The organism is Aeromonas allosaccharophila (assembly GCF_000819685.1).
Lineage (GTDB): Bacteria > Pseudomonadota > Gammaproteobacteria > Enterobacterales > Aeromonadaceae > Aeromonas > Aeromonas allosaccharophila.
Map to the genome: position 1 here is coordinate 1 of NZ_CDBR01000099.1, position 57,671 is coordinate 57,671.

Annotated in this window: 47 protein-coding genes and 1 tRNA gene (1 of these 48 running past the window's edge); 22 read left to right on the forward strand and 26 right to left on the reverse strand. The window is 59.6% G+C overall.

The window, feature by feature from the left end; translation table 11 throughout:
• Positions 1-288 (reverse strand): adenine nucleotide alpha hydrolase family protein (locus tag BN1115_RS17780; protein ID WP_042658195.1); only part of this gene is annotated, 288 nt, incomplete at its 3' end.
• A 107-nt stretch (positions 289-395) separates the two neighbouring features.
• Here BN1115_RS17780 and BN1115_RS22985 point away from each other — a divergent pair.
• Positions 396-701 carry a Wadjet anti-phage system protein JetD domain-containing protein gene (locus BN1115_RS22985; protein ID WP_425248157.1) on the forward strand — a complete coding sequence of 102 codons (306 nt, stop codon included), beginning with the start codon at positions 396-398 and terminating at the stop codon, positions 699-701.
• Positions 637-1,029: a site-specific integrase gene (locus BN1115_RS17785; RefSeq protein WP_050070530.1), complete on the forward strand. Its 393-nt coding sequence runs from the start codon at positions 637-639 to the stop codon at positions 1,027-1,029. The genes BN1115_RS22985 and BN1115_RS17785 overlap by 65 nt, the downstream gene beginning before the upstream one ends.
• A gap of 22 nt (positions 1,030-1,051) precedes the next feature.
• Here the strand turns inward: BN1115_RS17785 and BN1115_RS17790 are convergent, their stop codons facing one another.
• The 3 genes from BN1115_RS17790 to BN1115_RS17800 form a co-directional block, all read right to left on the reverse strand.
• The gene (locus BN1115_RS17790) at positions 1,052-2,077 is read right to left on the reverse strand and encodes a GGDEF domain-containing protein (RefSeq protein WP_042658196.1); all 1,026 of its coding nucleotides are present in this window, start codon (positions 2,075-2,077) and stop codon (positions 1,052-1,054) included.
• 316 nt (positions 2,078-2,393) lie between these two features.
• Positions 2,394-5,309, reverse strand: coding sequence for an HD domain-containing phosphohydrolase (locus tag BN1115_RS17795; RefSeq protein WP_042658197.1), 2,916 nt, complete (start codon positions 5,307-5,309; stop codon positions 2,394-2,396).
• 253 nt (positions 5,310-5,562) lie between these two features.
• Positions 5,563-7,101 (reverse strand): response regulator, encoded by a 1,539-nt coding sequence (locus BN1115_RS17800; RefSeq protein WP_167335567.1) that lies wholly within the window; start codon positions 7,099-7,101, stop codon positions 5,563-5,565.
• A 447-nt stretch (positions 7,102-7,548) separates the two neighbouring features.
• Here BN1115_RS17800 and BN1115_RS22435 point away from each other — a divergent pair, with 447 nt between their 5' ends.
• The 13 genes from BN1115_RS22435 to BN1115_RS17860 all read left to right on the forward strand — a co-directional run bounded on the left by BN1115_RS22435 (position 7,549) and on the right by BN1115_RS17860 (position 23,878).
• Positions 7,549-7,689 carry a hypothetical protein gene (locus tag BN1115_RS22435; protein ID WP_156135288.1) on the forward strand — a complete coding sequence of 47 codons (141 nt, stop codon included), beginning with the start codon at positions 7,549-7,551 and terminating at the stop codon, positions 7,687-7,689.
• A 37-nt stretch (positions 7,690-7,726) separates the two neighbouring features.
• Complete coding sequence (locus tag BN1115_RS21285) at positions 7,727-11,770, forward strand: ATP-binding protein (protein WP_050070531.1); 4,044 nt, start codon at positions 7,727-7,729, stop codon at positions 11,768-11,770.
• Between the two features lie 946 nt (positions 11,771-12,716).
• The gene (gene hybO, locus BN1115_RS17810) at positions 12,717-13,850 is read left to right on the forward strand and encodes a hydrogenase 2 small subunit (RefSeq protein ID WP_042658199.1); all 1,134 of its coding nucleotides are present in this window, start codon (positions 12,717-12,719) and stop codon (positions 13,848-13,850) included.
• Positions 13,851-13,852: 2 nt separating this feature from the next.
• Positions 13,853-14,902 (forward strand): hydrogenase 2 operon protein HybA, encoded by a 1,050-nt coding sequence (gene hybA / locus BN1115_RS17815; RefSeq protein WP_042658200.1) that lies wholly within the window; start codon positions 13,853-13,855, stop codon positions 14,900-14,902.
• A complete protein-coding gene (gene hybB / locus BN1115_RS17820; protein WP_042648477.1) occupies positions 14,895-16,082 on the forward strand; it encodes a Ni/Fe-hydrogenase cytochrome b subunit in 1,188 nt (395 codons plus the stop codon). The genes hybA and hybB overlap by 8 nt, the downstream gene beginning before the upstream one ends.
• Entirely contained in the window at positions 16,079-17,782 is a 1,704-nt protein-coding gene (hybC, locus tag BN1115_RS17825) for a hydrogenase 2 large subunit (protein ID WP_042658201.1), read from the forward strand. Before hybB ends, hybC begins: the two co-directional genes overlap by 4 nt.
• On the forward strand, positions 17,782-18,312 hold the full coding sequence (locus BN1115_RS17830) for a HyaD/HybD family hydrogenase maturation endopeptidase (protein ID WP_042658202.1): 531 nt from the start codon (positions 17,782-17,784) through the stop codon (positions 18,310-18,312). Before hybC ends, BN1115_RS17830 begins: the two co-directional genes overlap by 1 nt.
• Positions 18,294-18,809, forward strand: a complete 516-nt coding sequence (gene hybE, locus BN1115_RS17835; RefSeq protein WP_042658203.1) for a hydrogenase-2 assembly chaperone — start codon at positions 18,294-18,296, stop codon at positions 18,807-18,809. Before BN1115_RS17830 ends, hybE begins: the two co-directional genes overlap by 19 nt.
• 131 nt (positions 18,810-18,940) lie before the next feature.
• Positions 18,941-20,551 (forward strand): ABC transporter substrate-binding protein, encoded by a 1,611-nt coding sequence (locus tag BN1115_RS17840; RefSeq protein ID WP_042658204.1) that lies wholly within the window; start codon positions 18,941-18,943, stop codon positions 20,549-20,551.
• Positions 20,536-21,546, forward strand: a complete 1,011-nt coding sequence (locus BN1115_RS17845; RefSeq protein WP_042658205.1) for an ABC transporter permease — start codon at positions 20,536-20,538, stop codon at positions 21,544-21,546. Before BN1115_RS17840 ends, BN1115_RS17845 begins: the two co-directional genes overlap by 16 nt.
• Positions 21,536-22,351, forward strand: a complete 816-nt coding sequence (locus tag BN1115_RS17850; protein WP_042658206.1) for an ABC transporter permease — start codon at positions 21,536-21,538, stop codon at positions 22,349-22,351. The genes BN1115_RS17845 and BN1115_RS17850 overlap by 11 nt, the downstream gene beginning before the upstream one ends.
• Positions 22,345-23,136, forward strand: coding sequence for an ATP-binding cassette domain-containing protein (locus BN1115_RS17855; protein ID WP_042658207.1), 792 nt, complete (start codon positions 22,345-22,347; stop codon positions 23,134-23,136). The genes BN1115_RS17850 and BN1115_RS17855 overlap by 7 nt, the downstream gene beginning before the upstream one ends.
• A gap of 100 nt (positions 23,137-23,236) precedes the next feature.
• Entirely contained in the window at positions 23,237-23,878 is a 642-nt protein-coding gene (locus tag BN1115_RS17860) for an ATP-binding cassette domain-containing protein (protein WP_042658208.1), read from the forward strand.
• Between the two features lie 375 nt (positions 23,879-24,253).
• Here BN1115_RS17860 and hypB read toward each other — a convergent pair whose 3' ends face one another.
• A complete protein-coding gene (gene hypB, locus BN1115_RS17865; RefSeq protein ID WP_208597769.1) occupies positions 24,254-25,102 on the reverse strand; it encodes a hydrogenase nickel incorporation protein HypB in 849 nt (282 codons plus the stop codon).
• Here hypB and BN1115_RS22825 point away from each other — a divergent pair.
• A complete protein-coding gene (locus tag BN1115_RS22825) occupies positions 24,983-25,387 on the forward strand; it encodes a hypothetical protein (protein WP_244152294.1) in 405 nt (134 codons plus the stop codon). The two genes, hypB and BN1115_RS22825, sit on opposite strands and share 120 nt — an antisense overlap.
• Here the strand turns inward: BN1115_RS22825 and hypA are convergent.
• The 18 genes from hypA to BN1115_RS21935 form a co-directional block, all read right to left on the reverse strand.
• Complete coding sequence (hypA, locus tag BN1115_RS17870; RefSeq protein ID WP_042658210.1) at positions 25,365-25,706, reverse strand: hydrogenase maturation nickel metallochaperone HypA; 342 nt, start codon at positions 25,704-25,706, stop codon at positions 25,365-25,367. The two genes, BN1115_RS22825 and hypA, sit on opposite strands and share 23 nt — an antisense overlap.
• Positions 25,707-25,772: 66 nt before the next feature.
• Entirely contained in the window at positions 25,773-26,777 is a 1,005-nt protein-coding gene (hypE, locus tag BN1115_RS17875; protein WP_042658211.1) for a hydrogenase expression/formation protein HypE, read from the reverse strand.
• Positions 26,774-27,892, reverse strand: a complete 1,119-nt coding sequence (gene hypD, locus BN1115_RS17880; RefSeq protein WP_042658212.1) for a hydrogenase formation protein HypD — start codon at positions 27,890-27,892, stop codon at positions 26,774-26,776. Before hypD ends, hypE begins: the two co-directional genes overlap by 4 nt.
• Complete coding sequence (locus BN1115_RS17885; protein WP_042658213.1) at positions 27,886-28,137, reverse strand: HypC/HybG/HupF family hydrogenase formation chaperone; 252 nt, start codon at positions 28,135-28,137, stop codon at positions 27,886-27,888. Before BN1115_RS17885 ends, hypD begins: the two co-directional genes overlap by 7 nt.
• A gap of 5 nt (positions 28,138-28,142) precedes the next feature.
• Positions 28,143-30,569, reverse strand: a complete 2,427-nt coding sequence (gene hypF, locus BN1115_RS17890; RefSeq protein WP_042658214.1) for a carbamoyltransferase HypF — start codon at positions 30,567-30,569, stop codon at positions 28,143-28,145.
• A complete protein-coding gene (selB, locus tag BN1115_RS17895) occupies positions 30,566-32,461 on the reverse strand; it encodes a selenocysteine-specific translation elongation factor (protein WP_042658215.1) in 1,896 nt (631 codons plus the stop codon). The genes hypF and selB overlap by 4 nt, the downstream gene beginning before the upstream one ends.
• A 4-nt stretch (positions 32,462-32,465) precedes the next feature.
• On the reverse strand, positions 32,466-33,935 hold the full coding sequence (gene selA, locus BN1115_RS17900; RefSeq protein WP_042658216.1) for an L-seryl-tRNA(Sec) selenium transferase: 1,470 nt from the start codon (positions 33,933-33,935) through the stop codon (positions 32,466-32,468).
• A 315-nt stretch (positions 33,936-34,250) separates the two neighbouring features.
• Positions 34,251-34,342 (reverse strand) — tRNA-Sec (locus BN1115_RS22440).
• A 213-nt stretch (positions 34,343-34,555) separates the two neighbouring features.
• Positions 34,556-35,047, reverse strand: a complete 492-nt coding sequence (gene hycI / locus BN1115_RS17905; RefSeq protein ID WP_005351508.1) for a hydrogenase maturation peptidase HycI — start codon at positions 35,045-35,047, stop codon at positions 34,556-34,558.
• Entirely contained in the window at positions 35,047-35,460 is a 414-nt protein-coding gene (locus BN1115_RS17910; RefSeq protein WP_042658217.1) for a formate hydrogenlyase maturation HycH family protein, read from the reverse strand. Before BN1115_RS17910 ends, hycI begins: the two co-directional genes overlap by 1 nt.
• Positions 35,453-36,268 (reverse strand): NADH-quinone oxidoreductase subunit B family protein, encoded by an 816-nt coding sequence (locus BN1115_RS17915; RefSeq protein ID WP_005301886.1) that lies wholly within the window; start codon positions 36,266-36,268, stop codon positions 35,453-35,455. Before BN1115_RS17915 ends, BN1115_RS17910 begins: the two co-directional genes overlap by 8 nt.
• Positions 36,268-36,828: a formate hydrogenlyase complex iron-sulfur subunit gene (locus tag BN1115_RS17920; protein WP_042658218.1), complete on the reverse strand. Its 561-nt coding sequence runs from the start codon at positions 36,826-36,828 to the stop codon at positions 36,268-36,270. Before BN1115_RS17920 ends, BN1115_RS17915 begins: the two co-directional genes overlap by 1 nt.
• 9 nt (positions 36,829-36,837) lie before the next feature.
• Positions 36,838-38,556, reverse strand: coding sequence for a hydrogenase large subunit (locus BN1115_RS17925; RefSeq protein ID WP_042658219.1), 1,719 nt, complete (start codon positions 38,554-38,556; stop codon positions 36,838-36,840).
• An 80-nt stretch (positions 38,557-38,636) separates the two neighbouring features.
• A complete protein-coding gene (locus BN1115_RS17930; RefSeq protein WP_042658220.1) occupies positions 38,637-39,599 on the reverse strand; it encodes a respiratory chain complex I subunit 1 family protein in 963 nt (320 codons plus the stop codon).
• Position 39,600: 1 nt separating this feature from the next.
• Positions 39,601-41,472, reverse strand: a complete 1,872-nt coding sequence (hyfB, locus tag BN1115_RS17935) for a hydrogenase 4 subunit B (protein WP_042658221.1) — start codon at positions 41,470-41,472, stop codon at positions 39,601-39,603.
• Entirely contained in the window at positions 41,472-42,137 is a 666-nt protein-coding gene (locus tag BN1115_RS17940) for a 4Fe-4S dicluster domain-containing protein (protein ID WP_042658222.1), read from the reverse strand. Before BN1115_RS17940 ends, hyfB begins: the two co-directional genes overlap by 1 nt.
• Positions 42,138-42,881: 744 nt before the next feature.
• Positions 42,882-44,750, reverse strand: coding sequence for a low affinity potassium transporter Kup (gene kup / locus BN1115_RS17945; protein ID WP_042658223.1), 1,869 nt, complete (start codon positions 44,748-44,750; stop codon positions 42,882-42,884).
• 581 nt (positions 44,751-45,331) lie between these two features.
• A complete protein-coding gene (locus BN1115_RS21935; protein ID WP_082034890.1) occupies positions 45,332-46,423 on the reverse strand; it encodes a DUF4236 domain-containing protein in 1,092 nt (363 codons plus the stop codon).
• A 612-nt stretch (positions 46,424-47,035) separates the two neighbouring features.
• Here BN1115_RS21935 and BN1115_RS17950 point away from each other — a divergent pair.
• The 6 genes from BN1115_RS17950 (at position 47,036) to fdhD (ending at position 54,270) form a co-directional block, all read left to right on the forward strand.
• Positions 47,036-47,650: a 4Fe-4S binding protein gene (locus tag BN1115_RS17950; RefSeq protein ID WP_042658224.1), complete on the forward strand. Its 615-nt coding sequence runs from the start codon at positions 47,036-47,038 to the stop codon at positions 47,648-47,650.
• 118 nt (positions 47,651-47,768) lie between these two features.
• A complete protein-coding gene (fdhF, locus tag BN1115_RS17960; protein WP_082034891.1) occupies positions 47,769-49,913 on the forward strand; it encodes a formate dehydrogenase subunit alpha in 2,145 nt (714 codons plus the stop codon).
• A gap of 81 nt (positions 49,914-49,994) precedes the next feature.
• The gene (locus tag BN1115_RS17965) at positions 49,995-50,429 is read left to right on the forward strand and encodes a hypothetical protein (RefSeq protein ID WP_042658227.1); all 435 of its coding nucleotides are present in this window, start codon (positions 49,995-49,997) and stop codon (positions 50,427-50,429) included.
• Complete coding sequence (locus BN1115_RS17970; RefSeq protein ID WP_042658228.1) at positions 50,426-50,848, forward strand: hypothetical protein; 423 nt, start codon at positions 50,426-50,428, stop codon at positions 50,846-50,848. The genes BN1115_RS17965 and BN1115_RS17970 overlap by 4 nt, the downstream gene beginning before the upstream one ends.
• Before the next feature lie 390 nt (positions 50,849-51,238).
• Positions 51,239-53,371, forward strand: a complete 2,133-nt coding sequence (locus tag BN1115_RS17975) for a sigma 54-interacting transcriptional regulator (protein ID WP_042658229.1) — start codon at positions 51,239-51,241, stop codon at positions 53,369-53,371.
• Entirely contained in the window at positions 53,368-54,270 is a 903-nt protein-coding gene (fdhD, locus tag BN1115_RS17980) for a formate dehydrogenase accessory sulfurtransferase FdhD (RefSeq protein WP_244152295.1), read from the forward strand. Before BN1115_RS17975 ends, fdhD begins: the two co-directional genes overlap by 4 nt.
• A 115-nt stretch (positions 54,271-54,385) precedes the next feature.
• Here fdhD and asd read toward each other — a convergent pair whose 3' ends face one another.
• The 3 genes from asd to BN1115_RS17995 form a co-directional block, all read right to left on the reverse strand.
• Positions 54,386-55,498 carry an aspartate-semialdehyde dehydrogenase gene (gene asd, locus BN1115_RS17985; RefSeq protein WP_005345266.1) on the reverse strand — a complete coding sequence of 371 codons (1,113 nt, stop codon included), beginning with the start codon at positions 55,496-55,498 and terminating at the stop codon, positions 54,386-54,388.
• Positions 55,499-55,817: 319 nt separating this feature from the next.
• On the reverse strand, positions 55,818-57,137 hold the full coding sequence (locus BN1115_RS17990) for a D-amino acid dehydrogenase (RefSeq protein ID WP_341833833.1): 1,320 nt from the start codon (positions 57,135-57,137) through the stop codon (positions 55,818-55,820).
• Positions 57,138-57,294: 157 nt separating this feature from the next.
• Positions 57,295-57,671 carry the 3' end of a cryptochrome/photolyase family protein gene (locus BN1115_RS17995; protein WP_042658231.1) on the reverse strand. It continues 1,144 nt past the right edge of the window, so only the last 377 of its 1,521 coding nucleotides appear in the window; its start codon lies off the right edge, out of view; the stop codon is at positions 57,295-57,297.

Below are 57,671 nucleotides of genomic sequence, written 5' to 3' on the forward strand. Positions count from 1 at the left end.
ATTCATGCTCTTACCCTGGGTTTGAAGGTCATTGCTGATATCATCGGTCAATAGCGTTTCTATCTCGGGCATTATATCTGTGCTTAATCGCCATTCATTTATCTTTTGTCTTATCGCTCGTTCTCGGTCACTGATTGAACTTCGTATATCCACGTTAAGAACGCGAGCATTTTCTTTTTGATTGAAAATGACATGGACTAAAGTCAATTTTCCATTTAATGTTTTTGCCAACGCTGTTGCATACTGGAAGAGAGCATGTTCTCCATCTACTCCTTGCAACATAATCATGATGTTATCTCTCACAATTTCCTCATCTGTTTGTTTGAAATTCAGAGTTTAGCTATATCAACAAGCCCTATAATAATCAAGCCAGCACCAATCGCCATTCGAAAATAATGACCTTATTTAACCGGAGCCAAGCTATATGTTTATCGGTTTTGGTCTTGCATCAACAGGGTGACTTGGATACCCATGGATTTACCATCCTGTATCGAGCTCGTTCATATATTCCAGAGTGGCAGCCCGTGCAAATAGATGAAGATATCTTGCTTGGACATAAATCACCGCTGATGGGGGCATCGGGGCAACATTCAGCAGTGGAGTCGAAGCGGGTATACCTCTGCGTAGAAACAGCGGTTGAACCAGTGGGTGAGAGAGCAGAAGCCATACCGCAAGTGGACTGCGCTGCTCGGCCTATATAAAGGCGCGAGAGCCAATAAGATCTGTCAGCTGTACGCAGACGATGTGCAGCAGCTCAAGACGGCTAACAGTGCTCGCCCGATCCCGATTCACTCCTCTTTGATCGCTGGCGGCTTTATGGACTTTGTGCAGGAAAGGGCAGGGGGGCCGTGGTTCAGTCATCAGCGTCCCGTAGGCGAAGCCTTCCACAGCCTGCGGCATACCGTGGCAACCGTGTTCAAGGATCATGGTGTGCCGCTACAGTATGTGGCGGCGATCTTGGGGCAAACCAAGGGTGCCATCAGCGATCAAAAATCCGATCAAGGCTATATCCTGGATGGTTTTTTATAACAGGGTAAAAACTACCGGCCTATCAATGTCGTGGCTCAGCCACTCTGATGCAGTTACGGCCGGATGACTTGGCTGTGTAGAGCGCGGCATCAGCGAGTTTTACCAGCTCTGATGGCTGCCGGTGATCCGATGGCCTGAGGCAGGCGACACCCATGCTAACGGTCACCAGGCCGGTGGCATTCTGTGCGTGTGGCTGCGCGAGAGCAAAAATGAGCCGCTGTATGTGTTGGGCAATCTCGTAGGCGGATTGATGTTCGACATGTGGCAACAGGATGACAAACTCCTCTCCGCCGTAGCGGGCCACCAACTCCCCCGAGCGGCGTCCGGATTGTGCCAGGGTATGGGCCAGCAATCGAAGGCACTCGTCACCGGCAACGTGGCCATAGAGGTCGTTGAACTGCTTGAAATGATCGATGTCGAGCATGATGAGTGCAATTGGCATCTCGGTATCCAGGCACCGCTCCCAGGCCTGGTTCAATGAGTTGTCGAACAGACGGCGGTTACCAATGTTGGTAAGCCCGTCGGTATTGCTGAGCGCTTCCAGTTTCCGGTTCGCTTCCGCCAGCTCTTTGGTTCTGAGTTCGATAATCAGCTCCAGCTCATGCTGGCGCTCCTCCAGATTGGTCATCGGGTAAATCTCGTTCTCGCGAGCCAGACCGTAAGGGATGGAGATACTGCTGTGAGCAATTTTCCATTCCATGGCTTCATGCCGAAAGATCAGCACCAGCCTGGCAGTTTGCCGAGACAAGATGGGTTCTGATTTTGGTAGATGGATATGGAAGAAGGCGGTGACAGCCACCACGTCAGCGGCCAGATCTTGCAGGGCTACATCGAGTATGTCCAAGCGGATCCTGTCCGGGATCTGGGCAAAATCGCGGCGGGTTATCCGGACCCACTCTTCTCTATCGGTAACCAGAACATCGCTGCTGCCTGCAAAACCGCTGAAATTGTCGCTAAAACGTGTGGTGAGCCGGTCATCCCGTGATGAATACATCTCGATGTACTCATCAAACAGTGAGCGGATCAACTGTTCCCGTTCAGTGGTCATTGCGCTGGATCCATGTGAAGTGGTCACGTTCTTTCAAACGTTCAAATTAATGATAGTTAAGTTTGTTATTTTATTTGGCTATCTATCTTGATTTTTCTCGATTTCTTGTTCGATTTCCTCAATTGGCAAGTGTCCGTGGGGCCAGCCATAAACCCTGCCACAAACAAGGCTCCATGGAGAGGATTATCATGGCTGTCGGGTGAATCTCCTCTTCAGATCTATTGCGCATCGGGTTGACCACCGGTGTCAGACAGGCGGGTCAGCGTGCAGACCCCCTGGCGGCACATATCAGGTCATCCCATGTGCCTCGTGGCGGTCAATGATTGGCGAGATAGGGGCTGATATCCACCTCGTCGATGAGCGACGGACTCATGTAACGCTCGGCATAGCGCAGGTAGACGCCGGAGCGGAGAAAGAGAGCAAACAGTTCGGGGTCGATATGGTGATCCTGCTGCATGAATCCCATGATGCGGATCGCCTCCGAAAGGGACTTGGCTTTCTTGTAGGGGCGATCACCGGCGGTCAGCGCTTCAAAGATATCGGCGATGGCCATCATGCGGGCGGGGATGCTCATCTCGTCCCGTTTCAGTCGCTTGGGATAACCGCTGCCATCCATCTTCTCGTGGTGTCCTCCTGCGATTTCCGGCACCTGTTTCAGGTTGGCGGGGAAGGGGAGTTTTTCGAGCATGATGATGGTCTGGATCATGTGCTCATTGACCTTGTAGCGCTCCTCGTCGGTGAGGGTACCCCGGCGGATGGCGAGGTTGTAGAGCTCGCCGCGGTTATAGAGGTATTCAGGAGTGTTGACCTGAAATCCCCTGGGGTTGTCAGGGGCAAGGCGGTCGCGGTTGCTGCGGGTGAAGAGGTGATCTGGCCGATCGGCCAACAAGGGTTCGGTGACCGGCAGCGGTGACTCCGCGGCCCGCTGTTTGCGCGCCAGCTCATCCTGAGAGATGCCAATCCGGTCGGAGAGCGTGCGTTGCCAGGTACGGCCTGCGATCTGCTGTAGCCTTGTAATATCCTCCGTGGCCATAAATTCGCCCCCCTCGTTGCAGCGGGCGATGAAGGCAAACTCCTCATCCAGTTGTTGCCACTGCTGTTGCAACGTGGCCTGTAACGCGAGGTCATCACCCCCATGGCGTCGTGCCTGCCAGTAGGCGATCTCGGCATCCCGTTTCAGCACTTCAAAGCGCATCCTGACCTCGTGAATGCGATCGCACAGGGTCTCCAGCTTGGTGGCCTTGTCGACCACAAATTCCGGGGTGGTCACCTTGCCGCAATCGTGCAGCCAGGCCGCGATATGTATTGCTTCCCACTGTTTTTCATCGAGCGAGAAGTGTTGGAATGGCCCCTCCCGGGCTTCACATGCCGCCTCTGCCAGCATCTTGGTCAGTTCGGGCACTCGTTGACAGTGGCCACCGGTATAGGGGCTCTTGGCATCGATGGCCCCTGCGATGAGCTGGATAAAGGCTTCCAGCAGATTGCGCTGCTCCTCCAGCAGTCGCTGGGTAGTCAGCGCCACGGCGGCGGTGGAGGAGAGCGCGTTGACAAAAGCCATCCGCTGCGGAGTCAGGGACTTCTTCCGTTCATCGATCAGAAACACCAGGGTGCCGAGCAGTAGGCCATCACGGTTTTTCAGGGCTATCGGCCAGAAGGTCAGCGGCGTGTCGCTCTCTTCGATGTAGGGGAACAGGATCTGCAATTCGCTGGAGACCAACGCAACGGGTTCCAGTTCCACCCCTTGCAAGCTCTGGAACAGTGGATGTTTTGGCTGATTGAGTGTCCCGATACTGTGGGTCGGCGTTTGCTCCTGCACCTCACCATTCCAGCACAACCCCGCCAGATCCAGCGTCTTGTTGCCGCTATCGGAGAGATAGAGCATGCAGCCTGTTGCACCGGTCAGTTGCTGCATTTCGGTGAGCAGCCGCACCAGCAAGCGGGGGAAACTGGTCTCGCTGGAGAGGGAGGTGGAAAGCTGCAAAAAGCGCTGAATGGTCGATTTCATGTCGCCCATGGCCTGGGAGAGATCGATGATTTCCGCAATATAGGTGTTGACCCTGACCGGTTCGTTGAAGTCGAAGTGGGCTATTTTCCCTGCTTCTTGTGTCAGGGCATCGAGGGGCCTGGCGGCGGTTCTGGCCAGCTTGATGGCCGCGAAGAGCGCAAGGATCAGGAAGATACCCGACAGAAGGAAGGTTTGATTGCGAATGGTGATGGCCTTGGCCAGCAGTTCATCGACAGGCGCGGCAATCCAGAGTGATAGCCGTGATTCATCCGCTTCCGGCAGCTCAACATGCATACCTTGCCAATCGCGCTCTTCTGATTGAAACGTCAGTTTATCCATATGCTGACGTTGGCTGGCATCGATCAGATGTTGCAGCATGGGAAGGTCGGCTTCAGTAACTTTGGCTAGTCGATATGCCCCGTTATCACCGTGAATGATCATCCCACCTTTATGGCTGGTAATCAGCTCCCCCTGCCCATTGACAATGGCCAGCCGCATATTGGGGGTGATCATGGCAGATTTGAGCAAGTGTTCGATGGAACGCAGATTTAGGCTCACTCCGATGATGCCAGCGCCGTTTTGCATCGGTTTGGCAAAGCTCAGGTACATCTCCTGAGAATCGAGCGAAATATAGGGGGGCGTTTGCACCAGTCGTCCGGCCTGCTTGGCCTGAATAAACCAGGGGTGTTCTCTTGCATCAAATGTGAGTCCTGATACCTGTTTGTGCGCGATGATGGCGAGGTTGTCGGCCAGCGCGAAGATATCCGTGAGGGTGGCAGACTCCAGATGCCGGACACTTTGGACGATCCAGCGGGTATTGGCGGGAGGCGTCAGGTGTTGCACATCGGTGTCGGTCGGCCAGCGCATCAGCCAGAACATATCGCCGTTGTTGTAACCGGCATAGACCCCGTTAGCCGAGGGCTGTCCTGTTAGCAGGGTCGCCATATAGGGGATGTTCGCCATGCGTGCTGCCAGGGTGTCGGCTTCGGTCAGGCGCTGCTGGGCGAGCAGATTGACACTCAGGGCCGAGGAGCGGAACAGCCCTTCCAGCTCCTGCGTCGTCAGTTGGCCGATCAGGCTGAATCTCTCTTCCGCCTCATTCATCAACATGGTTTTGGTCTGCTGATATTGGTGACCAAGGGTGATCAGGGCAAACACCAGCAGCAAGCCCAGAAACAGGTGGGCAATGTGGACATACAAGGGGATAACGCGGCGAATGAGATTCATGTTATCTCCTTAATGGATGGGACGGCGGGATGGGACATAAAACAGATAACCCAACGGAATCATGGATGGCTTCATGGTGTTGGCCCTTATTGCTGCATGCATGAACAATTCCCCGTTGCGTTAAACCGCCAGATGACGATGACCAGATGACGATGAATAGAAGGGGGGTGATAAATCCTTCGTGTTTTATTCGCGCATCGCAGAAGCGAAAAATGATCCGTGGCGATGTCATGGCTGGGCACGAGGACCCGGCTCACTCTGGATATGGGTTGAAATCCTCTTTTTGCGGGAAGTGCGCCGAGATATTCAGCAACCGGATCTCTTCATCGAGCGACACCGTCACGGTGGCGTCATGGGCTTCCAGCATGATTTTGCCATGGTAGCCATTGCGACTGCGCGCTTCTTTGTTATCAGAGGAGGGGGATTTATCGAACAGCGACAAGGCGTGGCTGATATCCAGCAAGGTCGAGCTATCAATATTCAAGATAATACTGTCAGGGTTTTTCAGACAGACAATCTCCACGCAGGAGGAGGGGGTTGCATGTTCGCAGGCGAGCCGTATCAATATTTGAAATGCGGAATAACAGAGAAATTCGTCACCTGCGATGAACAGCTCGTCATAGAGATAATTTTTGGGTTTGGTCAGCTTGATATCGAGCTTTTTCTCGGCATAGAGATTTTTGAACTGCACCGAGAGCCGGTTGAAAATATCAAAGAGCTGGACTTTACCCGCTTTCAACACAAAGGTGCCGGTTTCAATCTGGTAGATTTCGGAGGCCAGACGGGTCAATGCCAGCGCATCGCCCACCGATTTTCTGGTGATGGAGAGCTGGGTTTTTTGGACCATGTTGAGCGCCGGGTCGGCGGCCAGCTCTTCCAGCAGGTGTAGCGCATTGAGCAGCGGCTCCCGGATTTCATAGCGGATATTGAATTCTAGGCTCTCTTTGAGCGCGTTGAGCTCAAGCATCTGATCGAACTCTTTTTGCAGATCTTTTCTGGCATGCACCAGCCGCATCAGATTGGCAATGCGAAAACGCAGTATCTCGATGTCGATCGGCTTGGTGATAAAATCGACTGCTCCGAGTTTCATCGCCCGTTTACGGGAATAGATATCATCCAGTGCTGTCATAAAGACGATGGGGATGTGCTCTGAGTGGGGATGTTCACGCAAAATTCTGGCGACATCGAATCCGTTCAGGTTGGGCATCATGATATCGAACAGCACCAGATCGGGGGGATTATCCGATTGGCAGATCCTGATCGCCTTTTCGCCATCCTTGACCAGCTTGAGATGAAACTCTTTGCGAAATACCGAGGTGATCAGCATCAAATTATCTGGAATATCGTCAACCACTAAAATGGTGGGGCTGTCCTGATTGCTGGCGACCAGATCGCTGTTGGAAAAACGGTGCAAACGGCCGAAGTCGAATTGGGAGAGTGGGTGCTGCGATTGACTGGTTGCCAACAGCAGCCGGGTGATCCTGGTTTTAAGGGTATCGGGCTTGAGCGGGGTCAAAATAATGTCAGAGACTTTCGCCTGGACAAATTGTTCGATCAATGGGCGATCGGTCCCTGAGGTCAGGGTCAAAAAAGGCAGTGTGTGATGAGGTGCCGTGCTGCGGATATTTTTCAGCAGCGTGAGCAGACTCGCCGAGTCAATATCGATATTGCAGATGATCATGGCGGCGGGGCCATCAGCCATGCACCGTTCCAGCGCCTCGACACTCTCCACCACCGTAATCTGGCTTATGCCAATGGCACGTAACTGATGGCAGAGTGCATCGCTGTGCACATTATCTTTTTCCAGCACCAGCGTGGGCCCGGAAATTATTTTTGCTATGTCCATATGGCTATCTGATGTGCCCATCTGTCGCTGTATCCTGCCAGCTTATTTTGAGCATGATAATATAGGGTGCATGACCTTGGTCAATCGATACCTCTGCTACCTTGCGCTGGAAATATCAATCTGCAAGCTGGCACATCCCCAACGGGATAACGAGAGCAATCTGATATCACCACGGCTGTTGGCGCGGACCCTCTTGTGATGCGCGCCGCTGCCACTCTCCCATATCCGCTTTTTCCTTTTATCCGGTTTATCCCTTGCCACTTGCTGGGGCGGGCATGGTGGTGCGCAAATTTCAACCGGGTTGTCGTGGCGGCCAGTTCAGGGATCCGTTATGGTGTGAGGAAGGCTGGCAAGGGCCGCCATCCTCCATCTTGGCAGGGAGAGACACGAGATATGGAACATCTTGCCCCGGACGCAGCTCGTCCTCTGGTGCTGCTGGTTGATGATAAAACTGACAGCCACAAGGTGATGAATGGGCTGCTCATGAGCTCTTCTATCGCCACTTCTTCTCCTGTGAGGCGACGCTGGTGCTGATAATTGCCGGGCAGAACGAAGAGGCGTGCCGCATACCATGAAATCCCGTCTCTGGCAGATTGTCGCCGTGCTGTTGCTCTCCCTGATGGTGGCCACGCTGGTCGATGCCTTCTATCTGGAGCTGGAGCGGCAGGAGTATCGCCAGTCGCTGGATACCCGCATTCAGCGCGAGGGCGACAATCTGCAGCAATTGACCCTCTCAAGCAAGGGGATGGGGGCGGTGCAGCTGGCCGGCCGCCTCAACCGCGAGATCCAGCAAGCATCACTGCTCGAGCGGGGGGATCTTACCCCCAGCGAGGCACTGCAGGTGTTGGCGCAGGGGGTGAAGGCCAATCATGCCTTTGTTACCAACAAAGCTGGGGTGATTGTCCGAGACTGGGATGCGCTTGGCCGCCATGTCGTCGGGCAGGATGTGTCGTTTCGCTCCTATTTCAGGCAAGGGATCCAGGGGCTGGAAACGGTAGATGCCGGGGTCAGCCTCAATACCGGCAAGCGGATGATCTATGTGGCGGCGCCGGTCTCTCACGATCGGGCGCAAGGAAGCGACATTACCGGGGTGGTGGTGGCGCGCTACGAAATGACGCTGCTCGATACCTTTCTGGCCGGGTGGGGCAATGCCATCGGCTTGCTGGTCTCGCCCGACGGGGTGGTGATGGCCAGCAACAAGAGCGACTGGCAAATGGCGGTGGTGGGTCCAAACTCTGCCGTCAGGCAACAGCAGCTCTTTGCCTCTCGCCTCTATGGACACTACTTTGCTCGGGGTCGCCAGCCGGTGATCCTGCCTGCACTCGATGGCAGTGAGGTCAGGATCGGAAAAGATAGCTATCTGGTGAGCCGCATGCCCATCGAGTGGCACGATGCCAAAGGGCAGTGGACGCTGCTGCTGTTGGGCAATGTGGATCAGGCCGTGTCAGGATGGCGGCGAGTGGCTTTGTTCGGGACCGCCCTGTTGATCTGTCTGATCTCGGCGCTGCTTTGGCAGGGGCGGATGTTGCGCCGCCGCAGCATTCGCGAGCGCAACGAGCAGTTTGCCTTCCAGCAGGCGTTGATCGATACCCTGCCACATCCTCTCTTCTATACCGACAATCAGGGCCGCCTGCTGGGGGTGAATCGCGCCTTTACCAGCGCATTTGGTGGCGCCCGCCCGGTCGAGGGCAAGCGGCTGGCGGAGTTGCCGCAACTGGCCGGGCTGGATGCGGTGGATGAGGGCAACACCTTGCAGAGGGTGGCGGGCAGTCAGGCCAGAACGCAGCATGAGGTGCGTCTGCTCTCGCCGGATGGTCGTCCTCTGGACATGCTCTATTTTCTCTCCGGGATCGAGCTTGCCGAGAGCGGGCGTAGCGGCGCGGTCGGCAGCCTGGTCGATATCACCCCGATCCGTGCCGCCGAGCAGGCCATGCGGGAGGCCCATGATCGGATTGCTGCGGATCGCCAGCGGTTGCATGAGAGCGAACAGCGGATCCACTCCATGGTGCGCAACGTGCCGGGCATGGTCTATCGCTGCCTGCCTCATCACCCCTGGACCATGTTGTTCGTCAGCGATGAGGCGGAAAAATTGACCGGCTATCCCGCCAGCGATTTTGTCGGCGTGGGCAACCGCCGCGATTTTGGTGACTTGATCCATCCCGATGACCTCGAACTGAGCAACCGCAACACCATCGAGGCCATTGCCGAACACCGGCAATATATCAACGAGTACCGCATCTTCGATCGTTGTGGTCAGATCCGCTGGGTCTACTCCATCGGACTCGCCACCTATGATGCCGAGGGCAAGGCCGTCTATCTGGACGGGATCATCTTCGATTTCAGTGACCGCAAGCAGGCGGAGGCCGCCATGCTCGAAGCCCGGCAGATCGCCGAAGATGCCACCCGAACCAAGAGCGAATTTTTGGCCAACATGAGCCATGAGATCCGCACACCGATGAATGCCATCATCGGCATGGCCCATCTGGCGCTGCAAACCAGTCTCTCCCCCGAGCAGCACAACTATGTGAGCAAGATAGACAGAGCGGCGAACAACCTGCTCGGGATCCTCAACGACATCCTCGACTTCTCCAAGATGGAGGCGGGCAAGCTGCAACTGGAGCAGGTGGATTTCCGGCTCAACGAGGTGTTCGAGTGGCTGGCTGATCTGACGGCGTTTCGGGCGCGGGAAAAGGGGCTGGCGCTGCTGTTCGATCTGGCCGGTGATCTGCCTGATCGTTTGCGCGGCGATCCCCTGCGACTTGGCCAGATCCTGCTCAACCTGACCAGCAATGCCATCAAGTTTACCGAGCAGGGAGAGGTGATTGTCCGGCTGGCCCGCAGTAACGAGAGTGCTGGCGAGATCTGGCTGCAGGGCAGTGTGCAAGATAGCGGTATCGGCATGACGGCCGAGCAGTGCCAGCGTCTCTTCCACTCCTTTGAGCAGGCCGACAGCTCGACCACCCGCAAATATGGCGGCACCGGCCTTGGCCTCGCCATCACGCACAATCTGGTGCAATTGATGGATGGGGAGATCCGGGTGGAGAGCAACCCGGGGCAGGGCAGCGAGTTCCACTTCCGTATTCGGCTTGCGACCGTGGCGGATAAGGGTCATGAAGAGCAACATGTGGCCACACAGCTGGCGCCGCAGCGAGTGCTATTGATGGAGCCGCGCCCTGCTTCGCGAGCGGCCATTCTCCACCAGTTGGCGGCGCTGCCTGTTGAGCTTGTCTGCGCGGACGAGCCCGCCGCAGTGCTGGCACTGCTGCATCAAGGCATCGCGGCGGGCAAACCCTGTGATCGAGTGATGATGGGCTGGCAGGAGGGAGATAGCTGGTTGCCAGAGGTGCTGCAGGAGGTTGCCACGCTGGCAGCACCGCCCGCGATCTTGCTGATCACCTCGGGCGATCCTGCACTGGTGGCCAGCCATGTTGCTGTGCAGGGGTTGGCGATCTGTGATGTGCTGGCCCATCCGTTTACCCCGCAGGCACTTGGTCAGGCACTGTGTCAGGCATTGTGTAAGGCGCAGGGGGGCGACGCCGTGGGGCGAGAGGCGTTATCGGATGCAAGCCCCCATCATCAGGTTGCGCTGCCCGCTCATGGGCTGGCGGGGGCTCGTCTGCTGCTGGTGGATGATAACGACATGAACCGGGAAGTGGCTTTGGCCCTGCTGGGCAAGCAGCAGATCTCCCTGGTCTGTGCCTGTGATGGGGCGAAGGCGCTTGCTCTGCTGGCGCAAGATCGCGGGTTTGACGGCATCCTGATGGATTGCCAGATGCCGGTAATGGACGGGTATACCGCGACCCGGTTGATCCGCGCCGATCCGGCGCTGGCCGGGATCCCCATTATCGCCATGACCGCCAGCACCATGGCCGGAGATAAAGAGAAGGCGCTGGCGGCAGGCATGAATGACCACATCGCCAAGCCCTTGAATATGCCGCTGTTGCTGGCGACCCTCTCGCACTGGATCAAGCCAGCCAGACCGCTGGCGGCCGCCAGCAAGTTGCAGGTGACTGACGATGCGACCCTTTGGCTGGGCGTGTCCGGCCTTGATGTGCAACGGGGCATGGCCGTGATGGGGGGCGACAGTGCGCTCTACCGCAATATGTTGCAGCGCTTCTGGCAGGGACAGCTGGGGTTTGCAGCCAGTTTCCACTCGGCGTGGGCCTCGGATGACAAGGTTACGGCCCGGCGTCTGGCTCACACCCTCAAGGGCAGTGCCAGTACCATAGGGGCGACCGGTGTGGCGACGCAGGCGGCGCTGCTCGAGCGAGCCGGTGAAGAGGGGGATGACGCAGGGGTCGCAACCCGCTTGCCATCCCTGATGGCCGAGCTGACGCCGCTGCTGTCTGGGCTGGAAGCCGCACTGGCAGCGTCCTCCGTGACGGTGGCTACCCCCCGGGGCATCGATGCCGAGATGCTGGCGGCGCAACTGCAGCAGTTGGGGGCCTTGCTGGCACAGAGCGATGCCCAGGCGTTGGCGCTCTGTCAGCAGATAGAGGCTGATCTGGCTGGCAGTGCATCGCCGCTGCGTGCTGCGTTTCAAGAGGTGAGCCGGGCGGTCAACGAGTTCGAGTTTGATCAGGCGCTGCAGTTGCTGGCGCCACTGCTCGGTTGATGATTAACACGCCTCTCGTTTGTCATCATCATCCCTGCTAATTTTTTTTGGGGTCGCTATTGAACAAGAATAATTATCATCTTTATCGATGGGGATGGATATTTACGCTCTGGTTAATTACGCGGGGTGACGTGAAGGTAAATAGTGTGAATGCTGGCGGTAACATCTGTAACCGGATGAGCGAATACGTCGCGAGTTAAATATGAACACTATGTTGCAGGCCGCCTTCCACCTTCTTTTTTCGCTCACAACTAATTTGAATGCAGATTCACGCCGGTGCGTAAACATATGCGCGAGCGCGATATTTTACTCATCGGCATGCAAGGCAATAAAGAGTGGGTGAAGTCATGGTGATACGAATACCTCGGCGGCATCTTTTCATTGATCCGGGTTAAGCGTCAGGGACGCCAGACGGGGCGGCGCTGCGTGGGATCGCAAGAAGAGCCGCCCTGCAACGCAGGCAAGATGCAGGCAAAACCAAGCGACATGCAGGTAAATCGCGCCGTGCAGGGCGTGCCTGCTACCGGTGGCAGCTGGACGTGAGACCACTCTGGCTTGGGGCGACAAGTCGGGTTTTGCCAAGGGGTGATTGCATGGAATATGCAATGGGGTGAGTAAAGATATATTCAATGGATCATTTATTGGTGGGTATCAGTATTGTGAAATGAGCGGTATAGCCAAGATTTCAATCATGTTAATTTGGCTCACAGTGAAAGAGAGGATATGCGGTGATTAATTATTTAATATCCAATTAAGTTCATAAAATTTACGGGGGTGCTAAATATCTCTTTGGGGGTAATTAATTTCATTTGTGATGTGGCTCGCTATGAAAATAGGGGTAAGCCGGTCGAAATTGATAGAGATCAATACTGCAGGGTGGGTGAGTCCTTAGCATTTCCGCTATTAAGCATTTATCAAACAAGTGCTCACTACGGGAATAAGTAGAATGGTCGAGGATAATTTTTTATCGGCTCATGGGATTAATCGCCGTGATTTTATGAAATTGTGTGCCGGGATGGCCGCAACCCTGGGATTAAGTCAGCATGCCGTCGCCAAGATGGCCACTGCGCTCACCAGCCCCGAACGGCCGCCGGTGATCTGGATTGGGGCGCAGGAGTGCACCGGTTGTACCGAATCGCTGCTGCGCGCCACGCACCCCACCATCGAGAACCTGATCCTCAATACTATTTCGCTGGAGTACCACGAGGTGCTCTCGGCGGCCTTTGGTCATCAGGCGGAAGAGAACAAGCACAATGCCATCAAGCGCTATAAAGGCAAGTATGTGCTGGTGGTGGATGGCTCCATTCCGCTCAAGGATGGTGGCGTCTACTGCATGGTGGCCGGTGAGCCTATCGTCGACCATATTCGCCGTGCAGCCGCCGACGCGGCTGCGGTCATCGCCATCGGCTCCTGCGCCGCCTGGGGCGGTGTGCCTGCCAGCGGCGGCAACCCGACCGGTGCCGTCAGTCTGGAAGAGGCGCTGGGCAATATCAGCACCCCGATCATCAATGTCCCGGGCTGTCCGCCCAATCCCCACAACTTCCTCACCACGGTTGCCTACTACATCACCTACGGCAAGCTGCCGGCGCTGGATAGCAAGAAGCGTCCGTTGTTTGCCTATGAGCGGCTGATCCACGAGAACTGCGAGCGTCGTCCGCACTTCGACGCAGGGCGTTTTGCCAAGGAGTTTGGTGATGAGGGTCACCGTCAGGGTTGGTGTCTCTACCATCTGGGCTGCAAAGGGCCGGAGACCTACGGCAACTGCTCGACTCTGGAGTTCTGCGATGTGGGCGGCGGCATCTGGCCGGTCGGCATCGGTCACCCCTGTTATGGTTGCAACGAGCAGGGGGTCGGTTTTAGCAAGGGGATCTTCCAGCTCGCCAAGGTAGAGAACCCGACCCCGCGGGTGGATAAACCCGATGTGAAGATCCAGGAGGGGGGCTATACCTCGCCCACTGCGACGGGTCTGATCGGTGGCGCCCTCGGGGTGCTGGTGGGGGTGAGTCTGATGACGGTGCGTGAACTCGGTCGCCAGCAGAAGCGCCACGAAGCCGGGCAGCACCCATCACGGGAGGAGTAACCGTGAACAGACGAAACTTCCTCAAATTTGCCTCTGCCAGTGCACTGGCGGCAGGGGCTGCCGTGCCCGGCACCGCACTGGCGGCGGCCAAGAACAAACCGCCCATTCCCGGGGCGCTCGGCATGTTGTATGACTCCACCCTCTGCGTCGGCTGTCAGGCCTGTGTGGCTGAGTGTCAGCGTTTAAATGGCAACCCGGCCAATCCGGAGGGAGCACAGACCTGGTCCACCAACGACAAGCTGACGCCCTACACCAACAACATCATTCAGGTGTGGAAGAGCGGCACTGGCGAGCACAAGGATCAGCTGGTGGATGGCTACGCCTACATCAAGAAGCAGTGCATGCACTGCGTCGATCCCAACTGCGTCTCGGTCTGTCCGGTGCAGGCGCTGACCAAAGATCCCAAGACCGGCATCGTTCACTACGATCCGGATGTCTGCACCGGCTGCCGTTACTGCATGGTGGGCTGCCCGTTCGATGTGCCCAAATATGACTACGACAATCCGCTGGGGGCGATCCACAAGTGCGAGCTCTGCAACCAGAAGGGGCTTGAGCGGATCGATCAGGGCAAATTGCCCGGCTGTGTCGAGGTGTGCCCCACCGGCGCCGTGATTTTCGGCACCCGCGAGGAGTTGATGGCCGAGGCCAAGCGCCGCCTGCTGGCGACCCCGGGCAGTGAATATGCCTATCCGCGCCAGACCTTCAGCGCCAACGATCCTTATCTGCACGAGGTGCCCAACTACCAACCTTACGTCTATGGCGAGAAGGAGGGGGGCGGCACCCAGGTGCTGGTGCTGGCCGGGGTGCCCTATACCAAGCTCGACATGCCCGACTTGCCGGAGCTCTCCTCCGGTGCTCGCTCCGAGCATATCCAGCACACCCTCTACAAGGGGATGGTACTGCCCATGGTGGTGCTGACCGGACTCTCGGTGCTCATTCGTCGCAATAGCAAGAAGAACGGTCACGATCACCATCACGATGATGGTCATGATCAGAGCAGCGCTCAGATTAAAGATCAGAGTTCAGCAAAGGGGGGCAAGGATCATGAGTAATCACAAGGCGCATCCGCTCGGCGGCAAGCTGGTCAGCTGGCCGGTGCTGGTGCTGGCCCCCTTTGCCGTGCTGTGCGGCATGCTGATCTTGAAACGCCTCTTCTTCGGGCTGGGTTCGGTCACCGATCTTAACGGCGGTTATCCCTGGGGGCTGTGGATTTCGTTCGATCTCTTGATCGGCACCGGTTTCGCCTGTGGCGGCTGGGCGCTGGCCTGGGCGGTCTATGTGTTCAACCGGGGCGAGTATCACCCGCTGGTGCGACCGGCCCTGTTGGCGAGCCTGTTCGGCTACTCGCTCGGTGGTCTCTCCATCACCATCGACGTGGGCCGTTACTGGAACCTGCCGTACTTCTACCTGCCCGGTCACTTCAACACCTCCTCGGTGCTGTTCGAGACGGCGGTCTGCATGACCATCTATATCGGGGTGATGGCGCTGGAGTTTGCCCCCGTGCTGCTGGAGAAGTTCGGCTGGAAGGCGTCACTCATTCGCCTCAACAAGATCATGTTCTTCGTGCTGGCGCTGGGAGCACTGCTGCCCACCATGCACCAGTCCTCGATGGGCTCCTTGATGATCGTCGCGGGGGAGAAGATCCATCCGCTCTGGCAAAGCTACGAGCTGCTGCCGGTCTTTTCGCTTCTGACCGCATTCATCATGGGTTTTTCCATCGTGGTGTTTGAGGGCTCTTTGGTGCAGGCGGGACTGGCGGGGCGGGGCCCCAACGAGAAGTCGCTCTTCTACAAGCTGACCCAGGTGATCGACATCTTCCTGATCCTGTTTGTGGCGCTGCGCTTTGCCGAGATCGTCATCAATGACAAGTCGGAGTACCTCTCCGATCTCAATCGCTTCTCCATCATGTTCTGGAGCGAGATTGCGCTGATGATCTTCCCGCTGCTGGTGTTCCATTGGGACAAGAGCCGCCGCGATTCGCGCATGTTGTTCCTGGGGGCCCTCAGCATGCTGCTGGGCGCAGCCCTCTGGCGACTGGATTACTCCCTGCTCGCCTTCAACCCCGGCAATGGCTACCACTACTTCCCCTCCGCGGAGGAGGTGCTGATCTCCCTGGGCTTCGTCGCCATCGAGGTGTGTGCCTATTTGCTGTTGATCCGGCTGCTGCCGGTACTGCCATCACTTGAACGTGTTCACCAAGATTATCAGGCCCGAGGGAAAGCCAACGTATGAGCCAACGTATCACCATAGACCCCATCACCCGCATTGAGGGGCACCTGCGTATCGACTGCGAAATCGAAGGCGGAATAGTGACCAAAGCCTGGTCGTCCGGCACCATGTGGCGCGGGATGGAGGAGATCGTCAAGGGCAACGACCCGCGCGATGCCTGGATGATTGTGCAGCGCATCTGCGGGGTATGTACCTCCATTCATGCCATCGCTTCGGTGCGGGCGGTGGAGAACGCCATCGGTGCCAAGGTGCCGGTCAATGCCCAGTTCATCCGCAACCTCATTATTGCGGCCCACAACATTCACGATCACATCGTCCACTTCTACCAACTCTCCGCGCTGGACTGGGTGGACATCACGGCGGCGCTGCAGGCCAATCCGCAAAAGGCGGCGGATATCCTCAAGGGGGTGTCCACATGGTCCCTCAATAGCGCCGACGAGCTGACCAAGGTGCAGGACAAGATCCGCGCGCTGGTCGCCAGCGGCCAGCTTGGCATCTTTGCCAACGGCTACTGGGGTCACAAGGAGATGAAGCTGAGCCCGGAGGTGAACCTGATCGCCGTGGCCCACTACCTGCAGGCGCTGGAGTGCCAGCGCGATGCCAACCGCATCGTCGCCATCCTCGGCGGCAAGACCCCCCACATTCAGAATCTGGCGGTGGGCGGCGTGGCCAACCCCATCAATCTGGATGCGCCGAGCGTGCTCAACCTCGAGCGGCTGCTCTATGTGAAGAGCTTTATCGACCGGCTCGGCGAGTTTATCGAGCAGGTCTACAAGGTGGATGCCGCCATCATAGCCGCGCACTATCCCGAGTGGCTGACACTGGGGCAGGGGGCCAAGCACTACCTGAGTGTGCCGGAGCTCCCCACCGACGCCAACGGCGGCAGCTTCCTGATGCCGGGCGGCTACATCGAGAATGGCAATCTGGCGGGTTATCGCCCCATCGAGAGTCATCAGGATGGCTGGTTGATGGACGGCATCGCCGAGAGCAACAAGCACGCCTGGTACAAGGATGACGAGCCGCTCAAACCCTGGGAGGGCAAGACCGAGCCCGACTACACCGGCTGGCAGGATGACGGCAAGTACTCCTGGGTCAAATCCCCCACCTTCTACGGCAAGGTGGTGGAGGTGGGGCCGCTCGCAGACCTCTTGGTGAAGCTGGCCGCCAAACACCCGGAGACGGTGGCGCATTTCGATCAGCTGAACGGCATCTACAAGGCGCTGACCGGTTCGGCCATCAAGACCGAACAGCTGCACTCCACCATGGGCCGCATCATCGGCCGCGCGGTGCGCTGCTGCGTGCTGAAAGATACGCTGGCGCACCAGTGGAAGGCGCTGGTGGACAACATCGGCAAGGGGGATACCACCGCCTACATCAAGGCCGAGATCCCGGCGGACAAAGAGTTTCGCGGGGTGGGCTTTGAAGAGGCACCGCGCGGCATGCTCTCCCACTGGATCGTCATCAAGGGCGGCAAGATCGAGAACTATCAGGCGGTGGTGCCATCGACCTGGAACTCGGGCCCGCGCAACTTCAACGACGAGCCCGGCCCCTACGAGCAGGCGCTGGTGGGCACCCCGGTGGCGGATCCCGCCAAACCGCTGGAGGTTGTACGCACCATCCACTCGTTCGACCCCTGCATGTCCTGCGCGGTCCACGTGGTGGATACCCAAAATGGCGAAACGACTCAGGTGAAGGTGCTGTGATGAACACCCTGATCCTGGGCGTGGGCAACCTGCTGTTGAGCGATGAGGCTGTCGGCGTGCGCATCGTCGAGGCGCTGGGGCGCGAATACCGTTTCGCCCCCGGCATCGAGCTGCTGGACGGCGGTACGGCGGGTATGGAGCTGCTCGAAGCGATGGCCAGTCGCGACCACATCATTCTGGCGGATGCGGTGCGCAGCGGTAATCCGCCGGGTACCGTAGTGACCCTGCAGGATGAGGAGGTCCCGACCCTGTTTGGCCGCAAGATCTCCCCGCACCAGCTGGGGCTGGCGGATGTGCTCTCGGCGCTGCACATGACGGGGGAATCCCCCAAGCGGCTCACCCTGATCGGGGTCGAACCTGAATCCCTCGAACCGCGCATCGGCCTCACCCCCGTGGTGGCGGCTGCCATGGGGGAAGCGACGGATCGGATTTTGACCCTGCTGGCCAGTGTCGGCGCCCCCGCCATCCCGCTCTCTGAGCAGGAAAAAGCTGAACAAGCGCGGGAGGGCCTATGGCGCAGTCCCATTTGAGCGAGGCTGAGAGAGTGCTGGAATTTGCCGGTTTTGCCAGCGATCCCGCGCCTCTGCTGGTAGCCCAGTACGAGCGGATCGCTCGCGAAGAGATGCAGGCGTTGCCCTTCTATCACGCCACCATGCCCATCGTTGCGGAGTGCGTGCTGTTTGAAGGTCAGTGGCTCGGCTGCGTGCTCACCCCCTGGATGTTGAGCGTGGTGGTGCTGCCGGGGCCGGATCAACTGTGGCCGGTGCGAAGCAGCAGCGATCGGCTCGCCCTGCAGCTCCCCTGCGGCAACATGACCTTTATGGTGGGTGAACTGCCCGAAAGTGGTCAGTTGCTGGCCTGCTCCCTGATGTCGCCGCTCGCTCCCCATCTCGGGGCCGGGGAGGGGCGCGCACTGGTGGGCAGCACCCTCAAGATGCTGCTCTCCTTGCCGGTGCAGCAAGGGGCTGGCGGCGTGGATCTGGGGCGCAGACGGCTATTCGGTGCCCGGCGCGGTCAACCGGCATAGTCGCTAGGTTTCACGCGAAATCAAGTTTAGAATAGGGGGCCATTTTGGCCCCTCACTCCCATGTTCAAACACGCATTGCGCCTCTCTTTTGAGTGATGATCCGTGAGTGGTACAAAACAAGAAGGATCCCCATGACTGTTCCACGCAATTCCCTTCGCCATTACGCCAGATCCAGCGCGAGCGTCCTGTTGACCCTGCTGCTGGGCACCGCTTCTCACGCGGCGCTGGCCGCTGCCCAACCTGTGCCTGCCGAGCTCAAGCTCGCCATCGGAGCCGAACCCACCGAAGGGTTTGACCCTCTGCTTGGCTGGAGCCACGGCAGCTACCTGCTGCTGCACAGCCCATTGCTCAAACAAAACGCCGATCTCAGCTGGCAGAATGTGCTCACCCAAGCGGTGACCCCGAACAAGGATGGCAAGGGGTGGCTCATTACCCTCAAGCCCGACCTGAAATTCTCCAACGGCGCGCCGCTCACCGCCGAGGATGTGGCCTTTACCTACAACAGCGCAGCCAAGGGCGGCGGCAAGATCGACATGGGCAACTTTGTCTCGGCCAAGGTGCTCTCGCCCACCGAGGTGGCCATCACTCTTAGCGCCCCCCAGAGCACCTTCGTCAATGTGCTGGGATCCTTGGGGATAGTGTCGAAGCGGGATTACGACGCAAAAGCCTATGCCCAAAAGCCGGTCGGTGCCGGCCCTTACCGGCTGGTGAGCTTCTTGCCCGGTCAACAGTTGGTGGTGGAGGCGAACCCCTATTACGCCGGCGGCAACAACGATTTCAAACGGCTGGTCTTTGTCTTTATCGATGAAGAGAGCGCCTATGCCGCTGCCCAGAGCAGCCAGCTTGATGTGGTGCGCATTGCCCCGTCGCTGGCGCCAACCGTGCCTTCTTCCCTCAAGCTTTGGGTGCGGCCGAGCGTGGAGAACCGCGGCATCGTCTTTCCCATTCCGCCAGCGGGTGGCAAGGATGCCAAGGGTTATCCCATCGGCAACGACGTGACCTCGGATGTGGCGGTGCGCCGCGCCATCAACTACGCCATCGACCGCAAGCTGCTGGCCGATCAACTGCTGGAAGGGCACGCCATCCCCGCCTACAGCGCGGTAGAAGGCCTGCCTTGGCTGAACAAAGCCACCGCCTTCAAGGATGGGGATGCGGCCCACGCCAATGCCCTGCTCGACGAGGCGGGTTGGAAGATGGGCAGTGACGGCATTCGCCACAAGGGCAATCTGCGCGCCGCCTTTACCCTCTGGTACACCAGTGGCGACAGCACCCGCCGGGATCTGGCGGAAGCGGTGCGGGCCATGCTCAAACCCATTGGCCTTGAGGTGAGCCTCAAGTCCGGCAGCTGGGAGCAGGTGGAGCGCGAGATGCACGCCAATCCGGTGCTGATGGGGTGGGGGAGTCTGGATCCCATGGAGCTCTATCACCACTACCAGAGCGGCTCCGGTGGCGTGGAGTTCTACAACCCGGGCTACTACAGCAACCCTGTGGTGGATGGCCACCTCAAGCAGGCGCTGGATGCCCCGAACTGGCAGGCGGCCGTGCCGTTCTGGCAACAGGTGGAGTGGGATGGCAAGAGCGGCGCCGGTGTGCAAGGGGATGCGGCATGGGCCTGGCTGCTCAATGTGCAGCACACCTATCTCGCCAACCGCTGCATCGACCTTGGCAAGGGAGCGCCAGAGATCCACGGTAGCTGGTCTTTGCTCAACAACCTGCAGGATTGGCGGTGGACGTGCCGTTAAGTTCGCCCTTTAGCTCTTCCGGTTACATTCTGGTAAAAGCCCTGCTGCGTCTGGCAGGGCTGCTCTGTCTGGTCTCTGTCGCCACCTTTGTGCTGCTGAGCTACTCCCCCATTGATCCCATCAAGGCCTATATCGGCAACGATCTGCTCCATGTGCCGCCCGAGCAGTACGCCCGCATCGCTGCCCGCTGGGGGCTGGATCAGCCGCTGTGGCTGCGCTACTGGCACTGGTTTACCCAAGTGCTGCAGGGGGATCTCGGCTACTCCATGCTCTACAACTCGCCTGTGGGTGAGGTAATAGGGCAGCGCTTTGCCGCCTCCTTCCTGTTGCTGGCGGGGGCCTGGCTGCTCTCCGGCTTTTTCGGCATCCTGCTGGGCCTCTGCGCCGGTCGCTATCTTAACCGCTGGCCCGATCGCTTTATCTGCCGCTTTGCCTATCTGCTCGCTTCCTTGCCCACCTTCTGGGTTGGCCTCTTGCTGCTCGCGCTGTTTGCGGTGCACTGGCCGCTGTTGCCGGTCTGCTGCGCCTGGACGCCGGAGCTCTCTGCCGATGAGGCGGACTGGCTGATGCGATTGCGCCATCTGTTGCTGCCGGTGACCACGCTGGCGCTGCTCGGGGTGGGCAATATCGCCCTGCATACCCGGGGGCGGGTGGCCGAGGTGCTGGAGAGCGACTTTATCCGCTATGCCCGCGCCCAGGGGGATGGCGGCTGGCCCATGCTGCGCTTCCATGTGCTGCGCCACGCCTTGACCCCGGCGCTCTGCCTGCAGTTTGCCTCGCTGGGTGAGCTGATTGGCGGGTCGCTGTTGGCCGAGAAGGTCTTCTCCTATCCGGGGCTTGGGCAGGCGACCGTGGATGCGGGGCTGCGGGGGGATATCCCCTTGCTGATGGGAATCGTGCTCTTCTGCACCCTGCTGGTCTTTATTGGCAACACAGTGGCCAGTTTGCTGCTGGCGCGCATCAATCGGGGCTGGGAGGGTGAGCATGCTGTTTAATCCGCTTCCTTCACTGCTGCGGCTGGGTTTTGCCCTGCTCGGATTGGCACTGCTGGCCGCCTACGGCTGGAGCTTGTCGGCTCAGGATGTACCGATGGATCTGCTGGCGCGCCAGCAGCCCCCCTCGCTGGCCCACTGGTTCGGCACCGATCAGATGGGGCGGGATCTCTGGCTGCGGGCCTTTCAGGGCACCCTCACCAGTCTGGAGTTGGGTATCAGCACGGCGCTCTGTAGTGGCCTGCTGGCCATGGTGGCGGCAAGCGTGTCGCTCATTCATCCCAGATGCGATGTGGCGGTGCGAATGGTGATCGACGCCATGCTGGCGCTGCCCCATATGCTGCTGCTGATCCTGATCTGCTTCACTGTGGGGGGCGGCATGCGCGGGGTGATCCTGGCGGTGGCGCTGACTCACTGGCCCAAGCTGGCGCTCATTCTCTGCGCAGAAGCGCGGCGGATCGCCTGTAGTGACTATGTGGTGCTGGCCCGCTGTCAGGGGATGGGGGCGCTGCGTCGCTGGCGCACCCACCTGCTGCCGGGGCTCTTGCCCCAGTGGTTTATCGGCACCCTGCTGATGTTTCCCCATGCGGTTCTGCACAGCGCGGCCTTGAGCTTTCTCGGTTTTGGTCTGGCGGCCCACGAGGCTTCGCTGGGTCTGCTGCTGGCCGATGCCCTGCGTTATCTGGCCGGTGGCGGCTGGTGGCTGGCCCTTTTCCCCGGTCTGATGTTGCTGCTGCTGGTGTTGCTCTTTGATCAGGCTACCCGCGCCTTGCAACAGCTGCTGTGGCACAGGAGTGAACCATGCTGAGTTTTGACCATGTGACCATAGAAGCGGCCCACTACTCCTGGCTGGGGCGACGCAGCTGGCAGCCTTTACTGACCGATATCAGCCTGCAACTGGCACCGGGGGAGATAGTGGCGCTGGTGGGGGGGAGCGGCGAGGGCAAGAGCCTGCTGCTGCAAAGCGCTCTGACATTGCTGCCGGACAATCTGCGAATGCGCGGCAGCATCTCTCTCGATGGCACGCCTCTGTGCGATGCCAGCCGGGCCAGCCTGCGCGGCCACACCCTCTGCTATGTGCCACAGGGGGTAAGCGCCCTCAATCCGCTGCTGACGGTGGAGCGTCAGCTGGGACGTGCGGCACGTCTGTGCGGCCAGAATGGTTCTCGCGAGCGGCTCGTCGAGCAACTGCTGCGCTACCAGCTGCCCGCGACCACCCTGGACAGATTCCCACGCCAGCTCTCCGGCGGCATGGCCAAGCGCATTCTGGCCTGCACTGCGGCGCTTGGCGGCGCCCGCTACATTCTGGCGGACGAGATCACCGCCTGGCTCGACGAGGGGCTGGCCTGTCTGTTACTCAGCCAGTTGCGTGAATTGGCTAATCAGGGCAGCGGTATCCTCTGGGTCACTCACGATCTGGCGCTGGCGGCCCGTTTTGCCGATCGCATCGTGGCGCTCCATCAGGGGCAGGTGAGCGATACCCTGAGCAGCCACCACTTGCAACAGGGGCAGGGGAGCGAGATGCTCCGTGCTCACTGGCAGGCGCTGCCGGAGTTCAACACGCTCTTTCCTGCTACGTCGGAGGTCTCCTGATGATTGCTTCTCTGAGACAGGCTGTGTGTGGCGCGGCAGATATCCAGTGGCAGGTGCTGCCGGGGTTCAATTCGCTCTTCTCTGTGCCGGAGGTTTCCTGATGTTTGAAGTACGGGATCTCACCATTGCTCAAGGGGAACGTCCTCTTTGGCAGAGGCTATCGTTGACGGTGAAAGCGGGCGAGCGGCTCGGTATCTCTGCGCCTAGCGGCCATGGTAAGACCACGCTGGGGCGGGTATTGGCGGGTTGGCAGCCTGTTCGGGGAAGCGGGGAAATACGGCTGGATGGGCAGCCTGTGCCTGCACAGGTCAAAGGTTATAACCCCATCCAGCTGGTGCCCCAGCATCCGGAACTGACCTTCAATCCCTATCGCACCACCGGGCAGGCGCTGTGGGATGTGTGGCACCCCGATGACGCCATGCTGGCCCGCTTTATGGTCAAACCTGCGTGGCTCGGTCGTAAACCCGGTCAGCTCTCCGGTGGCGAGCTGGCCCGCATCGCGCTGCTGCGCGCCCTCGATCCCCGCACTCGTCTGCTTGTTGCAGATGAGGTGACCGCCCAGCTGGATCCGCAAATCCAGCGCCAGCTCTGGCGGGAGTTGATGGTTGAGTGCGAGCAGTGCGGGCTTGGCATGGTGATATTCAGTCACCAGCAGGCATTATTGCGCCAGATCTGCCATCGGGTGCTGCGTTTTGGCGCGATGCAGCCCGAATCTGGGGAGCCGACCGAAAGCGCGGCCTGATAGTTAGTTCCCCTCATCCCCAGCCCTTCTCCCGCAAGGGGAGAAGGGAGCAGAAGGTGCCATCTCGCCAGGCTCAGGGGTTGTGAAACAAGGGCTTGCTGTTATGCTCGCAGGCTCTCTGGGGCGAATATTTCGAGCATATTTCTAGCATCCATGAATAGGTTCCCCTTTCCTTGTTGAGACAGGAGAGGAGTGCGGCATCCACGAATCGGTGCCCTCTCCCTGGGGAGAGGGTCAGGGTGAGGGGGGCGAGTATGAAACGCTGGCCATTTTGGACAGATAGCACGGCGGGCAAGATTCGCAGATAAAAGAGAGGGAGGCATCAGCCTCCCTCTCTTTATCTGCCGTTAGCAACGGCGTTTAACCGGTTCAGGTTCAGGCAGTGGCCAGCCAGTTAAGCCAGGCATCCATCCCTTCACCTGTGGTGGCGCTGACCTGGATCACCTGGATATAGGGGTTAACCCGTTTGGCGTTCTCGATGCAGCGGGCCACGTCAAAGCTGACGTAGGGCAGCAGATCAATCTTGTTGATCACCATCAGCTGGGCGGCGGCAAACATGTCCGGGTATTTGAGGGGCTTCTCTTCCCCTTCGGTGACCGAGAGGATCGCTACCTTGTATTTCTCGCCGAGATCGAAGCTGGCGGGGCAGACCAGATTGCCCACGTTCTCGATAAAGAGGATGCCCCCTTCATTGGCAGGCAGCTGGTGGCAGGCGTCGTGGACCATTTTGGCGTCCAGATGGCAGCCCTTGCCGGTGTTGATCTGCACGGCAGGCACGCCGGTGGCACGGATACGATCCGCATCGGCGCTGGTCTGCTGATCCCCCTCGATCACCGCGCAAGGGCGCTTGTCGGCCAGCTGGCGCAGGGTTTCGCACAGCAAGGTGGTCTTGCCTGAACCCGGGCTCGACACCAGATTCAGCACCAACTGGGCCGCTTCGTCGAAGTGCTCGCGATTGTGGGCCGCCAAGGCATTGTTCTTGGCCAGCACATCCATCTCGATGGCGATCAGCTGACGCTGCCCCATGCCGGGCACCGACAATCCCGCTTCCCCTTTGCCGTAGTGCAGATCACCCTGCTGATGGTCATGGTCATGGTCATGGTCATGGTCATGGTCATGGCTATGGTCATGCCCGTGATCATGAGAGTGGGGATGATCATGAGGATGGTCGTGGGGATGATCATGGTGGTGCTCATGCGGCTGATCATGCCCCTCGTGGCTCATCGGTGCCCGTACCCCGTGGTAGTGATGATGAACATCACCCTGATGGTGATAGTGGTGGTGGATGATCAGGGTGCGCGGTGCGCTCTGCTCGTGGTCATGGTGATGATGCGCCTCATGGGTATGATGGTGATCGTGCTGGTGGCCATGTTCATGGTGGTGATCATGAGCGTGTCTATGGTCGTGATCGTGGGAGTGGGCATGGTCATGATCATCTTCATGGCCGGCGATCCGCGCCTGGCCGCATCCGCATACGCTACACATATCAACTTACCTCGATGTCGGTGATGCGCAGGCTATCGCCCTGCGCGACTCGTAATTTATATCCGCCACACCCGGGGCAGGCCTGCCCGCGCTCGGTGAGGGTGACCGTCTGGTTGCAGTCGTAACACCAGGCCTCTGCCGCCTGGTGTTGAAAGTGAAGTTGGGCCCCCTCGACGGCGGTGCCCTTGGCGGCGGCCTCGAAACAGAAGGCAATGGTGTCCGGGTCGACACAGGAGAAGCTGCCGACCTCGAGCCAGAGGGCGGTCACCTTGTTAAAGCCCCGCTGGGTGGCCTGTTCGGCCGCCAGATCGATGGCGGCCATGGCCAGAGACATTTCGTGCATGGTGGCTCCTTAACCGATATGGGGAGGAGTGACTCCCCCCTGTCATTGGGTGAACGGCATGGCCGATCAGCAGATCCGCGGCAGCAGTTCCCCCTGCGGCAGCTCCAGATAACGGCGACTGCCCCAGGGGTTATTGAGGATCACCTTGTGGCGCTCACTCGCCTGCACCACGCCGATCTGGCTGGCGGCGGGGTTGAATTGCCGCAAGATGCCCAGCGCGTCCTGCGCCTGTTCGGCAGGCAGGGCCAGCACCATGGTCCCCTCGTTGGCAAGATCATGGGGCTCGAAGCCGTAGAGTTCGCACAGGCCGCGCACCGGATCGCACACCGGAATGGCGGACTCCTCCAGCTCGATGGCCACTTCGGAGGCGGAGCTCCATTCATTCAGCACGGCGGCAAGGCCGCCGCGGGTGGCATCGCGCAGGGCGTGAGGGGTGATCCCCGCTTGCAGTAGCGCTTCTACCTGCGGCCAGAGGGTGGTGCAGTCGCTCTTGAGATCAGAGCCCAGTTGCAGGGCGTCTCGGGCCATCAGGATGCAGGCGCCGTGGCTGCCGATATCCCGCGACACCAGAATGGCGTCACCGGCCTTGAGGTTGCGCACCGAGATGCCCCGGCTCTGTTCGGGCAGGGGGAAAGTGCCGACCCCGCTGGTGTTGATAAAGATCTTGTCGGCCGCCCCCTTGGGCACCACCTTGGTGTCGCCGCAGACGATACGGGCACCGCTGTTGGCCAGCTCCGCGGCCATCGACTCGACGATGCGAGCGAGATCGGCGTAGGGGAACCCCTCCTCGATGATAAAGCTGCAGCTCAGATACTCGGGCTTGGCCCCCATCATGGCGAGATCATTGACCGTGCCAGCGATGGCCAGCTTGCCGATATCACCCCCCTCGAAAAAGAGCGGCGAGACGGTAAAGCTGTCGGTGGTGAAAGCAACGGGGCCCTCTACCGGCAACAGAGCGGCATCTTCACCGCGCAACAGGATCTCGTTACCAAAGTGGCGAAAGAAGAGCTGGTTGATCAGCTGGTTCATCTCCACGCCGCCGCCGCCGTGGCTAAGTTGGATTTCTCTCATTGTTCCTGGATCCCCATATATCGGTAGTAGGCATTGCAGGCCCCCTCGGAGCTGACCATGCAGCTGCCCATGGGCTGGGTCGGGGTGCAGCCCCGGCCAAAGACTTTGCACTGGTTGGGCTTGGCCAAGCCGCGCAGGATATCGGCGCACTGGCACGCCTTGTGGTCATCGATGGGAGTCTGATCAAGCACGAAGTGACGCTCCGCATCGCGCTTGGCAAAGGCATCGCGCAGGCGCAGGGCGGAGGCGTTGATATCCCCCAGACCTCGCCAGCGAAAGTGATCGCGGGTCTCGAAAAAGCGCTCGACCAGCCGCTGGGCGGCTTTATTGCCGCTGGCAGTAACGGCGCGGGTGTACTGCACTTCCAGCGCGTAGCGACCTTCCACCTTCTGGCGCACCATCATCAAGAGCGCCTCCATCACATCCACTGGCTCGAAGCCGCTCACCACCACTGGCACCTGATAGCGTTGGACTATGGGCAGGTAGATATCGGCGCCGGTGATGACGCTGACGTGGGAGGGGCCGATAAAAGCGTTCACCTTGGCAACGCCGTCGGCCATCACCGCATGAATGGCAGGGGGCACCAGCACATGGTTGATATGAAACAGCAGGTTCAGGGCCCCTTGCTCTTCAGCGGCAGCCAGCAAGGCGGCCGTCATGGGGGTGGATGTCTCGAACCCTATGGCGAAGAAGACCACGGTTTTCTCCGGATTCTCTTTGGCGATACGCAGGGCATCGAGGGGGTCATAGACCGGACGGATATCGCTCCCCTTGGCCCGCTGCTGGGCCAGCGTGCCTTTGGAGCCCGGCACCCGGATCATGTCCCCCAGGGTGACCAGAATGACGTTCGGTTGGCGGGCCAGCTCGATGGCCTGATCGATGCGCTCTTTGGGCATGATGCAGACCGGGCAGCCGGGGCCGTGAACGAAATCTATGCTGGCTGGCAGCAGCTGGTGCAGGCCGTACTTCATGATGGTGTGGGTATGGCCGCCACACACCTCCATCACCCGCAGCGGTTCGGGCAGATCTTTGGCCAGTTCGGTGATCTGGGCGGCGAGGGCGCGGATCACCTCGGGCTGGCGAAAGCCCTGAAAGAGGTCATTCAAGGTCAGCATGGCAAGATATCCTGCTCTGGCATCAGGGCCACCATCTGGCGGAAGCTCTCCAGGCTGGCCTGCGCCTCCTCTTCGTCAATCTTGCTCATCACAAAGCCGATATGGAGCAGCACATAGTCCCCCAGCTTGAGGGGCTCTTCGAGCAGCATGCAGCTGACTCGCCGCTGCACCCCCAGGGTATCGACGGTGACGCAGTTATCTTCGGGGTGCAGCTGCACCACCTGAGAGGGAATGGATAGACACATGGATTTCAGGACTCCGACAAGGTGGCACAAGCGGTGGTGACAGGCTGGTGCGTGGCAAGATGGTGGATGGCAAACCAAAGCTGACCGGCGGCGATGCCACCGTCATTGAGTGGCAGGGTTTCGCTGGTCAATACCTGCCGACCGGCTGCTTCGAGAGCGGGCACCAGCTGGTCCATCAGCACCCGGTTTTGAAAGACGCCGCCCCCCAGCGCCACCGGATAGCCGGGGAAGCGCTCGGCCAGAGCGATAACCAGATTACTGATGGCGCGGATAAAACCGGCGGCCAGGCTGGCGGTGGAGGTGCCTTTGCGCCGTTCGCTGACAAGGGTATAGATGAGCTCGGCCCACTGGATCTGCAGCGGCCCTTCCGCTGATTGGCTGAGATCAAAGGCAAGGGGGAAGGGCTGTTCATCGGGAGCCAGCTGCAAGGCTGCCGCCTCCAGCAGGAGTCCCGCTTCGCCCTCGTAATCCGGGGTATCGATCACTCCCAAGAGCGCCGCCACCGCATCGAACAGCCGACCGATGGAACTGGTGTAGGGGGCGTTGCGACCGAGATGCCAGAGCTGGTGCAGGTTGCTGATCCGCTTAAGGGGCAGTTGCTTGATCAACGGAATATCGAGGGCACTGATCTGCTCAGGGCTGTGCGATTCAAACAGCAGCCCCAGCAGCTGACGTACCGGCTCGCGGATGGCCGCCTCGCCGCCGATCAGCTTGAAGGGTGTGAGGTGGGCAACGCGCGTAAAGCCCTGAACGTCTGCGAGCAGCAGCTCGCCCCCCCAGAGGGTGCCGTCATCGCCAAGGCCGGTGCCATCGAAGGCAACACCCAGCACCGGGCCTGTGATGTTGTGCTCGGCCATCACCCCCAGCAGGTGGGCGTGATGGTGCTGCACCTCGAGATGGGGGGCACCCTGATCCTGGCAATAGCTTTTGGCCCACTGGTGGCTGAGGTAGCCCGGGTGGCGATCCGACACCAGCACTTCGGGCTTGAGATCGTAAAGTTCGCGAAAGGTCGCCAGGGTCTGCTCGAAGTGCTCCTGCATTGGCAGGCTGTGCAGATCGCCGATATAGGGGCTGTAGATGCGCTGGCGGCCGAAGGCGAGCGCCAGCTGGTTCTTCTGCTGCGCCCCGACTGCCAAGAGCGGCACCCTGACCGCCTCTTGCAGGCTGGGAGTGCAGGGGGCATAGCCTCGGGCTAGCCGCAACGTCTGGCGTCGCCCGCCGGCCCACTGCACCAGACTGTCGTCGCACGGGTGCAGGATGGGGCGGTTGTGATCCAGGATGCCGTCAATCTCGCTGCCGAGTTCCCTGACCACCGCCTCGCACTCGATAAGGATTGGGCTGCCGCGCCCATTGGCGCTGGTGGCCACCAGCGGCATGGTGCAGGTATCCAGCAGCAGCTGATGGAGCGGGGTATAGGGGAGCATGATCCCAAGGTAGGGGATGCCGGGGGCGATCCCCGCGGCCAGCGGCGCGGTTGTCAGTTGGGATTCTGAGAGCCGATCATCATTTTTGCGCTTGCGCAGCAAGGTGATGGGTCTGGCCTGAGAGGCGAGCAGCGTCCACTCTGCCCCGCAGCCGGTGACATGCAGTTTGGCCTCGGCAAGGGAGCCCATCATCACCGCCAGCGGCTTGCGCGCGCGTCGCTTGAGCATTCGTAATCTGGCAACACTCTGTTCATTGCGGGCATCACATATCAGGTGATAACCCCCCATCCCCTTGACCGCAATCAGCGCTCCCGCCTGCAGGGCGCTTGCAGCGGCCTGCAGGGCATCCTCGCGCTCGGACAGTGCATCGCCACGGCCATTTCGCCAGCTGAGATGGGGCCCGCACTCGGGGCAGCTCACCGGCTGGGCGTGGTAGCGTCTGTCCAGCGGGTTTTCATAGGCCGCCGCACAGCGCGGGCACATGGCAAAGTCGGCCATGGCGGTGTGGGGGCGGTCGTAGGGGAGGCGGCGGATGATGGTGTAGCGCGGGCCGCAGTGGGTGCAGTTGGTAAAGGGGTAGTGGTGGTGGCGATCGTTGGGGTTGGCCACATCCCGGGCGCACGCCTCGCACATTCCCTGATCCGGCGAGATGGCGACCGTGGCAGCACTCTGCTGCTGGCTTGCCTTGATATGAAAGGCGCCGTTGTAATCGGGATTCGGGTTTTGGGGCAGCTCCCGCTCGCTGAAATGATCGATGCGGCTCAGCGGCGGCGCCAATTCCCGCAGTTCGCGGGCAAAGCTGGCCAGCTGCTCGGGGGATCCCTCGGCGCCGATGGTGACGCCGTTGGCATCGTTCAACACATAACCGGCAAGGCCGTGGCGCAGCGCCAGCCCATAGACGAAGGGGCGAAAGCCGACCCCCTGAACTATGCCGTCGATATGAAATTCGCGGCGCAGCCGGTTGGCCACAGGATTGGCAGAGCCAGAGGGGGCGATGGTGGCGCTCATGCCGGCTCCAACTCATCTTGAGTCTGCGGTAAACGCAGCACCCGGCGCTCGTTCTCCTCGCGTCGCACCCAGCCATCCATCTCCATGCGCAGGCAGAACGGAATGGCGTATTTACGCGACAAACCGGTGATCTCCTTGAGGGATGCCATGTCGATCAGATCTCCCACCTGCTGGCCCGCCAGCACGGCGGCGACCATCTGGTTGTAAAGCTCGGCGTCGTAGTAGATGGGGCCATCGAGCTGCACCAGATACTTGAGTCGCGCCAGATTGCGCAGCTGCTTTTGCAACGCGCCTTTTTGTAGCAAGCCCTGCTGCAGGGCCGCGGGCAGCTTGCGGGTGATAAAGGGATCCAGCGCCACGCCGCCGGGGCCCAGTTTACCGGGCTCGTAACCCTCCTTGCCTTGATCTCGCACCACCTTGAGCACCAGCTGTGCCTCTTCCCCCAGATCATCTTCCGACTCGCCGCAGCCCGGTTGCCACTTGTCATGGTGCAGATGGATCAGCTGCTCGCTTTTGAGCTGCTGGAGCAGGGCATGAGTGACCGGCAGGGCGATGCCAAAGCGGGTCGCCAGCTCGGCGGCACTAAGGGGTTCACTTTTCAGCGTGGCCAGCAGCTGGTCGCGGCTTTGGGCCAGCCAGCAGCTATCCAGCAGCCAATCACCGAGGGGGGTGACCTGCTCTGGCCGCTGGTCAAAGCGGCTGGCCAGCACATAGCCGTTGAGCCCCAGTTGTAGGGTGGCCGGGTTGTAGCGCTCCAAGTCATCAGGCAGCTCGCCCAGCAGGGCGTGTAGCGCCTTTCGTCTGGCAGGGTGGATGTCGCCGCACCAGACGATGCGGGCGCCGTGCAGCAGTTCGCTGCTGCCGTGGCGAATGATGGCGAGCGGCTGGCCAAAGAAGCAGGGGATGGGGCTGGTAAAGATCAGTCGCGCCAGCCGGGTCTCTTTTATCGGTACAAAGCGCGCCTGACCATGCCAACTGCCGAGGGCTACTTCGACCTCCTTGTTGTGCAGAGAGGGTCGTAGCGCCTTGCCGCTCAGGCTCTCTGCGTTGAGTCGCACGATAAGGTGGGTTGCCGCCTCGCACTGGCCAGCGGCGCTGGTAAGGCAGTGGCCGCGGGCCACCTCCTTGTGGGGCACTTTTTTAAGGCCCACCGCCACCCGGCAGACGGCGCCGATCTCGTCGACGCTCTGGTGATAGGCCTGCAGGGAGCGCACCTGCACCTCCCGATCGGCGGGGTAGAGGCGCAGCTTGTCTCCCACCTTGAGGCTGCCCTGCTGCAAGGTGCCGGTAAGCACTGTGCCGGTGCCATTGGCGGTAAAGACTCTGTCTACATACAGTCGCGGGGCGCTCTGCTCGCGGGCAGCGTGTGAGGCTGGTAGCTCGGCAAGCTGGCGCACGATGGCAGTGTGCAGGGCAGCCATATTGGCGCCGGTTTTGGCGCTGACGCTGACGATATCGGGCACCATGCCGCTCTCGTCCATCACCCGCTCCAGCAGGCTCTCCTCAAGCAGTGCCAGCTCGTCGGCGCTCACCAGATCGCACTTGTTGATGCAGACCAAGAGACGCGGCACCCCCATCGCCTTGAGCAGGCGCAGGTGATCGCCGGTCATCGGCATCCACCCCTCGTCGGCGGCAATCACCAGCAGCACCAGATCCAGACTCCAGAGCCCCGCCACCATATTGCGGATATAGCGCTCGTGGCCGGGCACGTCGATGACGCCTATGGTGTTGCCCTGACCGTCGTCGAAGTGGGCAAAGCCGAGATCCTGGGTCATGCCGATGGCCTGCTCGTGGGCACGGGCCGTGGTGATGCCGGTGAGGGCCTTGATCAGCAGGGTCTTGCCGTGATCCACGTGGCCAGCAAGACCGATAACGGCGCGATAGGGGGTCATGGGATCAGGACTCCTCGGTTGCATTGATCGGGGAGGGCAACAGCAGCTCGTTAAGCTGGGCGATCAGCAGGCCCATCTCGGTCGGCAGCAGGGTGGCCATATTGAGCAGCACCTTCTGCTGGCGCACGGTGGCGATGACCGGCACCGGCAGTTCGCGCAGGGCATCGAGCAGCAGCTGGGCCGGACGCGGGTCGGTGCATTCGAGCGCAGGCGCCGGGTAGAACTCGTCCGGCAGGGTGCCGCCGCCCACCACCAGTTGGGCGGGGATCGGCACAAAGCAGCCGGGCAGGGCGGCCATCAGCTGGTCGGCCCGGGCCTGCATGGCGGCCGGGTTGCTCAAGGTGCGCTGGGCAATACCCTCACCGATGGGGGATTTGTTGAGCTTGTGGATGAGCAGGCGTTCCAGCAGGGAGTAGACGATGCGGCTCGGGCGGAAAGTACGCATCATGGGGTGTTTTTCCAGCCGCTTGATGAGATCGCTGCGGCCGCTGATGATGCCCGATTGCGGGCCGCCCAAGAGCTTGTCGCCGGAGTAGCAGACCAGATCTGCCCCCGCCTTGATGTACTGGCGCACCGAGGTTTCATCCGGTGCAAACTCCTCGGTGGTCAAGCCCGAGCCCTGATCCACTGCCAGCACCACGTGCTCGGGCAGGGCGCGGGCCACCTCGCCAATATCGGGGGATTCGGTAAAGCCGCGAATGGCGAAATTGGATCTGTGCACCATCAGCACCAGCGCGGTCTGATCGGTGATGGCATCGAGGTAATCTTTGGCGGTAGTGATATTGGTAGTGCCCACCTCCACCAGTTTGGCACCGGAGAGCGCCAGAATATCGGGAATGCGAAAGCCGCCGCCAATCTGGATCTGCTCGCCGCGCGAGACGATCACCTCGCGCCCCTTGGCCACCTCCTGCAGCAGCAAAAAGAGCGAAGCGGCGTTGTTGTTGACCACCAGCGAATCCTCGGCCTGGGTGAGGCAACGGAGCAGGGGGGCGATCAGCCCCTTGCGCCCGCCGCGCTTGCCGGTGGCGAGATCCAGCTCCAGATTGTTGTACCCGGTGTTGAGGTCACGCACCTCGTCCCACAGATCGGCACTTAACGGCGAACGCCCCAGATTGGTATGCACCAGGGTGCCGGTGGCGTTGATCACCCGGGTTTGACGCTGGCGCAACTGCTGTCGGCAACGCTTGGCAATCAGCGCCTCGATCTGCTCGGGGGCAACGCCATGCTGGCGAAAATCTTCGCTCTGGCGCAGCTCGCTCAGGGTCTCGCGCACCGCCTGAGTCACCAACGGGCGGCTCAGCGCCTCGATAAAACCGGCGAGAAAGGGTTGCTGCAGCAGCTGCTCCACTTGCGGCAAACGGCGCGTTTGTTGCTGGCTGGGCTGTTGCTGTGAATCTGGCAGTGAATCGTCGGCAGCCGTACCTGATGTGGGCTGGCGGTGGGGGATGGCTGACGCGTGAGACGAGTTCGGCATGGGATTACCAGTGCAGTGCGTGGGTTCGGGATGCGCACCGGTTTGCCGATAGAGAGGCCGAGCTGACGGGTTATGGCACTGCTGGCGATTTGCGGATGACTGCAAACTGGGTGCATCAATGAGCGGGTATAAATTAATGCTGCATCAATGCTGATAAATTAATTTTTGGCCAGCGAGATAACCTGACGTCGGATTATATTGGCAAGCGGCAAGCACCTTTTGCTAAGGTATTCTTTCAAACATATTGAACAAGCGATGAAAATAACACTCAGGCAGATAAACTCAGCGAGAGAGTATTTTTTCAATAGATAAATTTGGCGGAAGAGGCAGGAATCGAACCTGCCAAAGCCTTCTCGGCTCACATCGGTTTTGAAGACCGAGGAGGCCACCAGACCCCATCAACTTCCGTAACGGCCGCCATTTTGTGGCAAATTTCTGTGACTGGCAACGCTTTTTTTGTCATAAAAAAGCGAGGGTTAGCGATTTTTTGAAAAATTCAAAGAACCTTGTCTTATATCAAGTTCAGCACAATTAGCCCGATGTTTTTAATTTAACATCGGGCCTCGATCACATTGCCGGAACCGTCGGTCAATAACGGTCGTTAACAACTCGATAAATAATCACCGCTTGGCGTTGGCAATATTCCACTGCTCCAGTTTCTCTATTAACAAGTCGGTATCTTTGGCTGCATCAAGATGCTGATAAAGATAATCCATCGCCTCGCTCACCATCTCGGTCATCGGGAAGGAGAACGCCACGATGGCCGGTTGTACCCCGACAAAGATCACCTCGGGGACAAAGGTCTTGAGCTCGTCGATCAGGAAATTGAGCGGCATATTGTGGGTCGAGAAGATAAACATTTCGGCAATGGTCTCGGGGGGGATCACCTGCAGGGTTCCCGCCTTCTCGCCGATCTCGGCGGCATCCACCAGCACCACCCGCTCAGGTTGCAGCTCCCGCACCTTGTAGACCACATTTTCCGGCGCGATGCCGCCGTCGATATGGATCCAGCCGGGCAGGGGGGTGGCTTGCAGTTTGTCGGCAAGATAGGGGCCGGCACCGTCGTCCCCCATCATGGCATTGCCCACGGTCAACACGAGATTGCAGCCCATCAGCGGCTCCTTACCATCAGGTACATATGGGGGTCGTTATAAAGAGCGGTGAGCTGATCCATAAAGGTGTTGGTCCAGCCCAGCTCCTGCTCGTCGAGTAGATTGTCGGCTTTGCGCAGCCGGTCGAAGGCGCAGGCCAGCATATGGCAGTGCTCGCGATAGATGGTGATCTCGCCAAAGGTGAGAAATCCCTCCATCTTGCGGCGCGCTTCACTTCCCTCTGACAGCTTGGCCACCCAGTCGCGATAACCGATCAGCGAGCAGACCAGGTCTGCTCGCAGGCAATCGACGATGCCGAGGTGGTGGCCAATGGCGAGGCTGTAGTACATCACCTCTTTGGCCTCTTCCGGCACGTCGAACTGCTCGTCGACGAACTTGCGCGAGAGGCGGTAGAAAAAAACCTCGTCAGCCATGCACCGCCTCTCCCTTGCCGGCCGCCCGGTTGAGGCAGGCGTTTGCGAGGTTGTTGACGATCTCCGCCAGACGCGGATCGTCGTGCTGATCGAGGTAGCTCTGGATGCGCAGATCCACATCCTGCTGGGTCGCCCCTTCGAGCAGGGCCATAAACTCGTCGGCGATGATCCGCCCCTGACGGTAACCGGCCATGCGGCGCGCTTCGCGTTCGATCATCACCCGGATTTCGTTGGGGATGCCGGTGTGGCGCAGTTCGACCCGCTCACCCGGTTGCACCTCGTGGCTGGTGGCTTTGAGTTTCTGCTCAAGCAGACCGAGCGCCACGGCAAAGCCGTAGATGGTGGCGGCGGGAGTGGGGGGGCAGCCCGGGATATAGACATCCACCGGCACTATCTTGTCGGTGCCGCCCCAGACGCAGTAGAGGTCGTGGAAGATGCCGCCGTCACAGCCGCAGGCGCCGTAGGCGATGCAGATCTTGGGATCGGGGGCCGCCTCATAGGCGCGCAGGGCCGGTACCCGCATCGCTCGGGTCACCGCGCCGGTAAAGAGCAGGATGTCGGCGTGGCGGGGGGAGGCGACCACCTTGATGCCGAAACGCTCGGCATCAAACAGCGGGGTGATGGTGGCGAAGATCTCGATCTCGCAGGCGTTGCAGCCGCCGCAATCGACCCGGTAGACATAGGCCGAGCGGCGAATGTCTTTGAGCAGGGTCTTCTTGAGTTTGGTGATCTCGGGATCCTGTGCCAGCGGCACGGCGCGGGTATGGGCATGGCCGACAACCGGTTCTATGCCTTTGATCTTGCTCATCACATCCACTCCTGTTGTGCGGCGATCGGTGTGGCAATCGGTGTTGTGGTTAGGGCCGAGTCAGGCTGGCTCAGCATGCTCTGTTTTCGTTTGCAGTCGGGGCAGTGGTGCAGTCGCTCCGGGGTCGCGAGCGGTGTGCCTGCCTGCTTGAGGGTGTCCTCCACCAGCGCCACCAGCTTGCTCGGGGCAAAGTAGGTGCCGCACAGGGTGCAGGAGGCCAGCGCGAAGCGGGCTTCCTCATAGAGATCCGCCTTGTTGGTCACCGCCAGTTCGAACTCGGGGGAGAGGGCGATGGCGCGGGTCGGGCAGACCTCTTCGCAGCGGCCGCAGAAGATGCAGCGTGCCATGGAGATCTCCCAGCGCCGTTCGCCGGTCTCCATGTCCACTTCCATTACCAGCGCGTTGGCCGGGCAGGCCTTGGTGCAGGCGGCGCAGGCGATGCACTGATCCGCCTGATATTTCGGTTTGCCGCGAAAATCCCGGTTCACATCAATGGGTGCGAAGGGGTACTTGGCGGTCGGGGTGCCAGCCTTGAGGATGGTCTTGAACAGCTTGATCATGATGACCCCTTACTTGAGCGGAGAGTTTTTGCGGTCGATGCCGTAGCGCTCGATCTCCTTGTAGGAGACCACGGTGGATTTGCCCTTCTTGGGGTCGACCAGGGTGACCCGGTCGGTACAGGAGTAGCAGGGATCCAGACTGCCGATGATCAGCGGCGCATCCGCGACGGTATTGCCGCGCAGCATGTAGCGCAGGGCAGGCCAGTTGGCGTAGGTGGCGGCGCGGCAGCGCCAGCGGAACAGCTTCTGGTTATCTCCCGTCATGCTCCAGTGGACGTTCTCGCCGCGGGGCGCCTCGGTAAAGCCCAGCGCAAACTTGCCCGGCTGGTAGGTGAACCCTTCGGTCAAAAGCGGCCCCTCCTGCAGGTGCTCTAGGCCGAACTCAATCATGTCGAGGGAGTCGTAGAGCTCGTGGATGCGTACCAGCACCCGGGATTGCACATCGCAACCCGCCTTGGTCTGGATCTCCATCGGCAGCTCGCGGTAGCCGGCAAAGTCGTGGACCCGGCGCACGTCGCGCTTGAAGCCGCTTGCCCGCACCATGGGGCCGACGCAGCTGAAATCGCGGGCAATTTGCGGGTCGAGCTTGCCGATACCGATCAGGCGAGAAGAGATGTTGGCGGTATCCAGCAGCATGGCCACCAGCGGTTTCAACTCATCACGCAGTTCGCGCACCAGCTGGGCACCCTTGATGCGATCTTCCTTGAAGATGTCGCGGCGCACCCCGCCAATCAGGTTGAGGCCGTAGGTCTTGCGGGCACCGGTCAGCAGCTCGGCCAGGGTCATGGATTTCTCCCGCACCCGGAAGAACTGCATGAAGCCGGTGTCGAAACCGGTGAAGTGGCTCGACAGGCCGATGTTGAGGATATGGCTGTGCAGGCGCTCCACCTCCAGCAATACGGCGCGGATCATCTTGGCCCGCTCCGGCACCGGAATGCCCATGGCGTTCTCCACCGAGGTGGTGTAGGCGACGCTGTGGGTAAAGCCGCAGATGCCGCAGACCCGGTCGGTCAGAAACGCCACTTCGTTGTAGCCCATGCGGGTTTCCGCCAGTTTTTCCATGCCGCGATGGACATAGAAGAGGCGGTAGTCGGCATCGATGATGTCTTCGCCATCGACGAACAGGCGAAAGTGGCCCGGCTCGTCCGAGGTGATGTGCAGCGGGCCGACCGGCACGATACGGTTGGCATCACTGCCGAGCTCATTGACGAAGGGGTAGGTCTCGGTGTCAGTGGTGGGCATCGGGCGCTGGCGATAATCCATGGCGTCCTTGCGCAGCGGGTGGATATCCTCCGGCCAGTCATCCGGCAGCACCAGACGGCGTTCGTCCGGCAGACCGATGGCGCGCAGGCCATACATGTCGCGGATCTCCCGCTCGCCCCACACAGCCGCCGGAATGGTCGGGGTGATGGAGGGGTACTCCTGGGTATCGGCATCTACCAGCACCTTGACGGTGATCCAGCACTTGGTGTCGCCCTCCATGGAGAAGACGTGGTAGACGGCGAAGTGGCCGTTGAGGCTGCGCTCGTCATTGGCAAACGAGAGCGGAAGCCAGCCCCCCAGCTGATGGAAAATCAGGCTGGCCGTCTCGACCAGACTGGTGGGTTTGACGGTGATGGTGGCCTGATCGGCGGTTTGCCACTCCTCGTCGACGATGGCGTGGGGCAGTTGGGCTCGCACCTGCTGGATGTAGTCGCAGCCGATGCGATCCGAAATGGCGATGGTCATGCAGTTCTCACTTTAATGTTCGGGAATGAGCATTCACAAATGATGAAATCGGAAAAAGTTGCTGTGCTGGCGGGCATGGCTCAGACCCCGACCAGATAGGCGAGCAGCGCCAGCAGGGCCAGCAGGGCCAGCCCCAAGCCGTAGCGGGTGAGCTTGTGGGTGCGCACGAACTGGGTACGGGCCATGGCGTTTTCGATGATGCCAGCCAGCAAAAAGGCCACCAGCAGCTTGCAGGCGAGGATCAGCGCCGCACCGATGAGTGCAGGCAGACTCCAGTTGGCTGCTTTGCCGAAGGGCAGGAAAATCACCAGAAAGAGCTGCACCACTACCAGTTGCTTGAGGCCGATGGAGAGCTTGAGCAGGGCCAGCCCCGCACCGGAATACTCGGTGAGCGGCCCCTCCTGCAGCTCCTGCTCGGCTTCGGCGCAGTCAAAGGGCAGCTTGCCCATCTCGACAAACACCGCGAAGGCGCAGGCGGCACCGGCCAGCAGGGTGGCGATGGGCGCGGCCAGCGGCTGGGTCGCCACATAGCTGCTGATGTTGCCCAGATCCGAGCTGCCCACCATCATCGCCATGATGAAGCAGGCGAGCACCAGAATGGGCTCCACCAGAATGCCGAGAGTCAGCTCGCGGCGGGCACCGATCCCTGCAAACATGCTGCCGCTGTCGAGACCCGCCAGCGAAAAGAAGAAGCGGAAGATGGCGAACAGATAGATGTCGGTGATGAGATCCCCGGCGATGGGGAAGGGGGACTCGTGAGTCAGGGTCGGCAGCGCCATCCCTACCAGCAACAGGGCGGCGATCAGCAACGCAGGCATCAGGTTGAAGATGATGCCGGCAGGCTCGGGGGTCACCTCTTGGCGGCGCAGGAGCTTGGCGATATCACGGTAATCCTGCAGCAGGCCCGGCCCCTGACGGGAGTGCATCTTGGCTCGTAGCACCCGGTTGAAACCGGTGGCGAGCGGGGCCAGCGCCAGCATGGCGATGGCCTGGGTCAGGGCGAGGGCAACCATGCCCCAGCTCGGCATTTCAAGAACAGGCATATCAGACTCCTACAGCCATCAGGATAAAGAGCGCCAGCACCACGCCATGGAGGATCCAGCCAGTGTTGCCGGGGGCGTCACTCACCCCGTGCAGGGCGCTGGCCAGATCGAGCTGCGGCTGCTTGCGATAGAGCGGCGCGCAGAGTTGGCGCAAGGTGTGGGTGACACCACCGGAGGTGAGGCTCATGCGATCCTCGTAGGCGTAACCACAGGCCCACGGGGTGCCAGCGTGACGACGACCCAGCTTGGGCCCCTTGAAGATGGCCACTACCAGCAGCGGGATCAGGAACAGCCCCAACAAGGTGATGGCGATAACGGGCGGGGAGAGGATCGCTTGTGAGCTATCGAGCGGCAGCAGGGTCGCGCCGGTGGCAACGTTCATCTGGCTGTCTACCAAGGCCTGACCGTAGCTGGCGATATGAGGGGCAATCCAGGGGGCGCCCAGACCCAGCACCAGACAGACGGCGACCAGCAGCAGGGTGCCTGCCACCATGGCGCCCGGCACTTCGCGGGCGTGGCTCGCCTTCTCGCTGCGCGGTGCGCCGCAGAAGCAGATGCCATACACCTTGACGAAGCACATCACCGCCATGGCGCCGGTTACCGCCAGCATCACTACCGCGAGCGGCGCGACGACGGAGGTGCCGAGCTTGGTCATGGACAGCAGCGCCTGATAGATAAACCACTCGCTGACAAAGCCGTTCAGCGGCGGCAGCGCCGAGATGGCCATGGCACCGATGAGGAACGCCAGCGCGGTCCAGGGCATCAGTTTGGCGAGGCCACCCATCTTGTCCATGTCGCGGGTGTGCAGGCGGAACATCACAGAGCCGGTGCCCATAAAGAGCAGGCTCTTGAAGATGGCGTGGTTGAGCAGGTGATAGAGGGCGCCGAGCAGCCCCAGTACCACCAGTGCCGGTTGCTGATTGGCGATGCCGATCATGCCGATGCCCATCCCCATCAGGATGATGCCGATGTTCTCCACCGTGTGGTAGGCGAGCAGCCGCTTGAGATCGTGCTCGGCCAGCGCAAACAGCACCCCGAGCACCGCCGAGCAGGCACCGAAGATCAGCACCATGTAGCCCCACCAGAGCTGGCTGGCGCCGAGAAAATCGATGCTGACCCGCAAGATGCCAAAGAGACCGAGCTTCACCATCACGCCGGACATCAGCGCCGAGATATGGGAGGGGGCGACGGGCTCGGCCACCGGCAGCCAGCCGTGCAGCGGCACGAAACCGGCGCGCAGGCCAAAGCCGCAGAAGCTGAGCAGGAACACCAGAGAGGCCAGGGCACCCGCCAGATGGTGCTCGCGCAGCGCGGCGAACTCCAGCGAGCCGGATTCACGGCAGAGCAGCCAGAAGGCGACCAGCACCAGCGCCATGCCGATATGGTTCATCACCAAGTAGAGACGGCTCTGTTTGGCCGCGTCCGGGTTGGTCTTGACCAGCCAGTAGGTAGTGAGGGTCACCAGCTCGTAGCAGAGCAAGAAACCGAGCGCGTTGTCGGCCAGCACCATGCCCACCATGGCAAACAGGAAGAGGTTCATCAGCGCGCCGATGGTGACATCGCCCTTGCCCTGATATTCGCGGATATAGGCAAAGGAGTAGAGGACGACGGCGACGCCGACGGTGCTAATCACCAGCAGCATCAGCGCGGAGAGCATATCCAGATGAACCGAGCCCAGCAGCCAGAGCTGGCCGTCGACGGGCGCGCCTTGGGCAAATATCTGGATGGCGGCGACCAGACCCGCGAGCGAACCCAGCAGGGCAAAGCCGCTGTTGAGACGGTTGGCCAGTGCGGGCAGCTTTTGCAGCAGCAAACCGGCGGCAGCGCCCAGCAAAAAGAGCAGGAGCGTGGCCATAACAAGGGGGGACAACATCAGCGAACTCCCTCTGTGGTGGATAAATCGGATGCAGGGAGCGCCGTGGCGGGCGCCGAGAAGGCGGAGGCCCCTTGCGGGTTGGTGTCGGCCGCTTGCTGGCGACGGATACGTGCGGCGCGTTCGGTGTCGCCGTCATTGACCAGCTTCAATGCCTGAGAGGGGCAGGCACTGACACAGGCAGGGCCGTCGGCGCGAAATTCGCACAAGTCACATTTGACGGCGATGCTGCGCACGCCCGGCTCCCAGCTCAGCAGATCCTCGCCAAAGCAGCGCAAACCGGCGGAGGTGGAGGGGTTGCTGGAGCGGATGGAGCAGGGGATATAGGTGTCGTAGCTATTGGCCATGGCCACCGGACGGCTGCCACCACTCTGGATGGCACCGAACGGGCAGGCCACTGCGCAGAGATTGCAGCCGATGCAGAGCGACTCGTTGAGTTGCACGCAATCGCCGGTCTGGCGGATCGCCTCGACCGGGCACACCTTGATGCAGGGGGCATCGTCACAGTGACGGCACTGAACCGGCATGGTCGCCTGCTCGTGTCGCATAACGGTTAAACGGGGGGCTTGCTGCAAACCTTGCGCCTTGTGTACTTCACTGCAGGCCGCCATACAGGTGCCACAGCCAATACAAAGCTTGGGGTCAGCGATAACGAAGCGGTTCATAGCCTACCTTGTCGTGTCGCGAACGGAGAGAATAGGGGCTGGTTAGCAAAATACGGGCCAGAATGGTTTTTGCAGCGAAATTGGTTTTAAGTGGCTGTTTTTAAATAAATAAAAATCTTGGAGTGATTGGGTCGAAGCGCTGATGTGGCTGTCGAACTGTGACGTTCGTCACTTGTGACGAAGCCGCCGGGAGGGTTCGTCACCCCGGAAAAACGGTGTCGAGATGGATGAATGCGGGGTCGTGATACGGGGAGAAAGGGTTACTCGCTTGCAGTAGGGCGTCGGGGGAGGAAGTGGGGTGCAAAGAACGCAGTGAATTGCACCGTTGGCAACATATGGTCTCCGTGGTTTGCCCCCTTCCCCCTCGGGGGAGAAGGGCTGGTGGGCGAAGTCTGCCATCTGGTCGCGGTGCACGGCGCTGCGCTTGTTGCACCCTACGGCGGCGTGTCTATTCGGATAGAGACCGTCTGTTTTGAAACTGTAGGTTCGATTAGCGAAGCGTAATCGGACGCACGAGAACGGAAACATATCGGCAGTATGCCGGGAGCAGGGGGCAAAGAACGGAGTGAATTGTACCGTTTGCAACATATGGTCGCCGTGGTGTGCTCCCTTCTCCCCTTGTGGGAGAAGGGCTGGGGATGAGGGGGAAGGTAATCGGGGTTAACGGAAACAAGAGAGGGAGGCCAATGCCTCCCTCTCTCTTGCTGACGTTTTCTATGCCATTAAGAGGCCATCAACACGCCATCAGATATCCACCTGGGATCCCAGCTCGATAACCCGGTTGGGCGGGATCTCGAACTGATCCGGCGCGCGCAGGGCGTTGCGCTGCAGCAGCATAAAGAGCTTGCCGCGCAGATAGAGATACCAGGGGCGCTCTTTCATGATCAGCGACTCGTGGGCCATAAAGAACGAGGTTTCCATCATCCGGCAGCTGAGCCCCTCGGCGTTGCAGCGGTGGAAGATCTCCTCCACGTTCGGGGTCTCGCGCCAGCCGTAGCTTGCCACCACCCGCCAGAAGGTGGGGGAGAGCTGCTCGATGCAGACCCGGCGCACATTGTGGACGTAGGGCACATCCTCCACCCGCAGGGTAAGCAGGATGATCCGCTCGTGCAGCACCTTGTTGTGCTTGAGGTTGTGCAGGAGCGCATGGGGGATCACATTGACCACCCGCGACATATAGACCGCGGTGCCAGCCACCCGGGTCGGCGGGGATTTTTCCAGCGAGGCGATCATCGGCTCAAGGGAGTTGCCGTGCTCGTTCAGACGACGAATAAGCTGAAAGCGCTCGCTCTTCCAGCTGGTCATCACGGTGAACATCACCGCGCCCAGGGTGAGCGGCAGCCAGCCGCCGGAGAAGATCTTGGCGAGGTTGGCGGCAAACAGCGGCACGTCGATACAGAGCAGCGTGGCAAACAGGATAGCCACCAGATAGGTGTTCCAGTGCCAGCTGTTCTTGGCTACCGAGCAGGAGAGGATGGAGGTGAGCACCATGGTGCCGGTCACCGCGATGCCGTAGGCCGCCGCCAGATTGCTGGAGTGCTCGAAGCTCATGATGACGATCACCACCGAGAGATAGAGCATCCAGTTGATGACCGGAATATAGATCTGGCCGGACTCCTGCTCGGAGGTGTGGACGATGCGAATGGGTGAGAGATAACCGAGGCGCACCGCCTGCCGGGTCAGGGAAAAGACCCCGGAGATCACCGCCTGGGAGGCGATCACCGTCGCCATGGTTGCCAAGAGCAGCAGCGGCACCAGCGCCCATTTCGGCGCGAGCAGGAAGAAGGGGTTGGTAATGGCTGTGGGGTTATCCAGCAGCAGTGCCCCCTGACCGAAGTAGTTAAGCACCAGCGAGGGCAGCACCACGATAAACCAGGCGAGGCGAATTGGATTTTTGCCAAAGTGGCCCATATCCGCGTAGAGCGCCTCCACCCCTGTGATGGCCAGCACCACGGCGCCGAGGGCAAAGAAGGAGGTGGTCTGGTACTGGATAAAGAAGCGCACCGCCCAGATGGGGTTGAGCGCCCCCAACACCTCGGGGTTTTGGATGATGCCGCGCAGCCCCAGCACCGCCAGCGTCATAAACCAGATCAGCATGATGGGGGCAAACAGCTTGCCCACCATGGCGGTGCCATGTTTCTGGATGGCAAACAGCAGGGTCAGCACCAGCACCGAGAGGGTGACGATATAGGGGTCGAGGGCGGGGGTGAGAATGCTCAGACCCTCGATGGCCGACATCACCGACATCGCCGGAGTGATCACCACCTCGCCATAGAAGAAGCTGCCGCCAATCAGGCCGAGGATGATCAGCAGCGGCGTCCAGCGGGTGGAGGCGTTGCGGGTCGCCAGCGACATCAGGGTGAGAATGCCGCCCTCACCGGCGTTATCGGCCCGCATCACAAAGGAGAGGTACTTGACCGATACCACCAACACCAGCAGCCAGAAGATCAGCGAGAGGAAACCGAGAATGGAGGCGGGTTCAACCCCGAACCCGAATTGACCTGACAGACACTCGCGCAAGGTATAGAGCGGGCTGGTGCCGATATCGCCATAGACTACGCCAATCGCCGCCAGCATAACGCCGGGAGTGGCTTGTTGTTTATCACAGTTCATGAGTTCATCTTGTCAGTTTGATGTTTACACGTTTGCCAACGCACATGCCCTTCCTATCAGGAAAGTCGTGATAGTTAATCGGGAGAGAATTAATGGATTGCGATGGGAAAGGGCGCTAACGGAATAGTGATCTGCTTGTCATGGAACACAGTCTGTTCATCTGTCATTAAGCTTATAATGACACACACTCTGCGGGACTATGCTCAGTTATAAATAATCAAAAGTTCAATTTGAGTAAGAGAATTAATTATCCGGCGATTGAAATGTATGGTGGTAAAGTGAGTAACCGATTGTTTTATCTGTGGATATGTTGGGCCGCTATTTTTATCGAGGTGGGTGATAAATAGACTATAAAATAATGCTAATTAATTGCTGGCAGGATGGCAAAGGGGGGGCGTCGGGTAGCAATGGAGTCTTTATTTGCCAGAGGGGAAAAGGCAGAGTGCAATGAACGAAGTGAATTGCACCAAGTATTAAAAGAGCCAAGAGGTGCAATGCGCTGCGCTTATTGCTCCCAATGGCACTGAACGATAAAACAAATACGATTCTTTGTGTTCAATAAATCGCACTAATTAATATTTTTAAGTTTCCTTTGGCAGGCAGGTTGCTAGAGCAGAAAGAGCATTTTTAAAGTCCTCAGCAGGGCCACGTTTAGACAGTTGGATTAATTCATTAAGACCTGTAGAGCTGGTAAATGTCATTTCTTGATACAAACAAATTGGTAGCTCGTGATTGTTTTTGAATCTGCGGTCAGGCCCACCAGATTTATTTACATATTTCCATGTCTTATCAACAATCAATGCATCGCTTGGAACGGTTTCATCTTCAATAAACCGTCTATCACCTACCGCCACTAGGAGTGTTTGATAGCTTACAGCTCCGACCCCAGCAGCATCGTAAACCAGTACTCGGTCAGGAAAGAAATGCAAAGTCTGGCGACCAACTGCAAGTGAGACAGTTTTTACATTCGTTTGTAAATACGGAGGCTCAGAGATCTGAATTGTTGTTGTTTTTCGGTCTACTAGATTACTGGCACCTGCATGATATTTTTTATCAAGGACCTTACCAGAGGCTGATATGTGCCAAGCCTTTCTACATTTTTCCAAGCGTTCAGCTGCTTGGAACAGTGTATTATATTTAGTCTCTATTTCTGGTTCAAAGTCATAGAACAGCACAGTTGTCTTAGCTAGCATATCTCGTGTATGAGATACCCAAGTGAAAAACAAACCCAATACTAACGTGGAAAGCACAACCCATCCTGGCAGCTCCATATTATTCAATAAATATGTAAACCCTAAGGACGCAATGAAAACGATTGGCCATATCCTAGATTTTTTTCGCTTATCATTTAACTCATTGAGTAACTCTGATGAAGATGAATCAACGATCTGTGTGACATGTGCAGAATCAATTTCCTTTAGCGGTTCGTGAGTGAGATCATGGGGGTTGCTTGTGACGTGCTGGTTTATATCTTGAATTGGAGATCTTTCATATGGAGAACTAGCAATAGTTGAACGGTAGTAAATGTTTTTTGTGCCAATTCTGACATAATTCCCCCTTGGGCCTGTTCCAATTCTTAGGCCTTTAATACCAGCAGAAACACCTAGCCCAGATTTTGATAGATTGAAACGAAAAGGGCCAACAGCAATGCTCTTCCTTATATAAATTCCCATGTTTACTCCGATGTAAAAAATGCCCTGCTAAAAGATTCGTGCGAGGCAATGTTCATTGCAGAGCTGGTTGCCATCTGGGACATGCTATCTGGTTGATTAAAAAACAGAAGAGGGAGGGGTTAGAAACCGGATCTTGCTCAACAAATGGGTCAATAGAGGGGCTTTTTTGTTTTTTCTTCTTTATGACCAACACCTTTCAAATAGCAAAACTAAACATTTTAGCCGCCGCTCTGCTCTCTCCAGTCCTGCTAACACTGCCTTGAGTCCTGTTGCCGCCATGCCATATGTGTCGTCGGCAGGTCGGCTCTTCCGATGGTGAATAGGGTTGTTATTAGGGTGTCGAGCTCGTCACTTTTGTCGTGTCGATCACAGTTCTGCAGGGGGCTCGTCATCGTCACCAGTCCGAATTTTTCACTTCCTCATTCTGTTTATCCCTTTATTTTCAGTTGCTTGCGAATTTTATTTCGTCACTTCCCGTTTTTGGTCTGATAAATGCTTTGTGGGTGAGCCGACTGCGTCGTCGCTGTGCGAGTGTGGGCCCCTCGGGGTTGGCACTTGGCCACATCGGGCGATGCCAGTGCGGCAGTAACGAACCATTTAGGATCCCTCTCTATGAACAGCTTCGTGATTGCAGATCCCAGTCTCTGTATTGGGTGTCGTACCTGTGAGGTGGCCTGCGCCGTTTCACACCAGTCAGGGTCTTGCAGCGGGACCCTTGAGCGGGAGGGCGGCCTGCATCTTGCCATCGAGGATGGACATCTGGTCTCCAAGGACAGCTATTTCCAGCCGCGCCTGAAGGTGATCGTCGGCAGCAAGGTGACCACGCCGGTGCTCTGCCGCCAGTGTGAAGACAAGCCGTGCGCCATGGCCTGCCCGAACAATGCCATCGTCAGCGAGGATGGTTGCGTCAAGGTGTTGCAGGAGCGCTGCATCGGTTGTAAATCCTGCGTGGTGGCCTGTCCTTACGGTGCCATGGCGGTGGTGGTGAAAGAGGTGGCCCCTGCGGCTGACTCGCTGTTCAAGCGCCCGCAGACCAAGGCGCAAGCCTTGAAGTGCGATCTCTGCCGTCACCGTGAGGCGGGCCCGGCCTGTGTCGAGGTGTGTCCGACCCAGGCGCTGCGTCTGGTGACGCCGGAATCCCTTGGCGAACTGAATCGCCAGAAGCAGCTGGCCAGTGCCGAGGCGATGGCGGCCTGCCAGAGTCAGCTGGTGTTGGCACAAGGGTAATGCATTGGATGGCGTGCGCAGGCCCTTGCTGGCCGCCGCTTGCGCCTCTGTGCTCTCTACCCCTGACAAGCCATTTTCGTTAAAGGCCTTTTACCGTTAACAAACAAGAGTGTGAGTCATGAAAAAAGTCATTACCGTCTGCCCCTATTGCGGCACCGGTTGCAAAATCAACCTGCTGGTTGAAAACGACAAGGTGGTGGGTGCCGAAGGCGCCAACGGCCGGACCAACGAGGGGCAGCTCTGCCTCAAGGGTTATTACGGTTGGGATTTCTTGAACGACACCAACCTGCTGACCCCCCGTCTCAAGAGCCCGATGATCCGCCGCGAGCGCGGTGGCAAGCTGGAAGCCGTCTCCTGGGATGAGGCGATCGACTTTGCCAGCAGCCGTCTGGCTGCCATCAAGGCGAAATACGGTGCCGACGCCATCATGACCACCGGCTCGGCCCGTGGCCCGGGTAACGAAGCCAACTATGTGATGCAGAAATTTGCCCGCGCAGTGCTGGGGACGAACAACGTCGACCACTGCGCGAGGGTGTGACACGCACCCTCAGTCTCCGGTCTGGAGACAACTGTAGGCAACGGCGCCATGAGCAACGCCATTCCCGAAATTCAAGAGACCAAGTGCCTGCTGGTGTTTGGTTACAACGCTGCTGACTCTCACCCCATCGTCGCCCGCCATATCCTCAAGGCGAAGGCAAACGGGGCCAAGGTGATTGTGTGTGATCCCCGCATGGTGGAGACCGCCCGCATCGCCGATCAGTGGCTGCCGCTCAAAAACGGTTCCAACATGGCGCTAGTTAACGCCTTCGCCAACGTGTTGATCAGTGAAGGGCTCTACAACAAGGAATTCGTCGCCAACTACACCGAAGGGTTCGACACCTTCAAGGCCACGGTCGCCAAGTACACCCCGGAATATGTCGAGGGGATCACTGGCCTCAAGGCTGCGGATATCCGCGCCGCCATTCGCACCTATGCCGCGTCGCCTGCGTCCATGATCCTGTGGGGCATGGGGGTGACTCAATACGGTCAGGCGGTGGATGTGGTCAAGGGGCTCGCGGGTCTGGCGCTGCTGACCGGCAACTTCGGTCGCCGTGGCACTGGCTGCGGGCCGGTGCGCGGGCAGAACAACGTGCAGGGCACCTGCGACATGGGGATGCTGCCGCACCAGTTCCCGGGTTATCAGTCGGTAAGCGACCCCGAGATCAGTGCCAAGTTCGCCAAGGCGTGGGGCGTGGAATCCCTCTCCCAGAAACCCGGCTACCGGTTGACGGAGCTTGGCCACAAGGTGGAGGAGGGCAAGTGCAAGGCGTTCTACATCTTCGGTGAAGATCCCGCGCAGACCGAGGCCGATCTGGCCCAGTTCCGCCGCACCCTTAGCGGCATGGATCTGGTGATCGTGCAGGATATCTTTATGACCCAGACCGCCGAGATGGCGGATGTGATCCTGCCCGCCACCAGTTGGGGCGAGCACGAGGGGGTTTACAGCTCAGCGGATCGCGGCTTCCAGCGCTTCTACAAGGCGGTCACTCCCCCTGAGAACGTGAAACCGGACTGGGCAATCTTCTCGCTGATGGCCACCGCCATGGGGTATCCCATGGCGTATCGCGACACCCAACAGATCTGGGACGAGATGCGTGCCCTTTGCCCGCTCTATACCGGGGTCAGCTACGACAAGATGGCCGATCTCAAGAGCGTGCAGTGGCCCTGTCCGACCGAGGATCACCCGGGCACCAGCACTTTGTTCGAGGGGAATGTGTTCACCACCCCGAGCGGCAAGGGTCAGCTGATCGCCTCCGAGTGGCGGGCGCCGCTGGAGCAGCCTTGTGCAGAGTATCCGCTGGTGCTCTCCACCGTGCGTGAGGTGGGGCACTACTCCTGCCGCTCCATGACCGGCAACTGCTCGGCGCTGCAAACCCTGGCCGATGAGCCGGGCTATGTGCAGATCCACCCGAGTGATGCGCAAAAGCTCGGGGTGAAGGATCAGGCACTGGTGTGGATCTCGTCGCGACGCGGCAAGGTGATCACTCGCGCCAACTACAACGAGCGGGTCAACGCCGGTGTGGTCTACATGACCTACCAGTGGTGGATCGGGGCTTGTAACGAGCTGACCATCGAGCACCTTGATCCGGTCTCCTACACCCCCGAGTACAAGTACTGTGCGGTGAAGATTGAGCGTATTGAAGGTCAGGCTGAGGCGGAAGTGTACGTCCAGACTGAATACAGCGCGCTCAAGGCGAAATTGCGCAGCGCCGCCAAAGGGTAATCGTCGTTAATAAAGTGGATCCAGGCTCTGTTTACAGGGCCCGGATCCCCTCATCCTTTTTTCAGCTGGCAGGTGTCCACCATGAACCGTGAATTAACGATCTCGTTCGGGATTTTTTATGTTTCAGCCTATTTGTTGGCAATGTTATTGGGGATGGGGTGTTACCTCTGGTACGACGAATTGATATTTCTGCTGGGCTTTGGTTTCTTCGGCTGTTTTATCGCCGCGCGCATTGCCATGGGCGCCGTGCTGGCGGCCCTGAGCGTGCAGTTGGCCTGGCTCGTGGCCTTCCTCTCCACCACGCTGGTGAATACCCTGCTGCTGGGCCTTTTTGCTCTGGTGGTCTATCTGACTCATCAGGCGGTGTCGGAAGACATATCACAAAATATCAGCTGGTTATTGGTGGCGTTTCAGCTGCTATCGGCGGGCTTTATTTTCGGTGGACTCAAGTTCCATCCGGGCAATATTGGAAAATCAATTTTCGAACAAATCGGTAGTAAGGAGTCAAATATATGAAACGTATTGAAGAGCAAGCGCAGCTGCTGGATCTGGAGTATCAGGGCATCGCCCTGCTGTTTGACCAGTTTTGCCAGCGGGCGGGCACCCTCGCCAAGCAATACAAATTCTTCAACTGGCCCGATTACGAGGATACTCCGCCACTGTGCCGGGCGTTCACCCTGTTGGGGGAGACGCGCGAGCTCAGACTCTCTTGTCAGCCAGGTGAGCGGGGAGAACTTAACGGTATCCTCCAGATTGTCGATGAAGCCGGGCAGGTGCAGGCCAGCCAGGTGTATCGGGCCGATGGCCGTTTGCCGCAGGAAACGGGCCGTTTTCTCGATAATCCGCCCGAGCTGCTACTCAAATTGATGCTCGATGCCGTCTGGCAGCCCGGCCTTGTCGAGGGGCAACAGCTCATCGCCAATGAGTGCCGCTGACCACATCAACGCGATGATGCCGATATGCCCCCTGTTGCAGGGATGACACGGGATCTCGTGAGCCAGAGGCGCTGTCATCGGGTTCGGAACAACTTATGACAAAAGCGTGCTGAAAAACGACAGCCTACTGGCGATAACGGGTCCGCGCTGAGTGGAGCGGCGAATATAGGTGTGGCAGGGATCGGCCCGGAGTAATGAGTCCCGTGTGTGCCCCCATGGTTGTATTGAAAATAGGGCTACCTTATGATCCAACGCTCAGTGCGATACCATTTAATGAGTATTGATTTTTATGATTAAACGTTAATGGACTACGTTTTTTTATTGTGACATCTGACGGAGCTCCCCGTCCTTGCTGATGTCTTGCCTGCATAGCGGTAACGTGAGGCCAGAATGCTAAATGTGAGTGCCATTCCTCTGGACGAAATCTCCCCCATCTGGGACGACGGTTTTCTTTCTCTGTCCAAAACCCTGCTGTCGGCAGTCACCCTCGACGACTTTATAAAAAAACTCAACAAGATCGATGCCTGCTTCGGCGGTGTGACCCGGGTCAACCTGATCCTCAATATGGGGGCGGACGAGGAGGCCATCGTCTATTTCATGGGCGCGATCGGCCCAAAGCATCTGGTCTGCCCCAAGGCAGAGCTGCACGTCTCCCCCCGTCCTACCAAAGAAACCCCGGAACAGGCCATCATTCTCGCTGCCGCCCGCTTTGAGAATCGCTGCCCGGCCCTGGATCGCGAAGGGGTCTACGCGGGGCTGCGCTCCTACTGCCAGCTCCCCATCACCACAGCCCGCAGCCATCTTGGCGGGGTCGAGTTTATCAACACCCGACTCGACAGCTTCACCATGGAGACGCTGGCCAAGCTGACCCAGCTTGCCGCCATCATCGCCATTGCGCTGGAGAACGTGCTCGACAAGGAGCGCACCCTGGAGCAGGCCAACTCCCTGCGCCTTGAGCGCGACAGCTGCAAAATTCTGGTGGATGTGACCAACGCGGTGATCAAACTGGTGCGCATCGCCGAGCTGCCCAAGAGCCTGTTTGCCATCCTGCACCACCACTTTGGCATCAGCAGCTTGTGTCTGGCCGAGTACAACGCCACCTCCGACAGCTTCAAGAGCTATCTGGTCAATCAGCACCAGAGCGACGAGCCGGGCATCATCGATCACTCCTGTTTCGAGAAGAAGTGCCTGCAGGGGGCCCTTGGTCACAGCGAGCCGTTTTTCGTCTATCGCGAGCACGGTAACGGCTGCAGCAATCGCTGCCGCTTTACCTCCCAGATCCTGCCGCCCGAAGCTGACAGCTCCTGCGTTTTGCCGCTGCGCTATCGGGGCAACCTGCTGGGGGTGTTGATCCTCTCGCACCCCCATGCTGACTTCTTTGCCGATATCGATATCTCCCTGCTGGAGCAGGTGGCGGCGCGCACGGCGATTGCCATGAACAATGTGCAGGCGCAGCAGGAGATCACCAACACCAACGGTGCCAAAGAGAAGACCATTCGCATCAACGAGCCGCAGATGCAGGGGGAGTTCCCCCACATCATCTACCAGAGCGCGGTGATGGAGAGCGTGCTGGAGAAGGTGCGGCTGGTGGCCGAGAGCGACAGTACCGTGCTGATCCTCGGCGAGACCGGCACCGGCAAGGAGCTGATCGCCCAGGCGATTCACGCCCTGAGTGCCCGCCACGATCACGAGATGGTGAAGGTGAACTGCGCCGCCATTCCCACCGGCCTTATCGAGAGCGATCTGTTCGGCCACGAGAAGGGGGCCTTTACCGGCGCACTGACCCAGCGCATCGGCCGTTTCGAGCGGGCCCACAAGGGCACCCTGTTCCTCGACGAAGTTGGGGATATGCCGCTGGACTTGCAGCCCAAACTCTTGCGGGTATTGCAGGAGCACGAGCTGGAGCGGGTCGGCAACAGCAACCCCATCGCGGTGGATGTGCGGCTGGTGGCCGCCACCAACTGCGATCTGCTCTCCATGGTCAAGAACAAGCGCTTTCGCAGCGACCTCTACTACCGGCTCAACGTCTTTCCCATCGAGCTGCCGCCGCTGCGGGAGCGGCGCGAGGATATTCCGCTGCTGGTCAACTTCTTTATCAAGAAGATCGCCAAGCGGATGCGCCGCACCATCACCTCAATCCCCGCCGATGCCATGAAGATGCTGGTATCGCTGCCCTGGTACGGCAATATCCGCGAGCTGGAGAACGTCATCGAGCGCGCCGTGGTGATGACCCGCGGCCATGTGCTCAATCTCTCGCCGGATGAGCTGATGCCGCTCAAGGGCTACCACAAGATTGAGACCCTGGTTTATGACGAGCCCGCTTCTCCGCTCTTTGCCGAGGAGGCACCGACCGATGAGCGCGAGGCGATCATCGCCGCCCTGCGCGACTGCAACGGCATCGTAGCAGGCGAGCGGGGGGCGGCCAATCGCCTCGGCATGAAGCGCACCACGCTGCTTTCGAAAATGAAGCGGCTCGGCATTTCGGCCAGAGATCCCGAGATCATCGATGGGGTCGCACCATGAGAGAGCTACTTGAGCTTGAGGCGCGGAGTGATCGGAGCGAGCAAAAACAGAACGAACAGTGCGAACAGAGAGAACAGAGAGAGCAGAGCGAACAGAACGAGCTGGCACGCTGCGCCATCCACCGCGAGGTGGTGCACTACCGTGCCGATACGGTAACCAGCGACAGCGAGATGGAGTTGCCCTCCGAGACACCGGTGGCGCTGGTCTACAACGGCATCGCCCACAGCGTGATGATGTGCTCGGCCTCCGATCTGGAGGATTTCGCCATCGGTTTTTCGCTCTCGGAGGGGATCATCGACAGCCTGCTCGATATCCACGACATCGAGCAGCATGACGGCTGTCAGGGGATTGAGCTGCATATCACGTTGGCTAACCGCTGCGTCCATCGCCTTAAAGAGAAGCGGCGCACCATGGCGGGCCGCACCGGTTGCGGCATCTGTGGCAGCGAGAGTCTGGAGCAGGTGATCCGCACCCAGCCAGTGCTGCCCGACAGCCAGCGTCTGGACGTGGGCCATATCGACAAGGTGCTGAGTGCGCTGCGCCCCCTTCAGCTGCTGGGCCAGCGCACCGGCGCCACCCATGCGGCGGTGCATCTGGATGGTGAGGGCAACATTCTCGCCATCCGCGAGGATGTGGGGCGCCATATTGCACTGGACAAGCTGGTGGGGCACTTGTGCCGCGCTGGCCGCCGTGACGGCGCCATTCTGGTGACCAGCCGCGCCAGTTTCGAGATGGTGCAAAAGTGCGCCAGCGCCGGGATCGAGATCTTGCTCGCCATCTCGGCCGCTACCGAGCTTGCGGTCGAGCGGGCCGAGCAGACGGGGCTGACGCTGGTGGGCTTTTGCCGCCCCGGACGGGCCGAGATCTACAGCGGTTGCCAGCGTATCCTGCTTAAGTGAGCACAAACGTGAGTGCAAGGTCGCAAACCCGCTAAACGGATCACGAAAATTGGCAATGAAAAAGGGCGGGGAGTGTGACTTCCCGCCCTTGTTGTATTTGTGTTTGGCTCGCGGATTAGCGCGCCAGCAGGATACGCAGCATGCGGCGCAGCGGCTCGGCGGCGCCCCACAGCAGTTGGTCACCCACGGTAAAGGCGGCCAGATACTCCGGGCCCATATTGAGTTTGCGCAGACGACCCACCGGAATGCTGAGGGTGCCGGTGACGGCAGCCGGGGTCAGCTCGCGGGCGGTGATGTCGCGATCGTTGGGGATCACTTTCACCCAGTCGTTGTGGGCAGCCAGCAGGGCTTCGATTTCCGCCAGCGGCACATCCTTCTTCAGCTTGATGGTAAAGGCCTGGCTGTGGCAGCGCAGGGCGCCGATCCGCACGCACAGACCATCCACCGGAATGACGGCGTTCTCGATACCCAAAATCTTGTTGGTTTCGGCCTGACCCTTCCACTCTTCACGGCTCTGGCCGTTGTCGAGCTTGGTGTCGATCCAGGGGATGAGGCCACCGGCCAGCGGTACGCCGAAGTTGTCCACCGGCAGGGTGCCTGAGCGGGTCTTTTCGGTGATCTTGCGTTCGATGTCGAGGATGGCGGAAGCAGGGTCGGCCAGCTCGACAGCCACTTCGTCACGCAGCATCCCCATCTGGGTGACCAGCTCGCGCATATGGCGGGCGCCGCCACCGGAGGCCGCCTGATAGGTGGCGACGCTCACCCATTCCACCAGGTCGGCCTTGAACAGGCCGCCGAGGGCCAGCAGCATCAGGCTGACGGTGCAGTTGCCACCGACGAAGGTCTTGATGCCATCGTTCAGGGCCTGCTCAATCACGTCTCCGTTGACCGGATCCAGAATGATGACGGCGTCTTTCTCCATCCGCAGGGAGGAGGCGGCATCAATCCAGTAACCCTGCCAGCCAGCGGCTTTCAGGCGCGGATAGACATCCTTGGTGTAGTCGCCGCCCTGGGCTGTGATGATGATATCCTGCTTTGCCAGCGCTTCGATATCGAAGGCGTCCTGCAGAGTACCGGCATCGACGCCGAAGTTGGGTGCGGCCTCACCGGCCTGGGAGGTGGTGAAGAATGTGGGTTGAATATGGGCGAAATCCTGCTCTTCCTGCATCCGGCTCATCAGAACCGATCCCACCATGCCACGCCAACCGACCAAACCTACTTTTTTCATATTGTCCTACCCTGGATTGCTGCTAAAGAAACTCGCGGTGACACCCGTAACCCCTTGTCTGGCGACGCCTGTTTACAAGCGGTTTACAGGCCATTTAAAAAATATGCGCTGCGAAAAATGCGTCTATCCACATTACGGATTGTGGCGGCTTGCGCAAGTCGAATTGCGCAATATTCTGTGCCGTTTGCTGCATTAACCGGCAGGGACAGCGTAGCTGCGACAGGCGGGCAGGGAGAAGGTCAACATCAGACGAAAAGGCCACCGGTTATGGCGGTGGCCTGTCAATAAAGCGGGTGAAACTGCCCGACAGCGTGGGTACTTAGCCGTAGCGGGCCAGAGTCAGCCCCTCGTCGCTGATGGCGGGCTCGCTGCCGCTGATGAGATCGCACAACAGCTGACCCGAACCGGCCGCCATGGTCCAGCCCAGGGTGCCGTGGCCGGTATTGAGCCAGAGACCGGGAATGGGGCTTGGCCCGACCAGCGGGGTGCCGTCCGGCGTCATGGGGCGCAGGCCGGTCCAGAACTCAGCCTTGCTGATATCGCCCCCTGCGGGGAAGAGATCGCCGACCACCATCGCCAGAGTGTCGTGGCGTCTGGGGTTGAGGGCGAGGTTGTAGCCCGACAGCTCCGCCATGCCGCCGACCCGGATCCGCTCATCAAAGCGGGTGATGGCTACCTTGTAGGTTTCATCGAGAACTGTGCTGCGCGGTGCGGCCTCGGCGTTGATCATCGGCAGGGTGAGGGAGTAGCCCTTGACCGGATAGACCGGCAGCTCCAGCCCGAGCGGGCGCAGCAGCGGCCGTAAAAAGCCGGTGGCATAGCTGCCGAGCGCACAGACGATGGCATCGGCGCGATAGCGCTGCTCGCCCGCCCGCACCGCCACGGCGCGGCCACTATCACGACCACGGCCCTGCTCAATCTCGTCGATGTCGCAGTTGAAGACGAACTTGACCCCGAGCTTCTCGGCTTCAAGGGCCAGGGCCTTGGTGAAGCGGAAGCAGTCGCCGGTCTCGTCGCCGGGCAGACGCAAGCCGCCGACGATTTTGCCGCGCACCCGCGCCAGCGCAGGCTCTGCCGCTTCGCAGCCGCTGGCATCCAGCGACTGGTAGGGGACGCCATATTCCTCCAGCACCTCGATGTCGCGCTGGCTGGCATCGAGCTGGGATTGGCTGCGAAACAGCTGCAGGGTGCCGAGCTGGCGCCCTTCGTAATCGATGCTCAGCTCGTCACGCAGCAGCTTCATGCAGTCGCGGCTGTATTCGGCCAGACGCACCATGCGCCCCTTGTTGGTGGCGTAGGCGGTCGGGGTGCAGTTGGCGAGCATTCTGAGCATCCAGCGCAGCTGGAAGGGGTCGGCGGTAGGGCGCACGGTGAAGGGGGCATGCTTTTGCAGCATCCACTTGGCTGCCTTGAGCGGGATGCCGGGGGCCGCCCAGGGGGCCGCATAGCCCGGGGATATCTGCCCGGCGTTGGCATGGCTGGTTTCAAGGGCAACGCCCCCTTGCCGCTCCAGCAAGGTCACCTTGTGACCCGCTTTGGCCAGATACCAGGCGCTGGTTACCCCAATCACGCCGCCACCGAGAACCACTATCTCCATATCGTCTTTCCTTGACTGATCTCCTGATGTGGCCACCACCATAATCAGCCGCCACAGGATATTCAACCGCTCTGCGCAGGATTGGGATCTCCGTCTGCTTGCATGTCACAAGCTGGTGTTTGGTGCGATGGTGAGCCTGATTGCCAGCGTAAATCGCTGTGCTGTTTTCAGAGGGCATGTGTCAGAGGGTATGGCCCGCTTACAACTGCTCCAGCTTGATCAAATACTGCTCCGCCGTCGCCAGAATGGCCTGCTGCTGCGCTGCCGGTTGGCCATCCCAGTTGGCATAGGGCAGGGCGAGGCGGGGATTACCGCCAAGTTTGTCCCGGTTACGCCAGAGAAAGTGCCAGTAGAGGCTGTTGAAAGGGCAACTTCCGTCGCCGCTGCGGGTTTTGACCTGATAGTGGCACCCCTTGCAGTAGTGGCCCATTCGCTCGAGATAGGCGCCGCTGCTGGCGTAGGGCTTGCTGCCCATCAGGCCGCCATCGGCAAACTGGCTCATGCCGCGGGTGTTGGGCAGCTCCACCCACTCGATGGCATCCACATAGATGCCGAGATACCACTGATCCACCTCGT

Bases quoted from the DNA above. Each gene is read 5' to 3' on its own strand.
- BN1115_RS22985 (WP_425248157.1), top strand. From the start codon at position 396: ATGACCTTATTTAACCGGAGCCAAGCTATATGTTTATCGGTTTTGGTC.
- BN1115_RS17790 (WP_042658196.1), bottom strand. From the start codon at position 2,077: ATGACCACTGAACGGGAACAGTTGATCCGCTCACTGTTTGATGAGTAC.
- BN1115_RS17795 (WP_042658197.1), bottom strand. From the start codon at position 5,309: ATGAATCTCATTCGCCGCGTTATCCCCTTGTATGTCCACATTGCCCAC.
- BN1115_RS22435 (WP_156135288.1), top strand. From the start codon at position 7,549: ATGGAACATCTTGCCCCGGACGCAGCTCGTCCTCTGGTGCTGCTGGTT.
- BN1115_RS21285 (WP_050070531.1), top strand. From the start codon at position 7,727: ATGAAATCCCGTCTCTGGCAGATTGTCGCCGTGCTGTTGCTCTCCCTG.
- hybO (WP_042658199.1), top strand. From the start codon at position 12,717: ATGGTCGAGGATAATTTTTTATCGGCTCATGGGATTAATCGCCGTGAT.
- hybB (WP_042648477.1), top strand. From the start codon at position 14,895: ATGAGTAATCACAAGGCGCATCCGCTCGGCGGCAAGCTGGTCAGCTGG.
- hybC (WP_042658201.1), top strand. From the start codon at position 16,079: ATGAGCCAACGTATCACCATAGACCCCATCACCCGCATTGAGGGGCAC.
- BN1115_RS17830 (WP_042658202.1), top strand. From the start codon at position 17,782: ATGAACACCCTGATCCTGGGCGTGGGCAACCTGCTGTTGAGCGATGAG.
- hybE (WP_042658203.1), top strand. From the start codon at position 18,294: ATGGCGCAGTCCCATTTGAGCGAGGCTGAGAGAGTGCTGGAATTTGCC.
- BN1115_RS17840 (WP_042658204.1), top strand. From the start codon at position 18,941: ATGACTGTTCCACGCAATTCCCTTCGCCATTACGCCAGATCCAGCGCG.
- BN1115_RS17850 (WP_042658206.1), top strand. From the start codon at position 21,536: ATGCTGTTTAATCCGCTTCCTTCACTGCTGCGGCTGGGTTTTGCCCTG.
- BN1115_RS17855 (WP_042658207.1), top strand. From the start codon at position 22,345: ATGCTGAGTTTTGACCATGTGACCATAGAAGCGGCCCACTACTCCTGG.
- BN1115_RS17860 (WP_042658208.1), top strand. From the start codon at position 23,237: ATGTTTGAAGTACGGGATCTCACCATTGCTCAAGGGGAACGTCCTCTT.
- BN1115_RS22825 (WP_244152294.1), top strand. From the start codon at position 24,983: ATGGTCATGGTCATGGCTATGGTCATGCCCGTGATCATGAGAGTGGGG.
- hypB (WP_208597769.1), bottom strand. From the start codon at position 25,102: ATGAGCCACGAGGGGCATGATCAGCCGCATGAGCACCACCATGATCAT.
- hypA (WP_042658210.1), bottom strand. From the start codon at position 25,706: ATGCACGAAATGTCTCTGGCCATGGCCGCCATCGATCTGGCGGCCGAA.
- hypE (WP_042658211.1), bottom strand. From the start codon at position 26,777: ATGAGAGAAATCCAACTTAGCCACGGCGGCGGCGGCGTGGAGATGAAC.
- hypD (WP_042658212.1), bottom strand. From the start codon at position 27,892: ATGCTGACCTTGAATGACCTCTTTCAGGGCTTTCGCCAGCCCGAGGTG.
- BN1115_RS17885 (WP_042658213.1), bottom strand. From the start codon at position 28,137: ATGTGTCTATCCATTCCCTCTCAGGTGGTGCAGCTGCACCCCGAAGAT.
- hypF (WP_042658214.1), bottom strand. From the start codon at position 30,569: ATGAGCGCCACCATCGCCCCCTCTGGCTCTGCCAATCCTGTGGCCAAC.
- selB (WP_042658215.1), bottom strand. From the start codon at position 32,461: ATGACCCCCTATCGCGCCGTTATCGGTCTTGCTGGCCACGTGGATCAC.
- selA (WP_042658216.1), bottom strand. From the start codon at position 33,935: ATGCCGAACTCGTCTCACGCGTCAGCCATCCCCCACCGCCAGCCCACA.
- hycI (WP_005351508.1), bottom strand. From the start codon at position 35,047: ATGGGCTGCAATCTCGTGTTGACCGTGGGCAATGCCATGATGGGGGAC.
- BN1115_RS17910 (WP_042658217.1), bottom strand. From the start codon at position 35,460: ATGGCTGACGAGGTTTTTTTCTACCGCCTCTCGCGCAAGTTCGTCGAC.
- BN1115_RS17915 (WP_005301886.1), bottom strand. From the start codon at position 36,268: ATGAGCAAGATCAAAGGCATAGAACCGGTTGTCGGCCATGCCCATACC.
- BN1115_RS17920 (WP_042658218.1), bottom strand. From the start codon at position 36,828: ATGATCAAGCTGTTCAAGACCATCCTCAAGGCTGGCACCCCGACCGCC.
- BN1115_RS17925 (WP_042658219.1), bottom strand. From the start codon at position 38,556: ATGACCATCGCCATTTCGGATCGCATCGGCTGCGACTACATCCAGCAG.
- BN1115_RS17930 (WP_042658220.1), bottom strand. From the start codon at position 39,599: ATGCCTGTTCTTGAAATGCCGAGCTGGGGCATGGTTGCCCTCGCCCTG.
- hyfB (WP_042658221.1), bottom strand. From the start codon at position 41,472: ATGTTGTCCCCCCTTGTTATGGCCACGCTCCTGCTCTTTTTGCTGGGC.
- BN1115_RS17940 (WP_042658222.1), bottom strand. From the start codon at position 42,137: ATGAACCGCTTCGTTATCGCTGACCCCAAGCTTTGTATTGGCTGTGGC.
- kup (WP_042658223.1), bottom strand. From the start codon at position 44,750: ATGAACTGTGATAAACAACAAGCCACTCCCGGCGTTATGCTGGCGGCG.
- BN1115_RS21935 (WP_082034890.1), bottom strand. From the start codon at position 46,423: ATGGGAATTTATATAAGGAAGAGCATTGCTGTTGGCCCTTTTCGTTTC.
- BN1115_RS17950 (WP_042658224.1), top strand. From the start codon at position 47,036: ATGAACAGCTTCGTGATTGCAGATCCCAGTCTCTGTATTGGGTGTCGT.
- BN1115_RS17965 (WP_042658227.1), top strand. From the start codon at position 49,995: ATGAACCGTGAATTAACGATCTCGTTCGGGATTTTTTATGTTTCAGCC.
- BN1115_RS17970 (WP_042658228.1), top strand. From the start codon at position 50,426: ATGAAACGTATTGAAGAGCAAGCGCAGCTGCTGGATCTGGAGTATCAG.
- BN1115_RS17975 (WP_042658229.1), top strand. From the start codon at position 51,239: ATGCTAAATGTGAGTGCCATTCCTCTGGACGAAATCTCCCCCATCTGG.
- fdhD (WP_244152295.1), top strand. From the start codon at position 53,368: ATGAGAGAGCTACTTGAGCTTGAGGCGCGGAGTGATCGGAGCGAGCAA.
- asd (WP_005345266.1), bottom strand. From the start codon at position 55,498: ATGAAAAAAGTAGGTTTGGTCGGTTGGCGTGGCATGGTGGGATCGGTT.
- BN1115_RS17990 (WP_341833833.1), bottom strand. From the start codon at position 57,137: ATGGTGGTGGCCACATCAGGAGATCAGTCAAGGAAAGACGATATGGAG.